General features: G+C 48.6%; 51 protein-coding genes and 1 pseudogene (1 of these 52 only partly in view). 16 read left to right on the top strand and 36 right to left on the bottom strand.

Going from position 1 to position 49,734, the window contains the following annotated elements:
• Window positions 1-216: 216 nt before the first annotated feature.
• From GNP95_RS22875 to GNP95_RS22840, 8 genes are all read right to left on the bottom strand, one after another.
• A complete protein-coding gene (locus GNP95_RS22875; RefSeq protein WP_155613138.1) occupies window positions 217-1,182 on the bottom strand; it encodes an aldo/keto reductase in 966 nt (321 codons plus the stop codon).
• A gap of 111 nt (window positions 1,183-1,293) precedes the next feature.
• Window positions 1,294-1,944, bottom strand: coding sequence for a ThuA domain-containing protein (locus GNP95_RS22870; RefSeq protein ID WP_155613137.1), 651 nt, complete (start codon window positions 1,942-1,944; stop codon window positions 1,294-1,296).
• A gap of 26 nt (window positions 1,945-1,970) precedes the next feature.
• Entirely contained in the window at window positions 1,971-2,672 is a 702-nt protein-coding gene (locus tag GNP95_RS22865) for an SDR family NAD(P)-dependent oxidoreductase (RefSeq protein ID WP_155613136.1), read from the bottom strand.
• Window positions 2,673-2,705: 33 nt separating this feature from the next.
• Window positions 2,706-3,161 carry a VOC family protein gene (locus tag GNP95_RS22860; protein WP_155613135.1) on the bottom strand — a complete coding sequence of 152 codons (456 nt, stop codon included), beginning with the start codon at window positions 3,159-3,161 and terminating at the stop codon, window positions 2,706-2,708.
• Window positions 3,162-3,216: 55 nt separating this feature from the next.
• Window positions 3,217-4,257, bottom strand: coding sequence for a LacI family DNA-binding transcriptional regulator (locus GNP95_RS22855; protein ID WP_155613134.1), 1,041 nt, complete (start codon window positions 4,255-4,257; stop codon window positions 3,217-3,219).
• A 176-nt stretch (window positions 4,258-4,433) separates the two neighbouring features.
• Complete coding sequence (locus GNP95_RS22850) at window positions 4,434-6,149, bottom strand: glycoside hydrolase family 9 protein (protein WP_330163587.1); 1,716 nt, start codon at window positions 6,147-6,149, stop codon at window positions 4,434-4,436.
• Window positions 6,150-6,276: 127 nt separating this feature from the next.
• On the bottom strand, window positions 6,277-7,650 hold the full coding sequence (locus GNP95_RS22845; RefSeq protein ID WP_155613133.1) for an amino acid permease: 1,374 nt from the start codon (window positions 7,648-7,650) through the stop codon (window positions 6,277-6,279).
• A 222-nt stretch (window positions 7,651-7,872) separates the two neighbouring features.
• A complete protein-coding gene (locus tag GNP95_RS22840) occupies window positions 7,873-8,424 on the bottom strand; it encodes a hypothetical protein (protein WP_155613132.1) in 552 nt (183 codons plus the stop codon).
• A gap of 100 nt (window positions 8,425-8,524) precedes the next feature.
• Here GNP95_RS22840 and GNP95_RS22835 point away from each other — a divergent pair, with 100 nt between their 5' ends.
• Together GNP95_RS22835 and GNP95_RS22830 are read left to right on the top strand one after the other, a co-directional pair.
• The gene (locus GNP95_RS22835) at window positions 8,525-9,439 is read left to right on the top strand and encodes a phosphatidate cytidylyltransferase (RefSeq protein ID WP_155613131.1); all 915 of its coding nucleotides are present in this window, start codon (window positions 8,525-8,527) and stop codon (window positions 9,437-9,439) included.
• A 46-nt stretch (window positions 9,440-9,485) separates the two neighbouring features.
• Window positions 9,486-10,358 (top strand): PhzF family phenazine biosynthesis protein, encoded by an 873-nt coding sequence (locus tag GNP95_RS22830; RefSeq protein ID WP_155613130.1) that lies wholly within the window; start codon window positions 9,486-9,488, stop codon window positions 10,356-10,358.
• Window positions 10,359-10,447: 89 nt separating this feature from the next.
• On the opposite strand, the gene hxlB is transcribed toward GNP95_RS22830, so the two are convergent.
• The 3 genes from hxlB to GNP95_RS22815 form a co-directional block, all read right to left on the bottom strand.
• Complete coding sequence (gene hxlB, locus GNP95_RS22825; protein ID WP_230873970.1) at window positions 10,448-10,993, bottom strand: 6-phospho-3-hexuloisomerase; 546 nt, start codon at window positions 10,991-10,993, stop codon at window positions 10,448-10,450.
• Window positions 10,994-11,043: 50 nt separating this feature from the next.
• The gene (gene hxlA, locus GNP95_RS22820) at window positions 11,044-11,676 is read right to left on the bottom strand and encodes a 3-hexulose-6-phosphate synthase (RefSeq protein ID WP_155613128.1); all 633 of its coding nucleotides are present in this window, start codon (window positions 11,674-11,676) and stop codon (window positions 11,044-11,046) included.
• A 123-nt stretch (window positions 11,677-11,799) separates the two neighbouring features.
• Complete coding sequence (locus GNP95_RS22815; RefSeq protein WP_155613127.1) at window positions 11,800-12,138, bottom strand: winged helix-turn-helix transcriptional regulator; 339 nt, start codon at window positions 12,136-12,138, stop codon at window positions 11,800-11,802.
• A gap of 219 nt (window positions 12,139-12,357) precedes the next feature.
• Between GNP95_RS22815 and GNP95_RS22810 the strand changes: the two genes are divergently transcribed.
• Together GNP95_RS22810 and GNP95_RS22805 are read left to right on the top strand one after the other, a co-directional pair.
• A complete protein-coding gene (locus GNP95_RS22810) occupies window positions 12,358-13,095 on the top strand; it encodes a glycosyltransferase family 2 protein (protein ID WP_155613126.1) in 738 nt (245 codons plus the stop codon).
• A complete protein-coding gene (locus GNP95_RS22805; RefSeq protein ID WP_230873969.1) occupies window positions 13,095-13,292 on the top strand; it encodes a hypothetical protein in 198 nt (65 codons plus the stop codon). The genes GNP95_RS22810 and GNP95_RS22805 overlap by 1 nt, the downstream gene beginning before the upstream one ends.
• A gap of 58 nt (window positions 13,293-13,350) precedes the next feature.
• On the opposite strand, the gene pdxR is transcribed toward GNP95_RS22805, so the two are convergent.
• Complete coding sequence (gene pdxR, locus GNP95_RS22800) at window positions 13,351-14,793, bottom strand: MocR-like pyridoxine biosynthesis transcription factor PdxR (protein WP_196427292.1); 1,443 nt, start codon at window positions 14,791-14,793, stop codon at window positions 13,351-13,353.
• A 100-nt stretch (window positions 14,794-14,893) separates the two neighbouring features.
• On the opposite strand from pdxR, the gene GNP95_RS22795 reads away from it, so the two are divergent.
• Entirely contained in the window at window positions 14,894-15,445 is a 552-nt protein-coding gene (locus tag GNP95_RS22795) for a GNAT family N-acetyltransferase (protein WP_155613124.1), read from the top strand.
• A gap of 21 nt (window positions 15,446-15,466) precedes the next feature.
• On the opposite strand, the gene GNP95_RS22790 is transcribed toward GNP95_RS22795, so the two are convergent.
• Both GNP95_RS22790 and GNP95_RS22785 read right to left on the bottom strand, forming a co-directional pair.
• A complete protein-coding gene (locus GNP95_RS22790; protein WP_155613123.1) occupies window positions 15,467-15,934 on the bottom strand; it encodes an AraC family transcriptional regulator in 468 nt (155 codons plus the stop codon).
• A gap of 125 nt (window positions 15,935-16,059) precedes the next feature.
• The gene (locus GNP95_RS22785) at window positions 16,060-16,944 is read right to left on the bottom strand and encodes a LysR family transcriptional regulator (protein WP_330163584.1); all 885 of its coding nucleotides are present in this window, start codon (window positions 16,942-16,944) and stop codon (window positions 16,060-16,062) included.
• A gap of 127 nt (window positions 16,945-17,071) precedes the next feature.
• Here GNP95_RS22785 and GNP95_RS22780 point away from each other — a divergent pair, with 127 nt between their 5' ends.
• Window positions 17,072-18,262: a coenzyme F420-0:L-glutamate ligase gene (locus GNP95_RS22780; protein ID WP_155613122.1), complete on the top strand. Its 1,191-nt coding sequence runs from the start codon at window positions 17,072-17,074 to the stop codon at window positions 18,260-18,262.
• Between the two features lie 585 nt (window positions 18,263-18,847).
• Here GNP95_RS22780 and GNP95_RS22775 read toward each other — a convergent pair.
• The 10 genes from GNP95_RS22775 to hprK all read right to left on the bottom strand — a co-directional run bounded on the left by GNP95_RS22775 (window position 18,848) and on the right by hprK (window position 28,776).
• Window positions 18,848-19,621 (bottom strand): SDR family NAD(P)-dependent oxidoreductase, encoded by a 774-nt coding sequence (locus GNP95_RS22775; RefSeq protein WP_155613121.1) that lies wholly within the window; start codon window positions 19,619-19,621, stop codon window positions 18,848-18,850.
• Window positions 19,622-19,768: 147 nt separating this feature from the next.
• Window positions 19,769-21,268 (bottom strand): malate:quinone oxidoreductase, encoded by a 1,500-nt coding sequence (locus GNP95_RS22770; protein ID WP_155613120.1) that lies wholly within the window; start codon window positions 21,266-21,268, stop codon window positions 19,769-19,771.
• Between the two features lie 188 nt (window positions 21,269-21,456).
• Complete coding sequence (locus tag GNP95_RS22765) at window positions 21,457-22,530, bottom strand: sensor histidine kinase (RefSeq protein ID WP_155613119.1); 1,074 nt, start codon at window positions 22,528-22,530, stop codon at window positions 21,457-21,459.
• Window positions 22,527-23,207, bottom strand: a complete 681-nt coding sequence (locus GNP95_RS22760) for a response regulator transcription factor (protein WP_330163583.1) — start codon at window positions 23,205-23,207, stop codon at window positions 22,527-22,529. Before GNP95_RS22760 ends, GNP95_RS22765 begins: the two co-directional genes overlap by 4 nt.
• Before the next feature lie 71 nt (window positions 23,208-23,278).
• Window positions 23,279-24,094, bottom strand: a complete 816-nt coding sequence (locus tag GNP95_RS22755) for an ABC transporter permease (protein WP_155613117.1) — start codon at window positions 24,092-24,094, stop codon at window positions 23,279-23,281.
• The gene (locus GNP95_RS22750) at window positions 24,091-25,122 is read right to left on the bottom strand and encodes an ATP-binding cassette domain-containing protein (protein ID WP_230873968.1); all 1,032 of its coding nucleotides are present in this window, start codon (window positions 25,120-25,122) and stop codon (window positions 24,091-24,093) included. Before GNP95_RS22750 ends, GNP95_RS22755 begins: the two co-directional genes overlap by 4 nt.
• 113 nt (window positions 25,123-25,235) lie before the next feature.
• The gene (locus tag GNP95_RS22745; protein ID WP_230873967.1) at window positions 25,236-25,610 is read right to left on the bottom strand and encodes a hypothetical protein; all 375 of its coding nucleotides are present in this window, start codon (window positions 25,608-25,610) and stop codon (window positions 25,236-25,238) included.
• Between the two features lie 294 nt (window positions 25,611-25,904).
• Window positions 25,905-26,186, bottom strand: coding sequence for a hypothetical protein (locus GNP95_RS22740; RefSeq protein WP_155613115.1), 282 nt, complete (start codon window positions 26,184-26,186; stop codon window positions 25,905-25,907).
• A 95-nt stretch (window positions 26,187-26,281) separates the two neighbouring features.
• Complete coding sequence (locus GNP95_RS22735) at window positions 26,282-27,718, bottom strand: CAP domain-containing protein (RefSeq protein ID WP_155613114.1); 1,437 nt, start codon at window positions 27,716-27,718, stop codon at window positions 26,282-26,284.
• A 140-nt stretch (window positions 27,719-27,858) separates the two neighbouring features.
• The gene (gene hprK, locus GNP95_RS22730; protein ID WP_155613113.1) at window positions 27,859-28,776 is read right to left on the bottom strand and encodes an HPr(Ser) kinase/phosphatase; all 918 of its coding nucleotides are present in this window, start codon (window positions 28,774-28,776) and stop codon (window positions 27,859-27,861) included.
• 220 nt (window positions 28,777-28,996) lie between these two features.
• Between hprK and GNP95_RS22725 the strand changes: the two genes are divergently transcribed.
• Genes GNP95_RS22725 through GNP95_RS22710 form a run of 4 tightly spaced genes read left to right on the top strand, consistent with a single transcriptional unit; the run spans window position 28,997 to window position 32,970 of the window.
• Entirely contained in the window at window positions 28,997-30,082 is a 1,086-nt protein-coding gene (locus GNP95_RS22725) for an iron-siderophore ABC transporter substrate-binding protein (RefSeq protein ID WP_155613112.1), read from the top strand.
• Window positions 30,075-31,115: a FecCD family ABC transporter permease gene (locus GNP95_RS22720; protein ID WP_155613111.1), complete on the top strand. Its 1,041-nt coding sequence runs from the start codon at window positions 30,075-30,077 to the stop codon at window positions 31,113-31,115. The genes GNP95_RS22725 and GNP95_RS22720 overlap by 8 nt, the downstream gene beginning before the upstream one ends.
• A complete protein-coding gene (locus GNP95_RS22715; RefSeq protein ID WP_155613110.1) occupies window positions 31,112-32,143 on the top strand; it encodes a FecCD family ABC transporter permease in 1,032 nt (343 codons plus the stop codon). Before GNP95_RS22720 ends, GNP95_RS22715 begins: the two co-directional genes overlap by 4 nt.
• Window positions 32,143-32,970, top strand: coding sequence for an ABC transporter ATP-binding protein (locus GNP95_RS22710; protein ID WP_155613109.1), 828 nt, complete (start codon window positions 32,143-32,145; stop codon window positions 32,968-32,970). The genes GNP95_RS22715 and GNP95_RS22710 overlap by 1 nt, the downstream gene beginning before the upstream one ends.
• A 276-nt stretch (window positions 32,971-33,246) precedes the next feature.
• Here GNP95_RS22710 and GNP95_RS22705 read toward each other — a convergent pair whose 3' ends face one another.
• Both GNP95_RS22705 and GNP95_RS22700 read right to left on the bottom strand, forming a co-directional pair.
• Window positions 33,247-33,537, bottom strand: coding sequence for an alpha/beta-type small acid-soluble spore protein (locus tag GNP95_RS22705; protein WP_155613108.1), 291 nt, complete (start codon window positions 33,535-33,537; stop codon window positions 33,247-33,249).
• A gap of 135 nt (window positions 33,538-33,672) precedes the next feature.
• Window positions 33,673-34,821 (bottom strand): glycerate kinase family protein, encoded by a 1,149-nt coding sequence (locus GNP95_RS22700; RefSeq protein WP_230873966.1) that lies wholly within the window; start codon window positions 34,819-34,821, stop codon window positions 33,673-33,675.
• Between the two features lie 286 nt (window positions 34,822-35,107).
• On the opposite strand from GNP95_RS22700, the gene GNP95_RS26305 reads away from it, so the two are divergent.
• Window positions 35,108-35,482 (top strand): hypothetical protein, encoded by a 375-nt coding sequence (locus tag GNP95_RS26305; protein ID WP_230873965.1) that lies wholly within the window; start codon window positions 35,108-35,110, stop codon window positions 35,480-35,482.
• A complete protein-coding gene (locus GNP95_RS26795; protein ID WP_413773773.1) occupies window positions 35,433-35,813 on the top strand; it encodes a GNAT family N-acetyltransferase in 381 nt (126 codons plus the stop codon). Before GNP95_RS26305 ends, GNP95_RS26795 begins: the two co-directional genes overlap by 50 nt.
• A gap of 95 nt (window positions 35,814-35,908) precedes the next feature.
• Here GNP95_RS26795 and GNP95_RS22690 read toward each other — a convergent pair whose 3' ends face one another.
• The 5 genes from GNP95_RS22690 to GNP95_RS22670 all read right to left on the bottom strand — a co-directional run bounded on the left by GNP95_RS22690 (window position 35,909) and on the right by GNP95_RS22670 (window position 42,436).
• Window positions 35,909-36,007, bottom strand: coding sequence for a MerR family DNA-binding transcriptional regulator (locus GNP95_RS22690; protein ID WP_330163582.1), 99 nt, complete (start codon window positions 36,005-36,007; stop codon window positions 35,909-35,911).
• A gap of 5 nt (window positions 36,008-36,012) precedes the next feature.
• Window positions 36,013-37,356 (bottom strand): DUF4129 domain-containing protein, encoded by a 1,344-nt coding sequence (locus GNP95_RS22685; protein ID WP_155613106.1) that lies wholly within the window; start codon window positions 37,354-37,356, stop codon window positions 36,013-36,015.
• A 73-nt stretch (window positions 37,357-37,429) separates the two neighbouring features.
• Window positions 37,430-38,503 carry a DUF58 domain-containing protein gene (locus GNP95_RS22680; protein WP_155613145.1) on the bottom strand — a complete coding sequence of 358 codons (1,074 nt, stop codon included), beginning with the start codon at window positions 38,501-38,503 and terminating at the stop codon, window positions 37,430-37,432.
• A gap of 26 nt (window positions 38,504-38,529) precedes the next feature.
• Complete coding sequence (locus GNP95_RS22675; RefSeq protein WP_155613105.1) at window positions 38,530-39,498, bottom strand: AAA family ATPase; 969 nt, start codon at window positions 39,496-39,498, stop codon at window positions 38,530-38,532.
• 31 nt (window positions 39,499-39,529) lie between these two features.
• The gene (locus GNP95_RS22670; protein WP_230873964.1) at window positions 39,530-42,436 is read right to left on the bottom strand and encodes a glycosyl hydrolase 115 family protein; all 2,907 of its coding nucleotides are present in this window, start codon (window positions 42,434-42,436) and stop codon (window positions 39,530-39,532) included.
• A 180-nt stretch (window positions 42,437-42,616) separates the two neighbouring features.
• On the opposite strand from GNP95_RS22670, the gene GNP95_RS22665 reads away from it, so the two are divergent.
• Together GNP95_RS22665 and GNP95_RS22660 are read left to right on the top strand one after the other, a co-directional pair.
• Window positions 42,617-43,306, top strand: a complete 690-nt coding sequence (locus GNP95_RS22665) for a Dph6-related ATP pyrophosphatase (RefSeq protein WP_155613103.1) — start codon at window positions 42,617-42,619, stop codon at window positions 43,304-43,306.
• Window positions 43,307-43,518: 212 nt separating this feature from the next.
• A complete protein-coding gene (locus GNP95_RS22660; RefSeq protein ID WP_230873963.1) occupies window positions 43,519-43,914 on the top strand; it encodes a hypothetical protein in 396 nt (131 codons plus the stop codon).
• 324 nt (window positions 43,915-44,238) lie between these two features.
• On the opposite strand, the gene GNP95_RS22655 is transcribed toward GNP95_RS22660, so the two are convergent.
• Window positions 44,239-45,036, bottom strand: a complete 798-nt coding sequence (locus tag GNP95_RS22655) for an SDR family oxidoreductase (protein ID WP_155613102.1) — start codon at window positions 45,034-45,036, stop codon at window positions 44,239-44,241.
• A 627-nt stretch (window positions 45,037-45,663) separates the two neighbouring features.
• Window positions 45,664-46,634, bottom strand: a pseudogene (locus GNP95_RS22650) (preprotein translocase subunit SecA); the annotation flags it as partial.
• 123 nt (window positions 46,635-46,757) lie between these two features.
• Here GNP95_RS22650 and GNP95_RS22645 point away from each other — a divergent pair.
• Both GNP95_RS22645 and GNP95_RS22640 read left to right on the top strand, forming a co-directional pair.
• Complete coding sequence (locus GNP95_RS22645) at window positions 46,758-46,973, top strand: ATP-binding protein (protein WP_330163580.1); 216 nt, start codon at window positions 46,758-46,760, stop codon at window positions 46,971-46,973.
• 22 nt (window positions 46,974-46,995) lie between these two features.
• Window positions 46,996-47,310: an RNA polymerase alpha subunit C-terminal domain-containing protein gene (locus GNP95_RS22640; RefSeq protein ID WP_155613101.1), complete on the top strand. Its 315-nt coding sequence runs from the start codon at window positions 46,996-46,998 to the stop codon at window positions 47,308-47,310.
• A gap of 69 nt (window positions 47,311-47,379) precedes the next feature.
• Here GNP95_RS22640 and GNP95_RS22635 read toward each other — a convergent pair whose 3' ends face one another.
• The 3 genes from GNP95_RS22635 to GNP95_RS22625 form a co-directional block, all read right to left on the bottom strand.
• Window positions 47,380-47,910 (bottom strand): alpha/beta fold hydrolase, encoded by a 531-nt coding sequence (locus tag GNP95_RS22635; protein ID WP_230873961.1) that lies wholly within the window; start codon window positions 47,908-47,910, stop codon window positions 47,380-47,382.
• Between the two features lie 38 nt (window positions 47,911-47,948).
• Window positions 47,949-48,317, bottom strand: coding sequence for a VOC family protein (locus GNP95_RS22630; RefSeq protein ID WP_155613100.1), 369 nt, complete (start codon window positions 48,315-48,317; stop codon window positions 47,949-47,951).
• A 201-nt stretch (window positions 48,318-48,518) separates the two neighbouring features.
• Window positions 48,519-49,734: the 3' portion of a HelD family protein gene (locus tag GNP95_RS22625; RefSeq protein ID WP_155613099.1), read on the bottom strand. Its footprint extends 863 nt past the window's final position; 1,216 of the gene's 2,079 nt are visible here — the last part of the coding sequence; its start codon lies off the right edge, out of view — the gene reads right to left on this strand; its stop codon occupies window positions 48,519-48,521.

Here is a 49,734-nt window from a genome sequence, read left to right as displayed (position 1 = left end):
TTCAAGCTTTCTGAACTTTCACAATAACGTAAGACCGCTTTTAATTTTTCATCGGCATTAAATTTAGCCATACAAAAACTGCACCCCCAATATGTTAGATGGTGTCTAACATTAGGGGTGCAGTTCATTTCGGGTGGTCTTTCTTTAGAGAGTACTCGGCAGAACTGTTCTATTCCGTAATATATTCCTTACCTTCCCATTGCCCGCCTGTTCTGTTTAATCCCCGCCGTGCAAATAACGAACCGTACTCGCATCGAGCTGAAGATCGCCCGCGCTTACGCTTTCCTCCAGCTGCTGCCTGGTGCGGCAGCCGACAATCGGAAACGTGGCAAACGGCTGCGACGTCAAATACGCAAGCGCTATTTCAGTCCCAGAGCGGCCAAGCTGCCCGGCAAGCTCCTGAACCCTGCTCAGACGCGCAAAATTGGCTTCATTATAGAACATGTCGGCGACACTGGGCTTGGAACGATCCTCAGGACGGAATTTTCCGCTGAAAAATCCCTGTGCCTGAGACGTATACGGAATAGCCGCGAGCCCTGTCCTAATATGATAATCCATCATCTGCCCATCCATCTGGACAGTGGTTGGATCCGCCACGCTCCCCGGGTTCACCTCAGCCAAGCTCCACTGCATCTGATTGGCTACAAAGGGCTGTTTTCCCGTAGAGACAGCATACTGCCTAGCCGCCTCGATCCGCTCGGTTGTCCAATTGGAGCAAGCATAGTAACGAATACTCCCCGCCTGAACGTGCGCATGCAGGGAATCGATAATTTCCTCAACCGGGCGGGAGGGATCATCGCGATGCAGCCAATATAAATCGATTACATCGGTTCCCAGATGGGTCAAGCTCTTCTCCAAATCAAACGAAATATCTTCTGGCGAGAGCCTGCTTGCCAAGAGATTGTCGAAAGGCGGATGCCCTCCCTTGGTGGCAAGGATAATCTTGTCCCGGTTTCCCCTGCTCTTCAGCCATTTGCCAATCGTCTTCTCGCTAACGCTCTTTACTTCGCTTTCCCAATCGGAGTACACGCTCGCCGTGTCAATAAAATTACCCCCGAGGCCGCAATAAGCGTCCATCAGAGCAAAAGAATCGGCCTCGCCAATCGCACCGCCGATCGTTGCCGTTCCGAAGCATATCCGGGAAGCATGCAGCTCGGTATGCGGTATTGTTGCATATTTCATGGGAACCCTCCTCACTGAATAAAACGATGCTCATTCTCTAAAGTATCGCATTTCAGCAGTACATAAAGCAAAGAGGAACACCACCCTATACGGGCGATATTCCCTCTCCAATCAGAGCCTGGCGCACCAGGCAACCAGGCTTCTCATCAACTTAATAAACCACGGCATCAGCAGGCCATCGGATAAATGAGCCGGCGTGATGCAGCCGACACGGCCAGACCCGTAGCTGTGATACCAGCCGGCCACAGCTTCCCCGTCCTTAGAGGACGAGCGCATAAATATATTCGTCTCTTCCTCCTTACAGTCGACAAAATAATGCTCGTCCAGGAAGCTGAAGGCTTCTCCTAAGTCGCCCAGCTCCGTTCCGGCCAGCGGCGTATAAGTCACAACGCTGGGCTCTGGATGCATAAGGAAGCGGCCGCGAAGCATTCTCACATATTCCCCGTCTTCCGGATAAGATGCCAGTCCCGAATGCCATGCCAGCCATGCTCCCCCGCCAGCCACATATTTCTCAATCTGCCCGGCCGCCTGTTCTGTCATCCAGTACTTCACCTGCTCCGCTTCCGGATCGATGTAATTTCCGGCAAACAAAACAACTAAATCGGGCGATTTGACCAATTCTTGCTCCAACTGCTCGACACCCGCATACGTGACCTGAGCTTGAGCCTTACTCGTAAAAGGCTCGATAACCCGCTCCCAAGATTGCCTGGCCAGTTCTCCATCATGATAATAATCGCCAACGACTACGAGTATACGCTTCATCCGTCATCATCTCCGATCCGCCCTGCTTAATACGGCATAGGCTCTCCTTTATGAGTAATCATCCAGCTCTCTTGCGCAGGCACAACCTTCCTCTCGGCCAGATTCAGCAGGCCAATGGCCGTATCCCTAGGATCTCCTGGCGCTTGCTCTCCCCCCATCGGCGTTCGAATCCACCCCGGGTGGACGTTATACACGGCGAAGCCTTGAGGCGCAAGCTCCTTGCGCAGCTGCGCCGAGAAGAACGACAGCGCGCTCTTAGACAGCGCATACGGATAATCCCGGCCATAAGCCGCCGTAAAGCATCCCGCCTCCGAGCTAATATTGATAATGCAAGGCCTCTCACTGCGGCGAAGCAGCGGCAGGAAGTGCTTGACCATTTTCATCGGCCCGTAAAGGTTGGTCATCATCGAGCGCTCCACCTCTGACATATCAAGCTCTTCCAGCTTCTTATCGCGGGCGATAAGAAGCCCCGCATTGTTAATCAGCACATCCACCGTGCCCCACTGTCGTTCAACGGCGTTCTTCGCTGCATTAATTTCGCTTTCTACATTCACGTCCAGCTGAATCAGCTCCAGCTGTCCAGGATGCTCCCGCCGCATGGCCTCGAACTGCTCCTGGCTCTGCTGCAAATTCCGAATACCCGCAATGACGCGATGCCCGCCTTTAAGCGCTTCGCTGACCGTAGACAAACCCAGCCCTTTGCCCGCGCCCGTAATTAGAATATTCATCCCCGCTCGCCACCTTCTTCAGCAATCTGTCTGTTAGTTATCGTTCTCAAGCAGTTCCACCATTACCTTCAATTCCTTGAACGTATCCATATACGCATAACGGCCGCCCGTGTACTCGCCTCTTTGAATCAGCGGCATCTGATTCGCCTCCAAGACTGCGATTTTCTCCTTCATCCCTTTGATGACAAAGGCGATATGGTGCACACCTTCGCCATGCTCGTCCAGGAACTCCCGCCACGTTGAAGGATGCTCGTCCGGTTCAATCAGTTCCACCTGCAGCTGCCCGCAGTCGAGGAAAGCGAGCTTAGCGCGGGCCTCCGAAGACGCTCCCTTAAATTCGGTTCGAGCGACATCAACAGGGTCCGTCCAGAACCACTTCGGCTTCTCTATTCCGAAGAAATTCGCATAACTCTGGGATACTTTGTCGATGTCGCGTACAATGATGCCGATCTGCGTAATGACGTTTGTTCCTAAGAATCCTTTTTCCATGGGATTATGCTCCTTTTCGATGGGTCTATATGGGGGTTAGCATGTATTGCCGCCTTTAGATCGCCCTACAGGATTCCCTAATGACCAACCCCGTCTTGCCCACATATTTCTTGAATTCCTTGTCCGGATCTTCGATCGTCTTGATGAGCCTGCTGGCCAGCGTATCCACCATTTCGGCAAAATCAACATGAATCGACGTGAGTGCCGGCTGAATCCGCGAGCTAAGCAGGTGATCATCAAAGCCCATTAAGGATATATCCTCCGGTACACTGAGACCCGCTTCCTGTATGGCCGCCAAAGCGCCAAAGGCGACACTGTCGTTACAGGCAAATATCGCTGTAGGCAGCTCTTTGACATGGCCTAACCACTGCTTCACGGAGTTATATCCGCTTTTCTCACTAAAATCAGCCGGTATGATCCACTCTGGATTCACCTCAAGTCCGTGAGAACGCATAGCAGCCTTGAATCCCTCCAGCTTCTCGGGCCCCGAGCAGCGCAGCGGGTCTCCAGCAATGAACCCGATCCTGCGGTGGTTCAGGCTTGCAAGATAATCGACGCCTTGCTTCATGCCCTGATCATTGCCGAAATTGCATATCACCCGATTGGGCTCATTCCGCCCTTCGATATGCTGGTCAATGATGCCGACCACATAACCTTCGGCAATAAGCTCTTCAATCAACGGTTCATGATTCGCAGCCCCGATAAAGACCCCGCCGTCGATCCGCTGCTGGTAGAAGGTTTCCTTGACTTTGCGCAGCACCTCGCTGTCCCTCGTGTTTCTTATAATATGGGTTAGCACATAATAGCCCTGGTTGGATGCGCTTTCAATGAAGCCTGTTATTAGTGAGTTCGTGAGCGAATCGTGAAATACTTCTTCCGGCGAAATCAGAAACAGACCGATGGTGCGAGTCTTCATTCCAGACATAATCCGTGCCGAAAAATTCGGGGAATACTTGTACTGCTCGATAACCTGCATCACCTTATCGCGCGTTGCCTGCGGCACATTCGGATAATTGTTGATGACCCTGCTTACCGTACTTCGGGACACGCCTGCAATTCGGGCGATTTCAATACTATTGATTTCATTCTTCCTCATACGTCCCTCCACTTAACACATGCCCGCAGATACCAATACTGGATTGTGAACACGTGTTTACAAGCAATTTACCTCAGTCTTCATGCCATGTCAATAAACATTTGCATTTGCATGTACATAGAGATAGCGGCATATTAAGCCCCACTGTAGGCGGGGCTCTTTTGCTTGCTTTACTTTTATACAAAATGGGACAATACGAATACTGCAGGAGAATTCCAATAGATCGTAACCTCATTGGTAGCATAGCTCTCCATGACATCGGCAAAGGAGGCGGCCGGCGCTTTGTCCGCCAAATGCTCGCGTGCATACTCATCCTGTTTGCCATAGTTTGGGCCGCCCGACACTAACCCGGGAACAGGCGCTTCTATACCGTCTCCTTCGGAAGGACGATGATGCGGATGCAGGATCGGCCGGCTGCCAAGTCCGGTAACATAGCTTATGCCCACCACATTTGCTCCAAACAAGTAATGAACGTGCTCGAGCGCGCAGCGCTCATACGTTTGGGAGCCTAACAGACGGTCCGCAATTAGCAGCAGCATGGCATGATTCATTACCAGCATGTTGCTGCCCCAAATATACTGCTCCGGTCTAAGCGAAATACCGAACCCGTCCTCGCGGCTTACCGCCGCAAGCTCATCGGCCCGCTGCTGCAAACCAGCCAATAGACGTGCCGCTAATTGGGGCTCATTCTCCCGCTCCGACAACAGATAGGAAATCGTGCCGTATCCGCCCATGTCTGCCCAGCCCAGCTCGTATTTATCAAACGCATCCTGTCCGGCGAGCCCCCTGAAGGCCTCATGATAACGCGCCTCTCCGGTAGTGCGGTACAATTCGGCCGCTGCCCAGTAGCGTTCATCCAGATCCTGCTCGTCGCCATATTCCCCGGTGAAGACCTCAGCCGGATTGCGGAACCCTGGATATTTGCAATGGCGCTCCAGCCATGCCCAGGCCTGCTCTGCGGCCTTGAGGCAGGATGCGGCAAAGGCGGCGTCATGCGGAGCGTAAACCCGCGCCGCCATGGCCATAACGCCGGCAAAGCATCCCGTCGCCGTAGCGGATATCGGCGATATGTACAGCTCCGCCGTATCTGCTTCCGGCATGACATCCGGGCCCGGAAACTGCAACGTCGTGAGTTTATGATAGGCGCCGCCGCTCTCACCCTCCTGCATGCGAAGCAACCATTCCAGCTCATACCGGCATTCGTGCAGTACATCCGGCATTACGCCATCGCTCTCCGGCAGCGGCAAGGCCCCTTCAAAGGCTTGGGGATAGCATTCATAAGCTAGCAGCAGATCCGCTACCGCCTTAGCGCCAGGCACCACGTATTTGCCGTAATCCCCGGCATCATGCCACCCTCCCCAGGCGTCAATTCTCCGTGGTTCCTCCCCGTAAACAAGGGCAGGCGTGAGGTGACATGCCGCATGCTTCCACGGGCCTGCATATTTCTCTTCCAGCTCCATGCCGCAGCGAAAGAAATAGAACGCTTTCAAAAGTGCCTGATGAGCTTCCTCATAAACGGCGTCCGAGATCACAAACGGGTACGAGCTGTGTCCCTCTCCTGCCTCAATCCGATACGCACCCGGCTGACTCCAAACGGAGAAATCACCCCGGCTCACCTTAATTCCGCTAGCCTGATCGTCAACCGCAGACATCGTGTCCCCCTGCCAAACCACTGCGCCGCTGGCATGATCGACAAGCCGAAAGCGGCCTCCCTCTCCTGCAATCATGGCAATCTTTGCGTCTGTGCTGCGGTAGCCTAGCTGATTCACAGCTATGCTGCCTTGCTCCTCCATGTGCATGCGTCCTTGTCCTCCTTCTCCCTCTAATTTCAATACTAATGATAATCCGTCTTTCTCCATATGCTCCTCTGTGAACACGTGTTTATGGGTCAAATTTACATCAGCTTCTTTTCCTTGTCAATACCAGAATATAGCACCCCATGCAAAAAATGACCGTCCTCCGAGTTTAGTCGAAGAACAGCCATCATTTTTCACGCTATTTTTCACGCTCCATCGTCACCTACCGCTGCGCCTTCTTGAATTTGACCAGCGACCAAAGATACAAAAATAGAAGGAACGCCAGGCAAACCCCGATACTAAGCATATTTTGACGATCAAAAAGAAACAGTACGGCAATCACCGTCAGGCTCACTACGGCCAGGATCGTAATGTAGGGAAACCCCCACACGCGAAAGCTCGGCTGCACTGGATAGCTGCGGCGCAGCTTCAGTTGGGACAAGCAAATGCTTATCCACACCAGCAGCACGACAAACCCCGGCACCGCCATAAGGAAGCGGAATAGTCCGTCCTGAAAGAGATAAGCCAGAATAGCGCCCCCGATTAATACCGCCGCACACAGCTTCAGGCTGTTCATCGGCACTCCCCGTTTCGTCGTGCGGGCCAAGTATGGCGATGCTTCGCCGCTAGCCGCCATCGAATGGAGCATCCGGGTGGCACCGTAAATCCCCGAGTTGGCTGCAGACAATACCGCCGTTACGAGAATAAAATTCATCACGTGCGCTGATCCTTGCATCCCCGTGCTGGCCAGCACCTGTACGAAGGGGCTGCTTTCGCTGTTCAGCTGATTCCAGGGAATCAGGCTGCAAATCACGAGAATCGGCAGTGTATAGAATAGAATGACCCGCAGAATAAAACTTTTTACTACCTTGGGCAGTACTTTGTCCACGTCTTGTGTTTCAGTCAAGGTCAGCCCGATCAGCTCCGAGCCTCCATAGGAGAACATTACCACCAGCAGGGCAGCAACAATCGCCGTCCAGCCGTTTGGCAGAAAGCCGCCGTAATCCACCAGATTATGCAATCCCCCCGTGCCTTCCACAGACCATACGCCGGACAAAATCAATACGCCCAGCACAATAAATACGATGATCATGCCAATCTTAATGCCTGCCAGCCAAAACTCTGCTTCCCCAAAACCGCTGACACTCAGCATATTTATCCCCAGAACCAGCGCCGCGCACCCCAAGGTCAACAGCCATAACGGGGCATCCGGAAGCCAGTATTGCAAGAAGCTGCCTGCGGCAAGCACCTCTATCACACATACCGTCAGCCACATGAAGCAGTAGAGCCAGCCAATAATAAATGATAACCGCTCACCGAACGCCTCCCGAATAAAGTCCTTCATGTTGCGGTTTGGATACACCATCGCCATTTCAGCAATGGCTCCCATTACGATGAGCAGCAGCAAGCCTGCCAAAATATATGAAATGACGATGCCCGGACCCGCTATACTGATCGTCTCGTAGCTCCCCTTGAATATTCCCGTGCCAATAACGCCGCCCATAGCCATAAAGGTAATATGACGAGGCCGCAGTTTCTTGTGCAGTGTCCCCTGTTCTAATTCATGCTCGTTAGCTTGTACCCTCTCCTGCGACATTTTCTGACTCCTTCCAATGCTCAAGCTCTTTTGTTACACCTAAAATTACAGTTTACTCTTATTCCTCAAAACATGCACGCTCAAATCATACATCCCCAAATACTCTAAAGAATACCCGTCTATAGAACGCAAAATAAGCCGCTGCAATCAGCGGCTTATCCAATCAAATCCATCCAATTCACAGATATTCCGGCCAGATTCGAGCTATGCCGGTCGCCGCCATTAATCTTCACGGCATTCCGGTTCATAATTGCTTAGCTTTCCTTCGTAAATCAGCTGCAATCGGTCGCTCTGCCGAAAATCGTCCGGTGTTACGAGCGCCGGCAGCTTATTCCACAGCTTAATGCCGGACCTGTCCAGAATTTCCGCAACGAATTGCGAGCAGAAATAAGAGTTGCTGAATTCAACAGGCTCCTTTAGCGCGATGCCGACCACGCCCAGAATGTTATATAAATACTTATTGCGGCTGCGGATGAAAATATGCAGGACCCGCTTCATTTTCTCGACTTCACGCTCGGATACCTTGAGCTCATAAAGAACGCACGTCGTATTTGGATACTTGCTGAACGTGCCCGTTTTGATATCCTCCTTCACGAATCCCCCATTGAGCGGATTATTCGGGCTCTTTCGCCCAAAGCTGTACAGCTCGGACAGCTCCCGGTTAAAGGATATAGATGCATGATTGTACGGGGCTCTCGTATACCCCTTGATCATCCTCGTAAAAAGCGTCCCGGTATTCGTAAGCAAAATAAAAACCGAACGATCATCTGCCATTTACGAAATTCCCCTTATCAAAAGTGAGTTGTTCCTTCATAATAACATATGATCGCCCCTGGTGGGTCTTACGTCATGACAAGGTGGATGGTGAAGGGCAATGAATAGCTCGCTCATAACTTTAACCCTGATTTTCACTGCATTATTAGTCATACAGGTTATCTATTATGTCCTGAACAAAATACAACCGGACAAAGATTACGCCGCCATCGGCTCCAAAATCAAGACCTGGTGGGGCATGTTCGTTATTTTTTGTCTGGCCACTCTATTTAATCCGGTCGTTTCGCTGCTGTCCCTCATGGTGCTTACCTTCTTCGCGCTGAAGGAGTATTTCTCCATGATCCGCTCCAGAAAAGCCGACCGCAGATTGTATCTTTGGGCTTACTTGTCCATTCCAGTGCAGTTCTACTGGATCTATATTGAATGGTACGGGATGTTCATCATCTTTATTCCGATCTATGTATTTCTGTTCCTGCCGCTCCCGCGGCTGATCAATAAGGGAACGGTCGGCTTCCTGCGCAGCGTCAGCTCCACCCAGTGGGGACTCATGCTGATGGTATTCGGGCTTAGCCACCTCGCATACTTCCAGTTTGCCACTCCGGAGTATGGCGCAGGGCTTGTGTTGTTCCTGGTCGTGCTGACCCAACTGAATGACGTCGCCCATCATGTGGCATCGCTTTATTTCGGCAAACGCAAAGTCGTTCCGACGGCCAATCCCTATCTGACCTGGGAAGGATTCGCCTTTGCGTTCCTGGTGACGACCGCAGCGGCCTATTTGATCCACCCCTACCTGACGCCGCTTGGTTCCATGTTCGGAATATTTTGCGGCATGCTGATCAGCTTGAGCGGGTTCTTCGGCAGCCTGACGGTTTCCGTGCTGAAGCGGGATTTGCTCATCGGCGACGACAACAAGTTCGATGCGCTTAAAGAAAGCTACCTCAGCCGGGTTGATAGTCTGGCTTATACTTCGCCGGTTATTTTCCACGTTATTCGTTACTTTTTTGATTTCATGTAGCCTGTTGAACGTTCAACCTCACTTTGAAGCCAAGGAGTTGCTTGCTATGGAATTCTATATCGTTGATGTATTTGCGGAACAAAAATATCAAGGCAACCCGCTCGCCGTACTGCTGCCGGACCGGGAACTGACCACGGAAGAGATGCAGCAGATCGCCAAAGAGATCAACTTCTCGGAGACAACCTTCATCATGTCGGGGAAACAGAAGGACGGGGGATACCCTGTGCGTATTTTTACCCCCAACGTGGAGATTCCCTTTGCGGGACATCCTTCGCTTGGAACGGCCTTCGTCATTCATCATCAGCTTGATCCGAATAAGAGCAGACATATGCTCTTGAATCTTGGCGTGGGCCAAATCCCCGTCTCCTTTGCCGAAGAATCGGATAACGAGTTATGGATGAAGCAGCAGCAGCCTGTATTCGGGAAGGCTATCGCCCCTGCCGTGATCGCAGAGATACTCCAAATTCCTGTCGAGGACATCCAGACCGCCTACCCTATCCATGTATCTTCAACAGGGTTTCCATCTGTCATTGTCCCTTTAAAGACTCTGGATGCCGTGCGAAAATGCGAGATTGCCCCTGGGAAGTTTAAAGCCTTCCTCGAAAATATAGCAGATGCGAATCTCCTCGTGTTCTCCGAGGAGACCCTTCATGAGCAAAATGATTTGCATGTGCGGGTATTCGTTAATGACCCAGGGTATTATGAAGATCCCGCTACCGGCAGTGCCATCGGGAATCTGGCAGGTTACCTGTTAGAGCATGAATTTTTGCAAAAGAGTGTAATTCAGCTTCGAATCGAGCAGGGATACGCCACGGGGCGTCCTTCCCTTCTGCACATAGATGCCTCTAAGAGTGGTGATACTTACGACATCAATGTCGGCGGCCGGGTATTCCTCGTGGCAAAAGGCGAATGGCTGTAGCACCTCCGCTTAGCAAAATTATTGACCTCCAAACAGGAAAGACAGTCCTCTACCTGACGTGTAAGGGACTGCCTTTATTCTGTTTATGACTATTCCAAGTTAGCATGATTCCCGTACATCGCGCGGCCGCTAAGCTCCCGCCTGTCCATCAGCGCCAAAATAACGGCATCGCATGCCAGCAGCAACAGCTGTTCAAATAATGAACCCATCGGCTGAACCGTGACTGTTTCTGCTGCATTGGTTTCTGCATTGTCGGCTTGGTCCTTCGGCGCCCCAGGCAGCTTCACCACGAAGTCTGCCAGTCGGCCAAGGGTTGAATCTGGAGAGAGCGTCAGCGCTCCTACCGCAGCTTCTAGGCCTCGCGCCTTTTCTGCCATAGGCACAAGCGATCGCGTCTCACCCGAGCCTGAGCCGATCAAGAGCAGATCGTCCTTACCCAAGCTCCGGGTAACTGTCTCTCCCACGACATACACCTCTAATCCAAGATGCATCAGCCGCATGGCGAAGGCCCGCATCATGAGCCCGGAACGGCCTGCCCCGGCTACAAAAATGCGTCCCGCCGATAGGATGGCATCGATCAACTGGTCCAGCTGCTCCGCAGCGATTTCATTCGCGGCCTGGTCCAATTCGGACATGATCGCGGCTAGATGACGATGACTACTAGCATTGCTGTCCATATTCGCCACTAACCCTGCCGGATCAATTTCTGCATCTCGGCAGCTGCGGCGGCTATGTCGTCTTGTCCGGTAATTCCTCCGCCTACAATGACCAAGTCAGGCTTAACGGCTATGACTTCTGGCAATGTAGCCAGCTTAATGCCGCCGGCAACAGCAACCTTGGCATTTTTGACGACGGATTTGATCGTGCGAAGATCCTCGAAGGAGTTCTGTCCTTCCGCTTGAAGGTCATACCCCGTATGGACGCAAATATAATCTACGCCAAAGGCATCAATTTGCGCTGTCCGCTCCGCCAGGTTTTTTACGGCGATCATGTCGACCAGGATCTGCTTGCCCTGCTTTTTCGCCTCTGCCACCGCTCCCTGGATACTCGCATCCTCGGCTACGCCAAGGATCGTTACAATATCTGCTCCCGCCTCAGCAGCCTTCATCACTTCATAACCGGCTGCGTCCATGATTTTCAAATCGGCAAGCACAGTGACGTTAGGAAAAGCCTCTTTCAACGCCTTTACCGCATGCAGGCCTTCATTGATAATGATCGGGGTTCCGATCTCCACTATATCTACATACTGCTCCACTTGCTTGACGACTTCGATGGCCCCTGGAATACCGACCAGGTCCAAGGCTAGTTGTAATTTCATTTATGATTGCTCCTTTAAGGGTATGTTGTAATACGACACCCCTTATTCTAAGCCTTTCACCCATAAATAAAAGTACGCACTTTCGTGTAACTAGTACCCATTTGGTAACTATGCCAAGCCCGTTTAGTCCGATTCTCGCAGCTCTTTTTCCTTCTCTAAATGCCTCTCTCCCCACTGCGACATGACGTTTAGCAGCTCTTTCACCGTTAGCCCGTATTCGGTCAAAGAATACTCTACCTTGGGCGGAACCTGGTCATACACTTTCCGGTTGATGATGGCGTCTTCCTCTAATTCACGCAGCTGCTGCGTCAACATCTTTTGCGTAATTTGCGGCATTTCCCGTCTCAATTCTCCAAAGCGGTGCGTGCCTTCCGTCAGATGACAGAGGATCACGGGCTTCCACTTCCCGCCGATCACCTTCAAGGTCAGCTCCACCGTTTCTTTAAAATGCTGGTCACCCAAAGCGAGTAACTCCTTTCCTGATGGATCTTAAAAGAGGATACCGCATTGTCATTTAGGAAGTAAAGCCGCCTCTCCTGCGGCGTTTGACCATTAACTCAGATACTCCCCTATTTTTAATAGGATATCCACTCTTTGGTGGATATGCCGTTGCTCTTCTAATCCGCGTACATAATGTAGAGTAAGTTGCTATTCATCATCACGGATAGGAGGAGCGATGTAATGGGATCTGGACAGAGGAACGAGGCAAAGCAGCAGGGGGTTTCCATCATTACCTGCACAAAGCGCCACAACTTTATAAACAACCTGTTTCAAAATTACATTCGGCAGCGCCATCCGAAAAAGGAACTCATCATTATTGTAAACAACGATAGTATACCGCTTGAGCCATTTCAGCGTTTAGCCAAGAAAAACCCGAGCATCCGCGTTTACCGCATGGCAGGCCGCGAATCTCTCGGTGCTTGTCTAAATTATGCATTCAGTAAAACAAAGTACAGCTACATCGCCAAATTCGATGATGACGACTATTACGCACCCTACTATTTAAAAGACAGCCTGCAGGCATTGCAAAGAGCGAATGCGGATGTTGTAGGCAAACGTGCCCACTATATGTACTTAAACGGTGCTAAAACTTTGATTCTGCGTTTTCACCAGGATGAGAATAGACCGGTCACTAAACTTCCCGGCGCTACGCTGTTCATGAAAAGGAACGTGTTGAACAAGGTGCGGTTTCCCCATCAAAACGTAGGGGAGGACGATCTTTTTTGCCTCAGGAGCAAAAAGCTGGGGTACAAGGTCTACTCCGCAGGAAGATATAATTTTGTCGCCATACGCCGAAAAAATTCGGCCGGCCATACCTGGGTCATCAGCGATAAAAAGCTTCTCTCTCACCATAAAAGAGTCCCCAATGTCCAAAATTACAAGAAGTTCGTGCAGCGCAAGCCAAAGGATGCTCCATAATGGCCAAACTGGATATCCCCCGCCAGCTAAGCGCCGTTTCCATCATTACCTGTACCAAGCGGCAATACTGCATGGACACGCTTCTGCGTAACTACAGCAGACAAAATTATCAGAATAAAGAGCTTATCATCATACTCAATCATAAAGATCTGAAAATGAACGAAACTTCGCTAGAGAACGACCACCCCTGCTCATAAGGGATGGTCGTTTCTTAAGTGAAAGGGAATATCGAATCATCATCGCCCAAATAGGGGATCAAACCTGAAGGTAAGGCTCCCACAGCCGCCTCAGCTGGGCTGCCCCTTCCTCTATATGCTGCCCTGCAATTCCTCCGAAGCCGATCAGAAACCATTTCCTCTTCTCACGTTCACAAGCAGCCTGATCCGAATAGAAAGCGGATGCCGATGCCACACGGATGCCGCCGGACTTCGCCGCTTGAATCATTTCCTGCTCAGAAGCTTTGGCGTCGAGCGCCAAAATCAGGTGAAATCCGGCATGCGGATTAAGGACCTTCCCGCAATCGTGAAACTGTATTTGAAGGGCCTCGGCGAGCTCCTGGTTCTTTTTGCGGTAAAGACTTCTCATTTTACGAACATGCCTCTCGAAATACCCCTGCTTCATAAGCTTCTCCAGCGTGCGCTGATACACCCGGGAAGAAGATTGCTCAAACAGCAGTCCTCTTCTCAATTGCATATAGGGAGCCAGTAACGATTCAGGAAGCACCATGTAATGGATACACATATCAGGGGCAAGTATTTGGGAGAACCCCCCTACATAGATTACATTCGCATCAGGCGCCAAGCCTTGGAGCGCAGGTACCGGCTGTCCTACATAGCGAAGTTCTCCGCCGTAATCGTCCTCTATAATATAGCCCTCCTGCTCCTTGGCCCACTTCAGCAATTCCATTCTTTCGTTAAACGGCATTACCCTGCCCCCGGGAAACTGATGGGAAGGAGCGACGGCCACGATCCGAGCGGATGCCTGCAGCAAACGGGAAATATCTATCCCCTTGTCTGCTTCCGTTGCGGTCAAGACAGTAAAACCCTCAGCCTGGAACGCACAGGCAATCAACGGATAGCACGGGTCTTCTACAGCTATAGCCGGGGAAATCCCCTTAAGAAGGATGGCCAGATAATGGAGAAGCAGATGCTGCTCCGCGCCAATGACAATCTGCTCCTTGCGGCACACGACACCGCGAATCCGGAACAGGTAAGCGGCAAGCTCCTCGCGCAATCCAGCCTCGCCTTGCGGATCTCCGTAGAAGAGCAGCTCCTCATATTCCTCTCGAAGCGTCTGCATCAGGAGCCTTTTCCAATGGGAAATCGGAAAGCCTGCAAAGTCGTTTTTAGCCAGATGAAAATCATAGGCATACGCCTCTCCTGTAGAGTGATCCTTCTCAGGAATTCTGGAAGCGGTATTAGGGTCAGACATTGTAAACCTTCCATACGAATCGGGCAGAGCGGCAACATAGAACCCTTGTCTGGGGCGGCTCTCAATGAACCCCTCCGCAATCAGCTGCTGGTAAGCAGCTTCTACAGGAGTCGTGCTAATACATAGCTGCCTGGCTTGTTCCCTGATAGAGAGCAGGCGATCATTCGCATGAAGCCTCCCTGCTACAATATCCTGCTTGATGGCTTCATAAACAGTCAAATAAACGGGGGATTTAGAAAAAGGCGCCGCTTCCGTTCTGTTTTTCATTTGCCCCTCCTGTCCTCTAAAAATAATACAATCTGTATATTTGTAAGTATACAGATTGGTGGTAAATTGAGGTAGAGTCAAAACGAAGGAGATATGAACCATGAAACCCGTACGCTTTCTCGAAGGAAAAAAAGTATATTTACGGCCGATCGAGGTATCTGATGCCAATTGGTACTTCATTACGCTGTACCATCATGAGACAAGGAAACTCACTGGGACACAGAAGCACTATACCCAGGATCAAATTGCCCGCTACATCGAAGGAAAAGCCCAGGACAGCTCGTCCGTACTGCTGGTCATTGCCGCCGTTAGTGACGATACTCCCATTGGAGATATTGCGATTCAAGACATAGATACGATCAATCGCAATGCCAACATCCGCATCGCTATCCCTGACAGCAGTAATCAAGGAAAAGGCTACGGTACCGAAGCCATCCGTCTTATGCTGGATTACGGCTTCGGTATCCTCAACCTTCACCGGATTGAGCTAAACGTGTTCTCTTACAATGAGCGTGCCATGCAGGTCTATGAAAGTATAGGCTTCAAGAAAGAAGGGGTTCAGCGAGAAGCCTTATTTTACAACCATCAGTATTATGACTCCATTCTCATGAGTATTCTAGAGGATGAATACAGATCCCTATACTGTAAATAAGGATAATTAAGGAGAGCCATTCTACAAGAACTGGAGCTCCTTTTTTATAGGCACACATATTTCGCAAAAATGATCATTAACCAAATCGCCAGTGTATTTTTCTAGAATCGGCTTGTTGTCTAGTTGAAGCCCCATGCGGTGTATGGCTGGAACAATTTCTGCCCATGCTCTTTGAATATCCTCTGCTGTATGTTTGATTCTAAACACCGCATAATCCCCGCCGTCAAGTTTACTTTCGCAGACGAAATCATCCATTTGCTCCTCTTCTGTAATGGTAATACATGCATCATATCTGCATTGCTCAGGAGGCGTGATTTGAGGATTGTCTTGTGGAATTCCGAATAATACAGCTGATTCAGTGAGTAGTCCTTTCTCCCTTGCCCAACTTTTTAGCTCTTCCATGGCCTGAACATTGGCAGGACCATAAGGGCCAATTTGCCGCACATACGCCAGGCGATAACTGGGGAGAGTCTCGACTCTAACATCCATCGCTTGATCTTCCTTTCTTATGCGCTTTTTTCTACATTTTGGATGCTATCATGGTATAAAATATTATTCATTAGTTTTTTTCGAAAATAGATAATAAGCTGTCCGTTCCCGAAGGAATGAACAGCTTATTTATTTTCAAGAAGCTCTACGAACTTTGTTGCCGCCGGGGACAATGGCACGCTTTTTATATTGCAAACGCCTATGCTTCTCCTTGGAATTCCCTCTAGCAATTGAACCTCGGACAGCCATCCTTTTGATAAATATTCCTGGGAGAACTCTTTCGTCACGCACGCGATTCCAAGATTAATTCTGGCAAACTCCAGCAATAAATCGTGCGAGCCCAATTCAAACTCTGGTGCAATTTTGATCCCTTTAGAGATCATGTAGTCTTCCACATATTTTCGGGAATTCGATTTCGTTTCTAGAAATATGAGCGGCAGCTTCACCAATTCATGAAGGCTGACCGGCTGCGATAAAACTTCCGCAAATCTCTCCCCATAAACAAACGTATCCTGGATATCAATGCAATGCCGCACTTCTAATGTGGAATCCTCAATGGGGAGGTTGCAAATGGATATATCCACTTCGCCCGATTTTAGAGTCGAACAGAGTTCTAAAGTTGTACCATTCACAATAGTAAATTTAATATTGGGATATTTATTGTGGAATGCTTCCAAGTAGGGAAGCAAAAAGTATCTGGATATTGTATCTCCTACGCCGATTTTCAATTCGCCGGCCGTCAGGTTTTGAAATTCCAATATCTTCTCTTCACCTGTTTGCAGCAGATTCATGGCCGAATTTACGTATTCAAACAGAAGGCTGCCCTCATTGGTCAATGATGCCCCTTTGGGCGTTCGATTAAAAAGCCGCGTGTTCAAATCCTTCTCCAATTGCATGATCGCCTGGCTAACCGCCGGCTGCGTCATATACATTTCTTTGGCTGCTTTGGAAAAGCTATTGCATTTCGCAACCTTGCTAAAAATTTTGTAGAGATCCAGCTTGCTTATCACATAAACACCTCTTATACCCTCTATTCGATATATTAATTTAACTTATACCACTAGACTGATGTATATTACAAGTAGATGGTTAGATAATGTAAATCAGACTTTATCATCCTAAGGAGCTGAATGTAATTTGGAAAGAGTCGTTGGAACTGTTGCTAGAGGCCTTCGTTGCCCGATCATCAAACGAGGGGATCACATAGAAGATATCGTGGTAGACAGCGTGTTAAAAGCTGCCGAAGTAGAAGGCTTTCAAATCCGGGATAAAGATATTGTGTCCATTACGGAGTCCATCGTCGCCCGTGCCCAGGGCAATTATGCGACAGTGGATCATATCGCCAAAGATGTTCATGCTAAGTTCGGTGACGAAACGGTTGGCGTGATCTTCCCGATTCTAAGCCGCAATCGGTTTGCCGTCTGCCTTCGCGGTATTGCCAAAGGCGTTAAAAAGATCGTACTCATGCTTAGCTATCCTTCCGATGAGGTCGGCAACCACTTGGTGGATCTCGACATGCTCGATGAAAAAGGCGTTAATCCTTGGACGGATGTGCTGACGGAAGCCCAATTCCGCGAGCTCTTTGGCTATAAAAAGCATACGTTTACAGGCATCGATTACATTGATTACTATAAAACATTAGTGGAAGAACAGGGAACGGAATGCGAGGTTATTTTCTCCAATAACCCAAAAACGATCCTCAACTATACCAAACATGTTCTGACCTGCGATATCCATTCTCGGATCAGAACGGCAAGAATCCTGAAGGCGGGCGGTGGAGAGAAAATCTACAGCCTGGATAACATCCTGGCGGAATCCATTGATCAAAGCGGGTATAATGAACATTATGGTCTTCTGGGATCGAATAAGTCTACAGAGGACGAAATCAAGCTTTTCCCGCGCAACTGCCAGCAAACCGTCGATAAAATCCAGCAAATTTTCAAAGAAAAGACGGGTAAAAATGTGGAAGTCATGATTTATGGAGACGGTGCATTTAAGGATCCTGTGGGCAAAATATGGGAGCTCGCCGACCCGGTTGTATCGCCTGCGTACACTTCTGGGCTTGAAGGAACACCAAATGAAATCAAGCTGAAATATCTTGCGGATAATAATTTTGCGGAATTAAGCGGTGACGAGCTTAAACAAGCGATTTCCGAGTACATCAGCAATAAAGGTGACGATCTCGTGGGATCGATGGAAGCCCAAGGCACCACGCCTAGAAGGCTGACTGACCTTATCGGCTCCTTGTCTGATTTGACTTCGGGAAGCGGAGATAAAGGCACGCCGATCGTCTTTATCCAAGGCTATTTCGACAACTTTACAAAGTAAATAGTCTTCTAACGCTAAAGTCAAGGGGGTTGTCCCAGAAGTCATCATAGATGGCTGTGGGGCGCCCCTTTTTTAGAAGCTAAGTTATCCGTTTCTGCAGAATCAATTTTGCGGAATCCATTTCTCCCTTGCCTGAACCCCATTCTTTGACTCATCTTATATAAGCTATCGAACATTTGAACTCGAACACTAAATGGAAATCATGTATCTAATTTTGCTCCAAACGAGTGGTTCAATAGATTAGCTGGATTAGATGCACCTAAAATTAAGATTCCCGCCCATGATGGATTAATCCCCTTCTTCTAACGCCATGAAATCCATTTAAATCCGCTTTCCGTTCTTTGCCACAGAAACTAACTACTATAAATCCATTTAGATCGAGAAGTCCGCGATTCATGCTCGGCAAAAGGGGAGGTGGATAGCGTGATTGGTCACCATCAACCTGTTCGAGGGGCTATCCCAAAATGCAAGTACCACTCGTTTCTATCTTCTTTTGGGCAAATATTTTTTACCACAGAATAATGGGGCAGCCAACCTAGCCCTTTGGCTGCCTCAAGTGTAATCGTTTCTACATATTTCTTCTTTCTACTGATTAATTTGGCCGCCATCCACCGTGTAGATGGACTGGGCTACATAAGAGGCATCATCAGATAACAGGAAGACCGCTACATTTGCTACTTCATCCGCCTCTCCGTATCTTCCCATAGGTACTGCGGAACTAAATGCTTGTCTTGCACCTTCGGCGTCCTCAGGAACCGTATTCTTCTCAATTTGGCGCATCATGCGGGTATTGATTACCCCGGGTGCTACCGCATTCACCCTTACACCGAAGGGGGCTGCTTCTAGCGCCACCACTCTGGTCATCCCAATCACTGCATGCTTGGAGCTGTTGTAGCCAACAAAGCCGGGAGAGCCGATTAGCCCTGCGCCTGAGGAGGTATTGACGATACTGCCGTACCCTTGCTTCTTCATCACAGGAACAACGTATTTAAGCCCAAGGAACGCGCCCTTGACATTGACGTTAAGGACCATTTCAAAGGTGTCTGTCGGATAATCCTCTACATTGGCAGTAATCCCTTCTATTCCTGCATTGTTAAAGAAGCCATCAATTTTGCCAAACTTCTCAACGGCTGCATCGACATAGGCTTTGACCTCTTCTTCATTCGCGACATTGGCCTTAAGGGCAAGGGCCCTTGAATCATCGAGGCCTAATTCTGAAATGACTTGCTGGACTGCCTCTACATTCAAGTCGACCAAAACAAGCTTAGCTCCCTGCTCTGCCAATTTTTTTGCCGTTGCCTTTCCAATCCCGCCTACAGCGCCCGTAATCAATACTACTTTGCCCTCAAATTTACTCATATTTGGATTGCCTCCTTCGCTATACTGCTTCCGGATGTCCTGCCATTTTGCAGTTTACCCATAACGGATTCCCCCGATACAACTTTCAGTGGCATGAAAAAGAACCCTTGATTCAAATGCAGATCAAAGGTTCCGGGTTAAATGATACTAATTGTATATAGGGACTTTCTCGCTTAGGGCGAGCGTCTGTGATGTTAGAGCGTGAACTTCCTGGATAAGTGCAGGGTTTTGCAGTAATGATACGCCATAAGAAGGAATCATCTCTTTGATCTTCGGCTCCCAGGCCTCCATATATTGCGGGAAGCACTTGCTGATTACCTCAAGCATGACGGAAACCGCGGTTGAGGCACCCGGAGAAGCGCCAAGCAATGCAGCGATCGAGCCGTCGGCTGCGCTGATTACTTCAGTGCCAAATTGCAGCGTTCCTTTGCCGGCATCCGTATCCTTGATAACTTGCACACGTTGACCAGCTATCAGCAAATCCCAATCCTCGCTTCTCGCATTCGGGATAAATTCCCGAAGTTCTTCCATGCGTTTTTCTTTGGATAACATCACTTGCTGAATCAGGTATTTTGTCAGTGGAACGTTCTTTACCCCGGCTGCCAGCATCGTTACGAGATTATTCGGCTTTACGGACGTAATCAAATCGAACATGGAGCCGGATTTCAAGAATTTCGGCGAGAAGCCGGCAAACGGTCCAAACAACAACGATTTTTTATTGTCGATAAATCTTGTATCCAGATGCGGAACGGACATAGGAGGAGCGCCCACCTTAGCCTTGCCGTATACCTTGGCATGATGCTGCTCGACCACATCCGGATCGTTACATACCATAAATAGTCCGCTTACCGGGAACCCTCCGATATGTTTACTTTCCGGAATGCCGGTTTTCTGTAGCAGATGCAGGCTTCCTCCCCCGCCGCCAATAAAGACAAACTTCGCAGCATGGTACTCGACGCTGCCGGTATCGGCATTCCGTACCTTCAGTTCCCACAAGCCGTCGCTAGTACGCTTAATATTGTCTACGCCATGTTTATATTTTATATCAACGCCCTGACTCTTTAGGTGCCCGAACAATATGCGCGTTAAAGCCCCAAAATTGACATCCGTCCCCGACTCGATTCTTGTCGCCGCTATAGGGTCGCTGACTGGACGGTCCTTCATCATTAACGGGATCCATTCCATCAATTTCTCAGGATCATCGGAGAACTCCATCTCCCGAAACAGAGGATTGGTTGATAGCGCTTTAAAACGCTTCTTCAAAAACGAGACATCCTTCTCCCCCTGCACAAAACTCATATGAGGGATCGGGGCGATAAAGTCCCGCGGATTGCGGATCAGATTGCTGTTTACAAGGTAAGACCAAAACTGCATGGACACTTGAAACTGTTCATTAATTTTGATAGCTTTGCTAATATCTACAGATCCGTCCGGTCTTTCGGTGGTGTAGTTAAGCTCGCACAGCGCCGCATGCCCTGTCCCCGCATTATTCCATTCGTTAGAGCTTTCCTCTCCTGCATTGGCAAGCTTCTCAAACACTGTAATTTCCCAGTCCGGTACTAATTCCTTCAGCAGTGTCCCCAAAGTTGCACTCATAATCCCGGCACCAATTAAGATAACATCTGTACTTGTTTGTCTGTTACTCATTTTTACCGTCCTTATACCCTAAGATTTGCAGAAAGGATGTAGGCGCTCCTGCGCAGGCGTTCCGCTTGCCAGTACGGAAACTAGTCACACACCTTTTCTGGATCGATTTTTATAATTTCTTTACCTGATCTTAGTGTATCAATAATACTGATAGATTAAAATATTTATTTAGTATAAATATGATAATTTTAATCGATAGTTGGCCTTAAAGTTATGGTCACCACGGTTCCTTCTCCCGGCTCACTTTGCACTTGGATCAAGCCGTTATGCAAATCAATTATTTTTTTGACGATGGAAAGACCTAGGCCACTGCCCCCGAAATTGCGGTTCCTTGATGGGTCTGCTTTATAGAATCTCTCAAATATGTGCATCAAAGCTTCTTTTTCCATGCCGATACCCGTATCTTGAATTTTTACAATGAGAAGGTTATCGGACGATTTCAACGCTTCAACCCTGATGATTCCTTCTCTTGGTGTGAATTTAATACTGTTATGGAGCAGGTTCATCCATACTTGTTCCATCAGATCCTTATTGGCAGTGACATTTAATTCCTCAAGAGCGATATCCATATTGATCTGCTTCTCAGCCCATTGCGGTTCAATGGCAAGAATGCTTCGGCGAAGCTGGCGGTCTAATCGATAGTTTTGTTGGTCAAAAAGGAATTTATCAGACTCTAGCGAGGTGAGCTTCAGTAAATTTTCACTTAACTTTGAAAGCCTGCTGCTTTCCATTTCTATAATTTCTAAGTAATGCTTACGTTCCTCAGGACCTAACTCCTCGTTCTTTAAGGCATGGGCAAACCCACTGATCGAAGTTAGCGGAGACTGGATTTCATGCGAGACATTTGAAATAAATTCTTGCCGCATTTCCTCCATTGCACTGAGTTTGCCTGCCATATCCCTAATACTCTCAACAATTCTGGAATAGGGGTGACCTCGTCCCTGGTGTTGATTTCTATAATATGAAAGATCGATATTAAAGTTTCCTTCAGCCATCATTTTCATGGCCTGAATGATCGGATGCAAAAATTGTTCTTGCCGGCTTTTTACCCATTTGATATTCGCTACAATAGCCATGCAAGAGCCAAATAGAAAAAATCCCAATAACGAGTTAATTAGCTGCCTGACATAGTCGTCAGGAACATAGTGAATCCTATCAAACAGCCAAGATGTAACCAAGTAGGCACAGGACCAAAATAACAGCAAGGTTAATATGAGTGCCAAAAAACCCGAAATTCGCTTTATTATTTCCAGCAGCTTCAAGGGGTGACCTCCAGACGATAACCGAGTCCACGGATTGTTGTAATTTTAAAGGGGCAATCTTCGTAAGAGAAACGTTGCCGCAATCGCTTGATGTGAACATCAACCGTTCGCTCATCCCCCTCATAGTCAAATCCCCAAATATCCTCAATCAATTGCTCCCTTGAAAAAGTTTGCTGCGGATGTGTTGCCAGCTTAAACAGCAGCTCAAATTCTTTCAGTGGTAAGGTCTGCTCCTTGCTCCCCATAAAAATTCTATAGGAAGCACGGTCAATCAAGACATCCCCGAGTTCAATCCGATTGGATACGGTAATTTTATGGCGCTTGAGTAATGCTTTAACCCGAGCAACGAGCTCAGCCGGAGCAAAGGGTTTAACCATATAATCATCCGTTCCGAGATCAAACCCTTTCACTTTCTGAGCTGTCTCTCCTTTCGCCGTTAACATTAAAATGGGCAGTATACTGGAGTAATAGGTTCGTATTTCACGGCAAAATGTCCAGCCGTCCATATTGGGCATCATGATATCAAGAATAATAAGATCGACTTTGTCCTTGTCGAGCAAGGATAATGCTGCCTCTCCATCCGCTGCTTCCAGAGCCGATAAGCCTTCTCTGGAAAGAAGAACGCGAATCAATTCACGGATGTGAGGATCATCATCTACGATTAATATCGTTGTCACGGTATTCATTCCTCATTTATGATTTAAATTAAGAGTATCCCCCGTTGGCATTTGCTGTCAAAGCCTTTCAGCTAAGTCTGGCGCATATAGGCACGTACGGTGAGCGGTGCGAAGATGGCCACAATAACCACGGCGCCCATGAGAGAGATCGTCACATCCGAACTGGCGGCTCCCGAGTTGGTAAGCTCCCGGATGGCCGTAACGAGGTGCGAGATCGGATTAATCTTTACAAACCATTGCAGCCAGCCAGGCATCGTCTCAGCCGGCACAAAAGCATTGGAGACAAAGGTGAGCGGGAACAGTACAATCATCGAAATGCCCTGAACGCTTGATGCAGTACGCGCAATCACGCCAAAGAAAGCAAAAATCCAACTGATTGCCCAAGCACACGCAATAACGAGTAGTGCGGCAATGGCAACACTCCCTAATCCTCCCTCAGGCCGATAGCCCATGATATAGCCCATAGTAAAGGTAAGCACAGTCGCAATGGTATACCGGATGGTATCCGCCAAAAGAGCGCCCGCTAACGGGGCAATTCGGGCAATAGGCAGTGACTTAAATCGGTCGAATACACCTTTATCCATATCCTCACGCAATTGAACGCCGGTGACAACGGAGGTTGTGATCACAGTCTGCACAAGGATTCCAGGAATAATAACCGGCAAATAGCTTAGTACATTTCCTGAAATAGCTCCGCCAAAAATGTAAGTGAACATCAAGGTGAAGATAATGGGTTGAAGCGTAACATCAAACAATTGCTCGGGGGTGCGCCGAATTTTTAAAAGTCCCCGGTAAGCCATGATTAAGGAATTTCTTACAGCTTGGCCGAAGCTGGTTCTGTTACGTAATTGACGTGCGGCAACTGGGGTTATTGGAGTATTTCTCATAAGCTTACCTCGCTTTCTTTTTCCGATTGATTTGCAGCCATTGCTGCATTCTCCTTATCAACCTGACCCGTAATCGTTAAAAAGACTTCATCCAGAGTAGGTTTCTGTACGCTTAACTCTGCTAATTGGATTCCCGCTTCGCGAAGGGCGATCAGCAGATCAGTGACTCGGTCGGCATCCCCCATCGGGGCAACAATCCTTCCGCCTTCCGATGAGACCGATGACCTTACCTCTAGAATTCGGTCAATCCTTTGCCGAGCCTCTGGAATGTCCTGCGGATTTATAATGCTTAAATGCAAGGATGAGGTGCCTATGGAGGCCTTTAGTTCATTTACGGTTCCCTCGGCAACAACACGACCATGATCGATCACCGCAATCCGGTCAGCCAGTTCATCTGCTTCTTGCAGATATTGTGTGGTTAACAGTACAGTTGAGCCCACCTCTACCAGCCGGCGGATCGTTTCCCACATCTGATTGCGTGTTCGCGGATCCAGCCCCGTAGTCGGTTCATCTAAAAAAATCAGCGGCGGCTGTGCAATAAGGCTTGCTGCCAAATCCAGCCTGCGGCGCATCCCGCCTGAGAAATTTTTTAAGGGACGCCTTGCGGCTTCCGTTAAACTAAATTCCTCTAGCAGCTCTGCTGCCTTTCGCTTTGCCTCAGAACGGCTGAGCCCTAATAATTGGGAGAAGATGATCAGGTTCTCAGTAGCACTGAGAGACTCATCTACCGAGGCATATTGACCAGTCACTCCAACCAACTGGCGCACAATTTGCGCCTCCTTCACAACATCGTATCCGAAAATCCGTGCCGAACCTTCGTCCGGCCGCAGTAATGTCGCTAACATTCTGATTGTGGTCGTCTTCCCTGCCCCATTTGGGCCGAGCACCCCATAAATGGAACCAGCGGGAACTTTCAGATCTACCCTGTCCACCGCACGATTGCCGCCAAAGTTTTTAACTAATCCTTGCGCTTCAACGGCCCAATCGCCCTTAACTGCCAAGGGTTTCTTAACTTGATGATTACTCAATGCGAATCCTCCCTTTCCTGTGTGTATTGCTGAATACATTCGGATGATAAAGAGGTTTTATGAACTGAATATGAACTAAGGCGACCCAGAAGGTCGCCTTAGTTCATATTATTCTAGTCGCCTAATTTACTCATGATGTTGTTCTGAAGTCCTTTCAACCAGCCCACAATGTCAGCTGCCGATTCCATGTACCTCTGCCCTATAAGCACGCCGGTATGCGTTGTATTCCAAAGACCCTTGTATTCAGCGCGGAGATGCTCCGCTGTCAATCTGCCCCGGCGGTCGTCATCATCACAGCTTACAGCCTTGATAACCAGACATGGGCAAGAAATGGCGCTGCTGTCTATAGATATGCCCTTTGATTCGGCCGAAAAAGCAAAAGCGTTATATGCCCTGGACGACTCCATCGCCAGGTACTTCCTTTGGAATGCAATGTCCTCTGCCGATTCATCTATGCTGGAATGTTCTTCACGGGCTGGGGCTGGCATTACGATAGCAGCTGTCAAAGGCTCTAAGTGTTCGTAGGGTACTAAACCGCATCGAGCGAAAATTGATTTCTGCCTTGTACCGGTTACCTCGGGAAGCTTGGCATATTACCCGGTTCCCTGATCACCCAAGAAGCCGCAGCATGCTGGATATTATGGAACAAACATGGCTTTTGCGGTTAAAGGGGATGGATGTCTTAGATGAATGGGTAAACTCAGGGCCCGAACAGCAAATAACCCCGTAGTTGTATAAGAACCTACGGGGTTATATTCTCAGTTATGGTCTCATAGGGCTAGCTAGCCCTGATCCTCTACAATCTCTTGCACCTCTTGCAAATGCTCCTTCGCCAGCTCTAATCTTTCTTTATATTGCTGAACGGTATCCATATGTTCATTGTGCTGCTCTGCATTGAAGAGTGCATTTTCTGCGTGAGATATTGAATTAACCGCATGCTCAACCGTAGGCTCCCCTGGGTGCGACATCGCTTGCCTCACTGAACGATCCGCCTTTTGAACAGAGTTGCTCAGCAGCGTGCTCGGGTGATCCTGTTTCCAGCTTGTGTCTGAATGCTTAGCCAATGATGTACCATCCCTTCTGCCATTGAAATCATAATTATCAGGCATAGTATTGGGAATTGTCCCGGAATTATTCATTGGTGAACAAGCTGGCATAATTACAGCGGCGTGTAGAAATTTTGGGTATAGTATGGAACCTCATTTATGAATTTAACTCCAACTCCAAGCGTTGTATAGCCACTAGTCAGCATATTATTCCGATGTCCGGACGAATTTAGCCAGCTGTAATGAGCATCGATTGCATTTATATGACCGCCTGCAATATTCTCACCTGTTGCCTTAAATTTGGTTAGGCCTTGGGCGGCCATTCGGTCACCAGGTGATTTGCCATCAGGATTAGTATGGGCAAAAAAATCCCGTACCCCCATATCCTCGCTATGCAGGCGAGCGGCAACAGCAGCCTTCTCATTCCAGGTTAGAGGCTTTAAGCCTTTGCTTACACGGAAGGTATTCGTCAAGTCAAACACTTGAAGCTCATATGCCTTTAATGTATCCTCAGTAACGTTAATATTGTACACATAATCGAAATTGCTATTATTGGTTACAAATACCCCATCAACTCGCCCATTCTCATGATCATCTGTGAACAGCGTTATTTCAATGTCATCCATTTGATAGTAGACGACATTATAAGAGCTGCCTACACTTTCTCCCCATAGTTTGTCCGCTCTAGATCTCAAATCGGCAAGTCCTGTTCCCTTATCCTCGCCGCCAAAGCGCCAGCCTGCCCCGTTAGAAAATAAGGCAACAACCTCTTGATTCATAATTCCGACTTGAGCATATTTCTTCAAGTCCCGGTTGTAGATATACCATGTCATATCACCGCTTATATTATCTTTACGATTCGGCTGCCCTAACGCCGCAATGACGTCAGCTTCGGAATCGCCGATTTGTACGCCTTGAAGATCGATGGCTGATGGCGCCAGTGTCTCCTGCTTAATTACGTTTTCATCCTCTTTAGCAGAGCCATCCTCTACCCGTTCCCCCTGTTTCAAGCGAAAGAAGAAGGTCTGCGCTTCTGCACGAGTTAAAGTGTCATTCGGAGCAAATCCCTCAACGCCTGATCCATTCTTACCTTCAGCTAAACCCTCGTCTAACATAAATTGGACGGCTTCTGTCACCGTTAAGGTTGTACCCATCATCCCTGTCATCAATTGTGCTGCATGTCCGCGTGTAATTGACACGTGGGGCTGCTGTTTTACCTGTAAATTCAACTCTTTAGCCAACCTATAGTAAGGCGCATGCCATATCTCGCCCGCCTTTGCAGCTTCTATTTGCAGTTCAGGGTATGTACGCAAAAGCATAACTAAAAATTCAGCCTCAGTAACTGATTTGGAGGGCTTAAATGATCCATCCGGATAACCACTCGCTATCCCCTGACCCTTCGACCACATTATTTTCTCATAGGCCCAATGCGAGCTAGGCACATCCGCAAACATCGACGGGGCAGCCCAAATCCCCTTAGGCACTCCGATCCATACTGCTGCCGCAATGCCTACGACACCAGCTATCTTTAACCAACGATTTTTTCCCACAGCAATCTCCCCTTAAACTCTTGATGTTCTTCTACGCAACCCTTCATAATTCGACAAAATAAAATAGAATCCCTCTTATTAGAAGAAGGATTCTATTTATCTCAATCTATTTATTTCGACTCCCGTTCCAAAGTTCAGAGTCATTCCTGCATCTCGTTCTCAATCCGCTTCATGAACTCCTCGGCGGCGCTGTAGCCAAGCTGCTTGAGATACCAGTTGTTCGCTGCGGCCTCGATCAGACCAGCGACATCACGCCCTGGTTGAAGCTGGACTTCAATATGCGGTATCTTAACGCCTAGGTATTCCGTGAACTGAGGTTCTACTTCCAGTTCGTTGTTCAAAGAATTTTCCTCCCATGGGGCCAGCTCGATGTCCAGTACGATCCGCGTCTCGTCCTGAAAGGCCCTGCGTCCATACTGCCTTACAACATTAATCAGTCCAACACTGCGCAGCGCGAGGAACTCACGCGTGGTCTCATTATGCGTACCGAGAAGAGTTGCAGGGCCGAGCTTCTTAAGCACTACAATATCATCGGCCACGAACCGGTGGCCTCTCCGAATGAGCGTATGCGCTGTTTCGCTCTTGCCAATTCCCGACTTGCCCCGAAGAAGAACGCCTATACCCGATACATTTACACACACGCCATGGATCGATATTTCAGGCGCAAGCGCCTTAATCAGATAGCTGTCCAGCTTGGCGATAAATTCCGTTGTCGTCTCCGTTGTCCGCAGCAGTGGGATACCTTCTTGTTCGCAGAACAAGATTAGATAGGGGATCTCCTGCTGCCCTGAAGTCACAATGAAGCATGGCGGATGATATTTGACGACGTTTCCAATATGCAGCTTGCGTTCCTCAACGGTTAAGGTCAATAAATAGTTAATTTCCTTGCGGCCGAGCACCTGCACCCGGTTCATAGGGAAAAAATCAAAATACCCGACAAACTCCAGCCCAGGTCTATGCGTCCGTGGACGGGTAATCACACGGTCCGTATGGCTGTCTCCCGCAAGCACTTCCAGATGGAAGGCTTCCTTCAGTTTTTGAACAGTGACCGTTTTCATGATGTTCTCCTCCTGCGGTTAAGGCGTCCTGGCATGCGCCTGTTGTTCATTACTCGATTTCGAATATATTCAACAACCGGGAGGGTTGTTCCTGCTAGGATGTCCAGATGCCAAAATTTTCTTGACAACCTGCCAATGCGGATATATATTTATTGACAATGATAATCATTATCATAATATCGGGTCACAATTACATTTTTTATAAAGGAAGGGTACTTGCATGAATTCAAAACGAGGATTCTCATTCAAACCACTACTTATCTCACTGGGTCTTGTACTAGCTCTGGTGGGTTGTTCGAGCCAGCAATCCAGCTCAACACCAAGCGAGGGTACTTCAGTAAATACCGAAACGCCTAATACGGAAGCCCCTGCTGCCCAGGAGACAAATGCTGAATATCCGATCGTAATCAAGCATGCTTTTGGAGAAACCACCATCGACAGCAAGCCTGAACGAGTCGCTACCATTCAATGGGCGAATCATGATGTTGTTCTCGCTCTTGGCGTTGTACCTGTAGGCTTCTCGGCTGCGAATTATGGTGTTCAGGATGACAGCGGACTGCTGCCTTGGACAGCAGAAAAGCTCAAGGAACTTGGCGTAAACGACCCGAATGTGTTCCAAGATACGGACGGCCTTGACTTTGAAGCGATTTCAGACGCAGAACCGGATGTCATTCTTGCAGCTTACTCCGGTATTACGCAGGAAGACTATGATATTCTTAGCCAAATTGCTCCGGTGGTGGCCTATCCGACCACTCCTTGGTTAACCACTTGGCGTGAACAAGTCCTGCTGAATGCAACAGGCATGGGCATGAAAGCGGAAGGCGAACAGCTCATTAAGGACACGGAGAAACTGATCAAGGAAAAGGCCGGTGAGCATCCTCAGATCCAAGGCAAAAAAGTAGTCTGGGTCAACTTTTCGGCCAAAGACATGTCCAAACTACATATTTATACGCCTGCAGACCCTCGCGGCTCTTTTCTGGAGGAATTAGGACTGGTCTATCCTGAAAGTGTTACGGAGCAGATTGCGGATCCAACCAGCTACTCCATGAATTTAAGCGCCGAGAATGCAGATATGCTTAACGATGCGGATATTTTGATCGGGTATGGCGGCGAAGACTTGTATAATGCCGTGAAGGCAGATCCCCTGCTGGGTAAAATTCCGGCGATCGAAAGAGGCTCTGTCGTGTTTATCGGCGACGGTACACCTCTGGCAGCTTCCGGAAACCCCAATCCACTTTCAATTGCTTATACCATTGATGAATATCTCGGGTTAATCGATGAAGCTATCCGTAAAATCAATGAATAGTTCTGCGATTCCAAAAAAGCAACACTCAGACTCGCATACCCCGAGAAACTTCAGGATGGTTCTGGTAATTTGTTTTATCCTGCTGGGGGTTTGCGTGATTGCCTCTCTGGTCTTGGGCTCTCGGCTGATCAGCTTCCATGAACTGATCGACGGTTTATTCCACCGAGACGTCGATTCCTACGGGGCAAACGTCGTTCGCAAGCGAATTTCCCGAACCGTATTCAGCTTGTTTGGCGGTGCGGCACTGGGAATTTCCGGGGCGTTAATGCAATCGGTCACACGCAACCCGATTGCCGACCCGAGTATACTCGGAGTCAATACAGGCGCATCCTTGTTTGTAGTTTGCGGAATTGCATTTTTGAACATTAGCACCGCTAATCAATATATTTGGCTGGCTTTAGCCGGGGCTGCCACTACGGCAGTTTTCGTATTCGGAATCGGCTCGATGGGGCGTGGCGGCGCCACGCCCATTAAGCTTGTACTGGCGGGAGCCGCCACAAGCGCCGCTCTTTCCTCTCTGGTCACAGCTATCATGATTCCACGCTCTTATGTCATGGATCAATTCAGGTTTTGGCAAGTAGGAAGCGTTGGTTCCGCAACCTGGAGCGGGATTGCTACCTTCGCCCCGTTTCTGATTGTTGGCATATTGACAGCTATAATTACGGCCCCAGCATTGAATGCGCTGGCACTGGGAGACGAAGTTGCAACCGGCCAAGGCGTTCGTACAGGATTGCTGAGGCTTGTTGCGGCTCTTGCAGGGGTTCTCTTGTGCGGTGCTACGACCGCGCTGGCAGGCCCTATTGGTTTTGTCGGGCTGTTGGCCACTCACGCCATCCGCCTGATTCTCGGCCCTGACTTGCGGTTTGTTATCCCGATGTCAGCGATTTCGGGAGCCATTATTTTAACGATATCTGATGTATGCGGCAGGCTCATCGGCAGTCCCGGAGAGCTTGAGGTCGGCGTCGTAACCGCGTTCATAGGAGCTCCAATACTCATCATTCTAGCGATGAAATCGAAAGTGCGTTCATTATGAGAAATCAATCGATCGAATTTATTATGGCAGGCAGACGTCAAAGACGCCGCCGTTGGATTCTTGTCACTAGCCTTCTTGCTGTACTTGCGGGCATGCTTTGCTGCGCTATGCTGTTACTGGGGAGCACCATTTATCCGGTGCAAGATGTCATTCGGGCACTTTCGGGAGAACACCTCAAAGGCGTGTCTTTTGCGGTGAATTCGATTCGTTTGCCGAGAATGCTGGCAGGTCTTTTTGCCGGATTTGCCTTCGGCATTGCCGGGTATACATTCCAGACCATGCTGCGCAATCCCCTTGCGAATCCGAATGTCATCGGGATTACTTCCGGCTCAAGCGCGGCGGCTGTTTTTTGCATCATCGTGCTTCATACAAGCAGAGCTGTCGTTTCCGCAGCCTCCGTCATTGCCGGGCTTGCTACCGTCCTACTCATTTATATGTTATCCAGAGGAAAATCCTTTTCGGTCGGGCGATTGATCCTGGTCGGAATAGGCATCCAGGCCATGCTTGACGCAGTGATATCCTATCTTCTGCTCGTTAGCGCGCAACAGGATATTCCCGCAGCACTGAGGTGGCTCACCGGCAGTCTGAATGGCTCTCAAATGCACGAGCTCCCGCCTCTTGTCATTACGGTTATTATTGCTGCACCTATCATTATTGTGCTGGGAAAACATCTGGATATATTGGAGCTAGGAGAGCAATCGGCTTCTTCTCTCGGTGTAGATACCGACAAGACAAGAATCGCTCTCATTGTGAGCTCCGTCTGCATGATTGCGATGGCTACCGCGACCACGGGTCCAATAGCCTTTGTCTCCTTCCTTTCGGGGCCGATCGCAAAAAGACTGGTCGGCGTCGGCTTCTCCAACGTCATTCCGGCCGGCCTGGTTGGTATTAATTTGGTTTTGGCGGCAGATCTGATCGGTCAATTTGCTTTTGAGTACAGATTCCCTGTGGGTATCATCACCGGGTTACTTGGGGCGCCGTATTTGATCTTCTTGCTCATCCGAATGAATCGAAAGGGAGAATTATAATGAAACCGACACATATTTTTCAAGCGGAAGAAGTCGTAGCGGGCTATGATCATAAAGCCGTGATCCACGGAGTAAGCCTTGGTATTCCTAGCCAACAAATCAGCGTCATTATTGGAGCAAATGGCTGCGGAAAGTCCACGCTTCTGAAAACATTGGCGAGATTGATCAAGCCTGTATCCGGCAGCATCACGCTGGACGGCAGGCCCATCGGCAAAATTCCGCCCAAGAAATTGGCCAGGGTCATAGGGCTGCTGCCGCAGTCCCCCATCGTCCCGGAGGGCATTTCAGTCGCGGATCTGGTGGGCCGGGGAAGGTTTCCGCACCAATCCTGGCACACCGGATGGACCAAAAAGGATGCCGAGGCCGTTGCCGAAGCAATGAGGATTATGGACATAACGGAGCTTGCCAATCACCATATTGACGAGCTGTCAGGCGGTCAAAGGCAGCGCGTATGGATTGCCATGGCTCTGGCGCAGCAAACCGACATTTTATTTCTCGATGAACCGACAACCTTTCTAGACATCACCTATCAAGTCGAGATTCTTGACCTGCTCACAGACCTTAACCGGAAATACGGAACAACGATTGTTATGGTTCTTCATGATATCAACTTGTCCGCCCGGTATGCAGACTATATTTTTGCGCTTCAAGAAGGAAAGCTTATGGCAGAGGGTGAACCATCCAAGGTAATTACAAGCACTTTAGTTAAAGACATTTTTGGACTGGATTGCACGGTGATCAAAGACCCCGTTTCAGGCTCGCCTTTGGTAATACCCAAAGGACGATATCATGTTAATGATGAATATTCTCCTGAAAATGATGATTAACACGCCTGCTGCGGAATGGCAAATTTTAAGGACATCCTTAACGGATGTCCTACTTGCGTTCCCTAACCCATCTAATGTGTCTTTACATTGAACAATGGATATCCTAATGATAAGATTTAATGTGAATTGGACTGTTTGTAATAAATAAACATTATGTTGAGGTGTCAGATGAAATTCTTTAAGTTTGTTGCCCTCACCCTATCCATAATCGCTGTGTTATTTACAGGGGCAGTCTTATATATCCTAAACTAGAGTATCTTTAGCATCCATTCGAGGTTACTCATTAATCTGCTGATTCTTTTTCGCCAGCTGCTGCTCCGCAAGCCGAACCATTTCCCGGACCATGGATCCGCCAATTTTACCGCCAACCTGGCCGACCGATTCCGTCGTCAGATCACCATTTCCACCAGGCTGTAAAGGAACCCCTAATTCCTCCGCTACCTCATATTTGACATCGTCCGGCCGGTTGGGGTCCACAGTATATCCCTCGCGCCTCATCACGTCTGCTTTAAAAGCCTGCATGCCTTCTTCCGCTCCTGGCACGACATATTTCCTTCTTCTTGCCATTTCGACGAACACTCCTTATGCCTTTTTCCTAACATGCCCGAAAGCCGTATCATTCATTCTGATTCACTTTTCAGTACCATGATTTAATTCCTCAAATCATCAGGGTGCCTCATGTTGGGACAACCTGTCTGCTTTTTATTTTAACAATCTGGCAATACTTTCAGATGTGCGCGCAATATTCTCTTTGCCGCTAGCCAGCAAGGATTCAAGATCCGCTGCGCCAGGCACAATTCCAAAGATGGCATCAAATCCTTCATCGTACAAAGACTCCACATCCTGGCCTATATGTCCAGCCATTGCGATGACTTTGATGTTGCTGTTAACACTTTTGGCGGCTTGCGCAACACCAAATGGCGTTTTACCAAATTTCGTTTGAAAGTCGATACCGCCTTCACCTGTAAAGCAGTAATCGGCATTTTGCAGTTCCTCTTTTAAATTTGTTTTTTCGACTACGATATCAATCCCTTTTTGCATGGTCGAATTCGTGAAAGCCAATAATCCTCCGCCAAGACCACCTGCTCCCCCTGCCCCAGGCACATCTACAATATCAATTCCCAGCTCCTGCTTCACGATTTCACTGAAGTGCCTTAAGTTTCGATCCAGAATTTGCACCATTTCAGGCGTAGCGCCCTTCTGCGGGCCAAAAACGACCGACGCCCCGCGCTCTCCGCACAATGGATTAGTGACATCCGAGGCCACAACAATATTTATACACTTCAATTCCGGGAGTACACCCGCAGCATCAATCCTGTCCAGGCCATCGAGATATCCCCCGCCAAACAATAGCTCTTCTCCCTGCTTATTCAGGAACTTATACCCCAGCGCCGCAGCCATTCCTGTGCCTGCATCATTCGTAGCGCTTCCGCCTATGCCCAGGATGATATCTGTTATGCCTCTTTCAATACAATCCTTTATTAATTCACCTGTCCCATAGGTCGTTGTAATCAGAGGATTTCTGCTTTCCTTGGTTACATGATGAATGCCGCTGGCCGATGCCATTTCAATAACGCCTGTTTTTCCGTCACCCAGAATACCATAGTGGGCAACGACCTTTGTACCCAAAGGACCAGTCACTTCTTTTTGGATCAATTTACCGCCAGTAGCATTAACCAAAGATTGCACGGTGCCTTCCCCGCCATCAGCCATCGGCACATGAATACATTCCGCATCAGGAATAGCTCTTTTGATCCCCATTTCCATCGCCTCGCAAACTTCCTTCGCTGTCATGCTTTCTTTAAAAGAATCGGGAGCCAACACAAACTTTTTTGCCATTGTATGTTCCATTCCTTTCGAATTCTCCTCAACATGATCTGGTTGTTTCACTATGGATAACCCTTTCATTGATTACGCTCTCAGTATATTTAAATCACGCTTTTAACTATTGATAGATCCATGAATAAAATCGATTTCGTAAACATTGACCTTTATCGTTAATTAGTGAAAAATAGAGTTCATCCATGATCGAGGAGGCGGTTTCAATGGTAACCATAAATAAAAGGACAGATTATAGAAGGATAACGCCTACTCGTCCATAAACCGCGTGTTTCCTTCTTATGAGGGTAACCACAACATGCAAGAATATCAAATAATTAAAATGAAAGATTACTCCAATGATCAGATTGATCGAATTCGAAGCTTAGAACAAATTTGCAAAATAAACGATAGGTCAACTTTAAGGGTGGGTATAGACAGTCTTAAAGCTGTAGGCGGAGATGAGGCATATCTTTGTCTTTGCGGTAATCGATTAATTGGCTTTTTTAGTTGGTATACTTCCGACGGGACTGAAGCCAATATTAACGGGATGGTTTTCGATGAATCTAAAACAATTCCAGGCAGACGCATCAAAGCACTCGTCCTTCATCTTAAGATTAGCGGAAGATCAAGATTTAGAATTTATGATTATCTGTTCTTCACAAGCCTTTGGCGATTCGGAGACCTGGACTAGGAATTATTTTGCTCGTACAAGGGAACCTGAACGAGTTAGTTACATCGCTCTGAACAACCTGGACCCAATTGGGATGATCAGGGTCAATTACGTGAGTAGGGATACTGCTGTTATTCACGACTTATGTGTGCTTCCGCTGCACCAAGGCAAAGGATATGGCCGTAAAATTCTTAATGGGATAGTTAAACTATTATTGGAGCAGAAGTGTTCGACAATTCGCCTGGGGGTAGTAACTGACAATAGACGTGCGTTAAACCTCTATCATTCGATAGGGTTTGAGGTATCTTCTGAGTTTCATTATTATGTAATTTCTACTAATGCCGTTCGTTAAATTGTAGGCGCCGTCCCTCAAGCGTTCCAGCGATTGCTGGACGAGGAAAACGGCGCTTTGATGTTGACGGCAACCAGCCTGTCGAAATCCTCCACCTAGGCTGGCTTTAGTAAGCCGAGTTCATCATAATGGCGCAATGTCTTCACCGTCACGCCGCCCAGCTTCGCGAACGCTCCAATTTTACGTACAGACACCTTTTTTACTTCTGACTCAACTTCCGTCTTATATCAGCTACCTCTTCATCATCAGGCTCCTGTCCACCGTATCTAACCCGGTAATACAGCTTGATTAACGGCTCTATGGCAGATTCGTGGGTATCCTGTCCAGGCTTCGCTCTCTGACCCTTCTTCTTATCGTCATGGAGCTGCAGATCCCGGGCTATTTCCAACGGAGTAAGCCCAGGCTTCCATTCGGTGCCTTCATGGAGTCTGGTTAAGAGTAAACGCCGATACAAAAAGCGTACTCTCTCTTGATTGCTGCGCATATCCTCATATCGCTCCTGGCGCTTGCCGAACCGGGCAAGAGCGCCCCTCCATTGGCCCCATTTCTGCCGCTTCTCCTCCCATGAGAAAATCGAACTCTCCTCGTCACGATAGCCCGCGCTTTCACCAGCCCGGTCCTGCCGGCGCAGCAGCGCCACCAGGCGGTCAATACTGCGCTTCCAGAAGCCCCCTGCGTTTTTATACAACCAGTGAAGTACAAATACGACTATGGCCGCAACCACAGCACCGCCGATCACATAGAAAAGAATATCCAGAATCTGCGATAACAGACCGGGCTTGGGTACTCCCTCCGGAATAAACATCATCGGCGGCTCCTGATGTTCTTCCGGTTGCGGCGCCTTCGGTTCCCCGGATGAACGCGTAAGCCAGGCGACGATATGTCTGATGATTTCCAGCAGCATATGGCCGATCCAACGCCCGACTCCCGCTGCAAGCAGAACAATAAGCCCCAAAATAATGACGATAAAAACGGTATTATGCCGGCGCAATCCCCTCGGCAGCGGAGACACTGATTTATTAGACAACGTTGTATAACGCAAGTATTCATAATTTGTCACGAACAGCGCGATCCCCAGGCAGGCCGCACCCAGCCAGGTAATCAGACCAAGCTCTCCACGCAGCAGAGTAATTCTTGAATAAGCAATTCCAGCGACAAAATATAACGCAGTCCCAAACCAGTACAGCCTGGCTTCCCCTACCCGCGAGGCAGCCGTCATCCCTTGCAGCGCAAACAACGCCGCGCCGAGACCGATCAAGGAGGCCAGCCCCCCTGCTCCAGCTCCTATGAAAATAGCGGCGTAAACAATGCCGATCAGGACGGCGCTCCCAAGCTTTTTCCACAAGACCGGCACATAACTGTAAATAGCTGCGCCGAGCAAAGAAATAAACGGCAGGATTACCATCCAGCCCAAAGGTAAAAAACGCGGGCTCAGCAGGATAACTGCAGCAAGATAGAGCGGAATCAGCACCACTAACTCGCCAAGGCAGGACAAGCATAGTTTCAATGTTCTTATTAAGTAATGGCTACCCTTATTTCCCATTAAGAATGCCCTCCAGCGCCATCATCCTATGACTTTTAGTGAGTGCTCTACAAAGCATGGCATAACAGCTTAATTAAAACACAGGTTCGATTTCGGGAATAATCATCCATTCCATTCCGTTCCCCCGCCGCAGCAGTTGATCGGCTGCCTTGCTCAGCTTCTCCCCCTGATGGCAGGTTATAAGTAAATAATCTGTATCTACGGGCTCCTCACTCAGCACCTCTTCGAGCAAAGTCGGCATGGAGACCGTTCGGTCGAGAACCAGTCTGGCCAAGGTCGTCAGCAAGAGCTCAAACTGGTCCGCAGCAGCGGAGGGGCCGATACGGACAGATTGTCTTGGTCCATCGATCAGATGTCCATTGCAGATGAAGCCTGTCTCAATCCCGCTGCGCAGCGCCTGATCAGCAACGGTAGCCGCGTACCTGATCCCCAGCTCAATCCGCTCCGGATCATTAATATTGCGCCACATCGTATCGCTATCCTCCAGATTGAGACAGATGACTAACCGATGATCGGCCGTATAGTCGCGCTTATGAACCTGCATAGTTCCCGTGCGAGCAGTTGCCTTCCAGTTGATCGATCCCATCGCATCTCCGGGACGGTATTCGCGGATCCCCGAGGTCAAGAACGGGTCCTCCACAATCCAGCGCTGCACCGCCAGCTCCCCAATCCAGCTATGATTCGGCAGCGGCAGTTCCTGCAAAGCCAAGATTTGCGGATATACCAGCAGCTCCAGATGAAGCGGAAATTTATGAGCCCTGGAGATCAGCCCTAACGGATCGCCTGTCGTCAGCGTAGCCGAATCGAGGCGGAAGAGGCCGCGCCGTGCGCACATCACCTGATGATGTCTCTTAATCCGGCGATAAGGACGAAGATAGAACAGACTGATATGATTTTGATAAATATCACCGGTGTATATATCCAGGTTAGCCTGGTCACCGAACCGGAGTCCGGTCTGGATGCTTGACTCCAATCGCAGCCAGGGGAGCGGCAGCCATTTCGCATTGGAGATCACCTCCACCATTTCGACCGTATCCCCTTCGAAGACCGCATCCTTCGTGAAGTAACGGGTATAAGTCAGCCCTCTCATCGCCCCTCGCTGATACACGAGCGACAGCACTCCGATCAGAATGCAAGCGCTTATCATCAACCAGGTTAATTGCACGTCTCCACCTACTTCCTTCTTCCTGCCCGTACATCCTCAGCAGGGACCTCCACTTCACTGAGCACTTGACGCACTACAGCATCTCCTTGTTGATCATCAGGGCGGAGTCCGCGGCGCACCAGCAGGCGATGGGCCAGCACCGGCTCGGCAACCCGCTTGATATCATCCGGCGTTACATAATCGCGCCCTTGAAGCAGAGCGATTCCCTGCGAGGCACGCAGCAAAGCACTGCTCGCCCGTGGACTAGCGCCCAGCCGCACATCAGGATGCCGCCGGGTCGCCTCAGTAAGACGAACCATGTACTCCAGCAAATCCCTGGATACGCTGATTCCAGCCACAAACCGCTGTACAGCAGCAACTTCCACACCAGCAGCTACAGGGCCTAACTCCTGCAGCGGGCTTTGTACCTGGAACCGCTGCAGAATGTCTACGCCCTCCTCAAGCGATGGATAACCAACCTCAATACGCATCAGGAAGCGGTCAAGCTGAGCTTCAGGGAGCGGGAACGTTCCCTGGTTATCGATCGGATTCTGAGTTGCCATAACGAAGAACGGTCTGGCCAGCTCATGGGTCACGCCGTCTATCGTCACCTGCCGTTCCTCCATGCATTCCAATAGACTGGACTGGGTCCGCGGCGTGGCCCGGTTAATCTCATCGGCCAGCAACACCTGAGTGAACACAGGGCCTGGCCTGAACTCGAACTCACTTGTCTTCTGGTTATAGAAATTGATTCCGCTCAGATCAGAGGGCAATAAATCAGGGGTAAATTGGATTCTCTTAAACTGTCCGTCCAGTGAACGGGCCAGAGCCTTGGCCATCAGCGTTTTGCCCGTCCCAGGCACATCCTCCAGCAGCACATGTCCGTTGCCGAACAAGGAAGCCAGCAACAGTTCAATCACTTCTTCCTTCCCCACGATCACTTGGCTGACATTGGCGCGAATCCGCTTCGATATCGATACTGCTTCCTGCAAATTCATCATTTCACCGCCTAAAAGAGTTATGTTGCAACTACAGCTTGCGTTCTCTACCCACATAGTAGGTTTCTGCAGGTCCCAGATAGCTGTCTGCAGGTTCCTTGCCTACCGGATAAATGACCAGTTTCTCTAATACAAAAGCCGGACATACGGCAAAAATCCTTAATGTATTTAATCCTTCCCGGCAGCGGATTCCCGATCTGTACCTGCGAATGTGATCAAGCACACCTGCAGCCCAATTCCTGTCATCCACCCGATAGCCCTCAGGAAGTGTATTGACTACGTTGATCTCTTCCTCGTTGGCCTGGATCCCGCATAATAATGTCCCTTCATTTGTCACTGGATTAGACGGCTGCATATAGAGCTCTATCTCATACGCTCCGCCTTCCTGTACCCAGAAATGATATTCCAGATAAGGGGCGTCTTCACCGGCCGTAAAGTATTCTGTTGTCGGAAAGGCCTTCACCGCGGATAAGGTCTTGCCATACCCGTGTATCACTTCAAATCTGCTAGCTTCCCCATTCTCCTTGACGGCTTCCTTGTTCAGAGCATAATGTTCAGCTTCTATGGAAATGTACCCGTTCGTTTCTATGAAGGTCATGTTAGGCAGCTCATTAAAATCAAGGTTAGACACGTTTACCATTATTGTACAGGTCCCTACCGGCATTTCAATAACAATATGGCCTTCGGTCTCGCCCTTCATCGCGCTGCGGTCTATTTTCACATGAATGATTTCCGTAGTTTTCTCTTTACCGTCCAGGCTTCCGCTCAGGCTTGAACATGTCAGCCACGGATGATTGCAGATAATCCTATACTCCGCAGGCAGATCGCTAATACTGGAAATCGTAAAGGAAGCTTCCTCCACATCCGGCTGCAGAAAGTCATTCATAACTAATTTATTGATATGCCATGCGCTTCCTTCACTGCGCTGCGTCGTTCCATCTACAGTGACCAATAATCTAGGTTTATTTGCAGGCAAAACATGCATGAGAATCGGATTGTGGGCTTCGTCTTCATTCCATTGCGTAAAGCCGATATGCTCGGAGAGCCCCATGCCGTACCATCTGCCATGATCTATCGTATGGAATTGCTTCACAAGCTCCCGATCTCTATTCATACATTCTCGAATCCGCTCCGCAAGCTTGTTGGCTTCTATTTCCCCGAGCTTGGCTTTGTAATGATTCTTACCGGTGAGCAGCCACATTTTTTGCAGATTGAGATTCCCGACAGCCGGATAATAGACTAGCGCAAAATAAACCGGCAAATCCGCTTCATCCACCGTCTCAACCAGTTCATTCGCCAGATCCAACAGGTGATCGATTTGATGCAGCAAATCATCCGCTTCCTTATAATTTACCGGGTGATAGACATTTGAATTCATATGTTCGGGTCTGCGCTTATGGGCAATCCGGGTATAGCCTGTCAGCAGCTCAAAGACCTTCTCCATCTCTTCCTCATGGAACACGCCGGCAAACTGCCTCCGAATCCATTGCTTCGTATAGAGATCCGTCTTGTTGATAGCTTGCGTTCCCCACGTTTCAAAGTCATAGGCCATGTCCAGGAAATAAGATAACGGGAATTCCTGAGTTGCAATATCGCCCACATTGACGATCCAAAGATCGCGGACACCAAAGTCATACGCCATCGTCATTTGCTCCCATATTTTCGGAAGGTAAGAACTGTTGATCCATTCATATGAAATCGGACCGCCATGGTAATCAAAATGATAATACATCCCATAACCGCCCCTGTGGCTGCGCATTTCTTCCGTTGGCAGGGTCCTTAAATTGCCGTGGTTATCGTCGCAAAGCATCAGAATGACGTCCGTGAGTTCCTCGGAGTTGATCAATCCTGCCGTTGTTTCATCGCCATAAAAGAACGGCTCCACTTCTTTATATAAAGCCAGCATTCTTGGTACTTCGGAAAGGTTAGGATGGACCTGTTCCTGAATCAACCGATTTTGGGTCTGCAATACCTCTCGCAGCAGCTGGATATTGTCCGCCAGCGTAGCTTCTTTACCCATGATGGCCGTATCCGCCTCGCCCCGCATCCCGACCGTAATCACGCTCTCATATTTGCCGCTCCGCTTCAGGCCGTCTTCCCAGAATTTTGTGATCCCTTCCCGGTTCGTGATGAAATTCCACGCATCCCCATAAATTGAGTCCTTTCCGCGGAGATATTTATATTCCTCTCCATACCGCAAGCAAGGCTCATGATGGGAAGCCCCCATGACGACGCCATATTCATCCGCCAATTCCGCATTAGCCAGGCCCGGGCCGTCATCATAGAAACGAGCTGACCACATCGCAGGCCAGAGATAATTCCCCTTCAATCTGAGCAGCAATTCAAACACATGCTCATACATTTCCACATTAAACCCGCCGAAATTTTTCATGGTCCAATTCCCAAACGCCGGCCATTCATCATTGATAAAAAAGCCGCGAAAACGAACAGAGGGCTCCTTAGAGATATATTTCAAATCCGCAGCCAAATTAAAAGATGCTTTGTGCTGCGGCTTCACATTCGCCCAGTCCACCAACGGAGAAACCCCAAGCCGCTCCGACAGATGAAACAGACCGTAGATCGTACCGCGTTTATCACTGCCTGCGATGACCAGGGCCTTTTCGACACCTTCAAAGGGACGCTCAACGACCTGGAATAAAAACACTTCCCTCTTTCCCTGGATTTCTGACAAATTAATCAGCTGTTTCTCTTCCAGCTCGAGCAGCATCGGACTGTGGCCCGCGGTTCCATACACAATAGCATTCTTCCCCAGCTGACTTCTGTCTGTGGTGGCTTGCGGTGCATAACCAAATACCAGTTCTACGTCGTGCATCACCTTGCGGGCAATCTTATTCACGCCGCTAAAAGCTTCCTCTTCCCGGTAAAATAACGCGTCTGACATGGATGCTCCGCCATTTGAAGCGGTTACATTTTTCAAAATCTCTTGAGATATCGTGAATTCCATAGTGGCTTCCTTTCCGCTGCTGTTTTTTTATCCAGTATATGCTCTCTTCATATAATTACAGCAAAGTATATATTAGATTGGTTGTTAAAAGATATATACTAACTTAAGAAAAAGGTTTGCAAATTAAACAAGTTTTAAAGGAGAACGAGAGGAATGACCGAAGCTTTCAATTGGAAAACTGGCGCAGATGGACATAAATTTATCGCTTCCTTTAGCGGCGGAAAGGACAGCACACTAGCCTTGTACAAAGCGATGCAGGTTGGAGAAGCCATTGGACTTATCGTAATGTTAGAAGAAGAAGGGTACCGCTCCCGGTCCCATGGCCTGCCTCCAGCGTTCTTGCAGGCTCAAGCGGAGTCCATGGGCCTGCCTCTATATACCGCAGCCTCAAGCTGGGCAGATTACGAAGAGAATTTTATGCGCCTGCTGATAAACGCTAAAAGTCAGGGAGCAGAGGCATTAGTAACCGGCGATCTGGATATGCCTGCCCACGGGTGCTGGCACGACAAGGTGACAAAAAATGCTGGATTAAAGCTAGGCATGCCTCTATGGGAAATGAATCATCGAGACGTTGTTGAAAAATTCATTCATCTTGGATTCGTTACAGTGATCGTTACAGTGAATGTATCGTTAGGCATGAAAGAGGAAGATCTAGGGCGCGTGCTGACTCTAGATTATGTGAAGGAGCTCGAAGCGCGCAGGATCGACCCCTGCGGAGAAGGTGGAGAGTTCCATACGGCCGTCATTGATGGCCCCATATTCAATAAGCCAATTTCCATAAGCAAAGGCAAAATCATTCGTAACGGGGAATATGCTTTCTTGCCACTGGAGCTCGCAACGTGAACTTGGGGTAATTGAACAACTTTTATAATGGCGTTATGATAACCCGATAGTCGCTATGTACAGATATCATAACCAAGTTTTAGGGCCATCCTCTGCGGATGGCCCTTTCTAAAAATGCTATTCCATCATTTCGTGATCTTTCTAGTCCATATCGTTCGTCACTTTCCGCAAAGCTACCATTCCGCTAAATCGATCCTGAGGAGGATAAATTAATGAAAACCATCTTATGGGCAACTCTAACCGCAAACGGCAATTACGCACAGACCAGCACCGATAACCCGCCAAAAAAGGAATCATTGGACAACTTCGCAGCACAAGCAAATGCTGCAGGTAATTTCATCGTCGGACGCAGGACGTTTGAGGAAATGACGGACCCAAGCAGAATGTCCCAAGAGGAACAGTCAAGCTCGGGCGGCCCTTTTGCAGGGCTAGACATCGTGGTTATGTCGAAGAACATCGGCACCATCCCTGGCATAACGGTGGTAAAGTCGCCTCAAGAAGCCTTGAACTATCTTAAGCAAAGGGGGCATCAAACTGCTCTTATCAGCGGTGGTGCAGAGATACAACTCGTTTCTAGAACAAGGGCTTGTAGACGAAATGATTTTTAATCTGGCGCCTGTACAATTGCTGGACTAACAGACCTCTTGGCGGCGGCGTCGTTCAACTGCATTATGCGATCAGCCGATAAATACGTGCTACCTTCATCATCACTATAGCGGACAGGATATATTTAATCAGATTCCAGGGAAACAGATTTAACTCAATGTCACTTAACCTTGAATACATCGTCATGGGGCCTGTACTTCCTAGCGATGTATTTTTTATTGTCCGAAGTCAACACGTGGTCAACGCTTCGTCTCAACATTTTCAGCGCAGAATGAATCGAGCGTTCGCTCGTATTCGTCTCGATTACCCTTGAAGAACCTACTCTTTTAGAAACCGCCTCTGGAATGAATGATTTGGCCGGTAATCCATTGGGCATCGTCGCTTGCCAGAAAAGCGATCAGCCGGGCCGCATCTTCCGGAAGACCGATCCGGCCCATCGGAAATTGCGGCAGCAGTACATTCCTCACCTCTTCGGACATCCAGCCGGTGTCGGTAGGACCCGGATCGACCGCGTTGACCGTAATGTGGAGCGGTGCCAGCTCTGCGGCCAGGGATTCGGTGAACACGGAGATGGCCCCTTTTGTAGCCGCATAGGCAAGATTGCCAGGCATAGGGCCCTTCCCTTGGCCGGAAGTGAGGTTGATGATCCGGCCGCCGAGTGCGCCATTCGAGGAACGAGCTTTGTTCTCGGCCTCGAGCATGCGGGCGAATTCAGCGGATAACATGAAGGTCCCCCTCATGTTTACAGCACAGTGCGCGTCGATAATAGAATCGGTTAGTTGGCGGAAATCAGCATCAACACTATATGTCGCATTATTGACGAGGATCGTGGGAAGACCAACCCTTTTCCGGACCTCCTCCAACAAATGAGACGCGGAACCTGGTACGGCGAGATCCAACTTCATATGTGCAGCTTGAACGCCCAATTGCCGCAGTTCTCCCGCCAAAGAATCAGGCCAATTCTCATCAGCATCCTGTGGATAAAATTCTTTATCGTAATCATACAAATGTGTAAAGAACAGGCTGGCACCATCGTTAGCCAATGCCCGGCAAATTGCAGCCCCAATACTGCCTGGACGACTCGCCCCCGTGACGATGGCAATTTTATGTTGTAATTTGGTCATTTTCGATATACCTCCCGTTAAGTGGAGACGAGAGCGCCCTTGGAGATGGATTCATCCCGCCGTTAAACAAAAAAACGGATACCTCAAGTATCCGCGCAACAGGTAGTTCGAACGGTTGCTCGCGTTCCTTGAAATGGTTGAAGATCGGCATGATGAACGAGAGCAATGGCCCTTGCCATTACCGGATTCATGCGATCAGATTCAATCAGACCATTACAAGGATGTCCACATTAGCCTGCGAGTCCCCTTTCCCCCATCTCCATATTTTGGATTATAGAATAAACATAAAGTCGCATCAAGGATTAATGTAAAATACTGCTCGATCAGCCTCAATTATTCCCTTTACGATGAATGAATCGATCCTTTACTACGTTATTTCAAGCGATTTTTTGTATACTGTAGTCGAAAAATCATACAAATTATCCTTCAAACGTTTAATTCTATGATTTCTATATGAAAATTCATACACAATTGCTCAAATTGGCAAAAACATAACGATTCAGTATGAATTTTCGAACAGAATCATTTTGGTGCAAAATTCGTATTGATAGCGTTCTCGAAATCCAGGCGGCAATCAGACACCGATGCTTGTCCTCCTTCATTTAGAACTCGTATTCGGCCTGCACAAAATTTTGACCACCCGAACATCGGACTCAAAAACTGCGAAGGTAATAAGCCAATACGATCATTGTAGTCCATGAACTGCGACTATTCTGGATGTATTGATCGTTGATAATATAAGTCCGCGTGGAAGTAGGGCTCTTCAGCCCGAACTTTTCCCACTGCGCCGGATCATTCGAGCCTCCAAGCCTTACAAGCATATTCGCCGACTCCATATTTATTTTTGCCAGAATCTGCTCGTAGGATTGGATGATTTGCTCATGAAATTCGTCGATCGGATTGCGGCTGGCCAGGCTCTCCAAGTGGATGCCTTCGCGAATGTAAGAAACGTAAGCCAGATGTCAGCCCAGAACTGGTCGATATAAAAAAGCCGTACCCGCTGCTCCGAAGGGCTCATCGGCTTCTCGCCTTTCAAAATTCCCAGCCGCTCCTCGTATAGAATACGCCGCTGATCCTCCACCATATCTGCATAACAGTTCAGTTCCTTGCGGATATGGAAGTTTTGACCCATAATAACGCGCTGAATATGCTCAGTTTTTCCACGGAGCACCGGAACTTCGAGTGCCTCATCCTGCCTAGGAGCGCGAAAGGCTTTATGAATGCCGAAGCGAAGCAACAACTCAGGGTAATCGTACCGAGAATTTTCCCTCCGCCCTTCAGTTGCAGCCCTTCTTTGACCGCAAGCGCGGATTGCAGCCCCTCCGGCAAATACTTGTTCTCCGCCACGCGGCCAGTATATTTGTCGATCAGCTCGATTTTACCGTCCCGGACGATGTAATCGACGTCTTTTTTCAATAACGATTCCGCATGCTGCGCGCAATTTAATGATGATTAACAAAATGACTATTATGGCAATCGTACAAATTGCCGCATCCCAGCAGCCCTTCTGCTTTCGCCGAGCCCGCTTCATTCAAGTAAACGTTCCGCTGGAACTCGTCGAAATTGTAATGCACATCTTGCTTCAGCTGCCTAGCCACTAATTGCCCATCATAATATATTGGCTGAAATTACATGCCGCCCTCCTAATAGTGTATCCGTAGGATATATATTACAATTATAAATGTCTGGACCCTAGGCGCAAAAATAAAACCGTTCCTCATTTGTTGGGGAACGCAGCCCTATGCATATCCGAAGAGGAGATCCCTCATATCTTCAACCGATTCTATAGGGCGGACCCTTCCAGGGCTCGTCCCAGCGGCCGAAGCGGCTTGGGGCTTGCAATTGCGCAGCAAAACATCCTTGCCCATCGAGGCTGGGTTGAGGTAGAGAGCGTGGTGGGTGAGGGCTCGGTGTTTACGATCTATTTACCGATATGAGATATGGAGGAGGATTTCCACGATGGCACCTTCACAAGAAACATTAAGAACTTGCGATCAAGGTCACCAATACTACAAAAGCAGTGACTGTCCAACCTGTCCGGTTTGTGAACAAGACATGAAACCCGACACTGGATTCCTTTCGCTTCTATCGAATCCTGCCAGACGGGCATTACAGCACCACGGGATCACCACTTTACAAAAGCTATCGGCCTATACCGAACGCGAGATATTGCAGCTGCACGGTATAGGGCCGCGTTCAATGCCAATACTTAGGGATGCTTTGCACTCCCAGGGCTTAACGTTCAAGCCTAGCGACAAAACACAAAAACTATGATACGATTTCTCGAGCTGTCTCTAACGGCAAGCTAAAAGGCACCAGCCTAGGTGCCTTCTCCAGCCTGCCCTATCTAAAAAAACCCGAAAGCAGCGGCAGCAGCCAGACGAACACTCGCGGCATCCCAATCCCCTTCAGAAAGGTCTGCATGGCTTCTGCGTTATTGCCGTCGTCGAGAAGCTTATGTACAGTCTGACTTAATTGATGATATTCGACCTTTTCCTTCTCGTCATGCACATATGACGCATCGTACATCGCTACCTTTCGTACTTTCCCGCCCAGCCGAAGGGCAGCCTCGAGCGCCAACACGGCACCCGAAGAATGGCCGTACACATACGCGGTGCCGCCTGCTACATCGATCATGGCTTCAATATCTTCGATTTCACGCTCCAGCGAATAAGGCAGCGTATTCCCGCTATCACCGCGTCCGCGTCGATCGTAATTGTAGACCGTAAAGGATGTGGCCAATACTTTGGCATCATGCACGACCGGCTTAAAAGAGCGGTAACAGGAAGCTCCCGTGATGTAAATGAGCGCCGGACCGCTGCCATAGACATCATAGGCTAAGGTTGTGCCGTCTTTTGACTGCGTTGTGTTCATAATTACGTCTACTTTCTTATTCAAGTTGAAATATAAGTTTATAGATGTTGAAGGCCAATGCGGTTTCCTTCGCTGTCTAAAAACATACCTACATACCCTGCGTGATCACCTAAATAGGTTTTATCCATAATCACTTGTCCCCCCGCTTCGGAAACCCTCGAAAGAATAATATCCAGGTTAGGACTCCCATCAATATAGACCGTAACGCCATCAGGAGAAGGCGTATGACGCGGCCCATTGACCAGGATCCCTCCATTCTGCTCTTCCTTAACCGGGAAAAAAGCGTATTCTTCATCCCCCATGTGCATCGATTTCATCTCCGTTGCTAGAATCCGCTCATAAAAGGCTTTCGCCCGTCCCATGTCAGACACGGGAATTTCCACCCAAATAAATATTCGATCCCTCATAGTTCATTCTCCATTCACTCAGAAATTTTCTTGCTATTCTATTGGACGAATGAACTTTCGTAAATTCATCGGTCCGGCAACAATTTTTCCGGTAAAACAAACCAAGTAAGCAATTGGAGATGAATCTTCGGAGTAAATAAGAAAAGCTGCTCCAAAGTCGGGAGCAGCTTCTTTGCTTCAAATGACAGAGGGGATACCGGGCTAGCCGACTTGATGGTTCGTATTCGGCATAAACGACGATTGTTCTCCATGGAAGGTTAACGTCAATGCATGCATGGCTCTTGTGCACGCAATATACAGCAGGCTTCTGTCCATATCCGTCTTATAATTCGAACCGTCAACCAATGGCACGATTACATGGTCGAACTCCAAGCCTTTTGCCATATGACATGAAGTTACCATAATTCCCTCATAGAATTGCTCGCTGCTGAAATTGAGCAGATGGATATCCCTGTGAATTTCCTTGATTTCTTGATGTACCTGCTCAGCTTGAGCCTGCGTCTTGCAAACGATGCCTAACGAGCGATGATCAGAATTCAGAAATTCCATGATCGCTTGCTTCATATCCGTCAATTCGCCGGCCCAACTTTCGGATTTTTTGATCCGGGGATGAAGGCCATGGCGTTCAATCGGAACGATCCTGCTGTTCGGGTTGATTTGTCGGGCGAAATTGATAATTTCAATCGTCGAGCGGTAGCTCTTTACTAGTTCAACTGTATCCGCTTCGGGAAAAACCTTCTGAATTTCGGTGATTGATGATGAGGAGTAGGGATTGACGGATTGGCCGCTGTCCCCCAGAATCGTCTTCTTGCAGGTGAACAGGCGGGATATTACGGCGTATTGAACGGGGGTATAGTCCTGCATTTCATCCACCAATAAATGTTTTACAGCATCGAAACTGTTCACTCCTTCTACAAGAATCTGCAAATATACAAGTGGAAAAACATCGGAAAACTCCAGCATCCTTGTTTTTTTCAGCTTGAACAATTCTGGCTGGCCAATAAAATGATAAAAATCCTTATAAATTGCAAGGAGATTCAGGGATTTAAACATCCTTTTGACAGCCGTTTTGATTTTATTAGCAGTGGCCGGCTTAATCCTATTACCATCCTCATCCCTTGCGGCTCCTGCTATGACCAAGGCTGTTTTCTCCAGCTTCTGTTTAATCGGCATGTTTCCGGAAGCCTTGTACGCGCTTAAAATATCTGCTTTGGCAATTCTCACGTTATCGATGATCAAGTCGGCAGGTATAAAATCATTGTCGCGAATATGCGCAGCAAAGCGCTCCAATTCACGCACAAAGTCCATGCTCGCTTTGTACCTGATGCGCCCAATCAAGGCTTCATTCCGCGAATCGGTCAGCTCCGTCACCTGCTCGTTGAAGGTCTGGAATTTGCAGACGTTCTTCAGCTGCCTC

Origin of the sequence: Paenibacillus woosongensis (genome assembly GCF_009725165.1) — a bacterium.
Lineage (GTDB): Bacteria > Bacillota > Bacilli > Paenibacillales > Paenibacillaceae > Fontibacillus > Fontibacillus woosongensis.
The sequence above is the reverse complement of the archived record's forward strand: the minus strand, read 5'-3'. Positions and strand labels throughout refer to the sequence as shown.

What these genes read in the sequence shown, in the direction of transcription:
- GNP95_RS22875 (WP_155613138.1), bottom strand. Translation starts at nt 1,182, where the DNA reads ATGAAATATGCAACAATACCGCATACCGAGCTGCATGCTTCCCGGATA.
- GNP95_RS22870 (WP_155613137.1), bottom strand. Translation starts at nt 1,944, where the DNA reads ATGAAGCGTATACTCGTAGTCGTTGGCGATTATTATCATGATGGAGAA.
- GNP95_RS22865 (WP_155613136.1), bottom strand. Translation starts at nt 2,672, where the DNA reads ATGAATATTCTAATTACGGGCGCGGGCAAAGGGCTGGGTTTGTCTACG.
- GNP95_RS22860 (WP_155613135.1), bottom strand. Translation starts at nt 3,161, where the DNA reads ATGGAAAAAGGATTCTTAGGAACAAACGTCATTACGCAGATCGGCATC.
- GNP95_RS22855 (WP_155613134.1), bottom strand. Translation starts at nt 4,257, where the DNA reads ATGAGGAAGAATGAAATCAATAGTATTGAAATCGCCCGAATTGCAGGC.
- GNP95_RS22845 (WP_155613133.1), bottom strand. Translation starts at nt 7,650, where the DNA reads ATGTCGCAGGAGAGGGTACAAGCTAACGAGCATGAATTAGAACAGGGG.
- GNP95_RS22840 (WP_155613132.1), bottom strand. Translation starts at nt 8,424, where the DNA reads ATGGCAGATGATCGTTCGGTTTTTATTTTGCTTACGAATACCGGGACG.
- GNP95_RS22835 (WP_155613131.1), top strand. Translation starts at nt 8,525, where the DNA reads ATGAATAGCTCGCTCATAACTTTAACCCTGATTTTCACTGCATTATTA.
- GNP95_RS22830 (WP_155613130.1), top strand. Translation starts at nt 9,486, where the DNA reads ATGGAATTCTATATCGTTGATGTATTTGCGGAACAAAAATATCAAGGC.
- hxlB (WP_230873970.1), bottom strand. Translation starts at nt 10,993, where the DNA reads ATGTCCGAATTGGACCAGGCCGCGAATGAAATCGCTGCGGAGCAGCTG.
- hxlA (WP_155613128.1), bottom strand. Translation starts at nt 11,676, where the DNA reads ATGAAATTACAACTAGCCTTGGACCTGGTCGGTATTCCAGGGGCCATC.
- GNP95_RS22810 (WP_155613126.1), top strand. Translation starts at nt 12,358, where the DNA reads ATGGGATCTGGACAGAGGAACGAGGCAAAGCAGCAGGGGGTTTCCATC.
- GNP95_RS22805 (WP_230873969.1), top strand. Translation starts at nt 13,095, where the DNA reads ATGGCCAAACTGGATATCCCCCGCCAGCTAAGCGCCGTTTCCATCATT.
- pdxR (WP_196427292.1), bottom strand. Translation starts at nt 14,793, where the DNA reads ATGAAAAACAGAACGGAAGCGGCGCCTTTTTCTAAATCCCCCGTTTAT.
- GNP95_RS22795 (WP_155613124.1), top strand. Translation starts at nt 14,894, where the DNA reads ATGAAACCCGTACGCTTTCTCGAAGGAAAAAAAGTATATTTACGGCCG.
- GNP95_RS22790 (WP_155613123.1), bottom strand. Translation starts at nt 15,934, where the DNA reads ATGGATGTTAGAGTCGAGACTCTCCCCAGTTATCGCCTGGCGTATGTG.
- GNP95_RS22775 (WP_155613121.1), bottom strand. Translation starts at nt 19,621, where the DNA reads ATGAGTAAATTTGAGGGCAAAGTAGTATTGATTACGGGCGCTGTAGGC.
- GNP95_RS22770 (WP_155613120.1), bottom strand. Translation starts at nt 21,268, where the DNA reads ATGAGTAACAGACAAACAAGTACAGATGTTATCTTAATTGGTGCCGGG.
- GNP95_RS22755 (WP_155613117.1), bottom strand. Translation starts at nt 24,094, where the DNA reads ATGAGAAATACTCCAATAACCCCAGTTGCCGCACGTCAATTACGTAAC.
- GNP95_RS22745 (WP_230873967.1), bottom strand. Translation starts at nt 25,610, where the DNA reads ATGCCAGCCCCAGCCCGTGAAGAACATTCCAGCATAGATGAATCGGCA.
- hprK (WP_155613113.1), bottom strand. Translation starts at nt 28,776, where the DNA reads ATGAAAACGGTCACTGTTCAAAAACTGAAGGAAGCCTTCCATCTGGAA.
- GNP95_RS22725 (WP_155613112.1), top strand. Translation starts at nt 28,997, where the DNA reads ATGAATTCAAAACGAGGATTCTCATTCAAACCACTACTTATCTCACTG.
- GNP95_RS22720 (WP_155613111.1), top strand. Translation starts at nt 30,075, where the DNA reads ATGAATAGTTCTGCGATTCCAAAAAAGCAACACTCAGACTCGCATACC.
- GNP95_RS22715 (WP_155613110.1), top strand. Translation starts at nt 31,112, where the DNA reads ATGAGAAATCAATCGATCGAATTTATTATGGCAGGCAGACGTCAAAGA.
- GNP95_RS22710 (WP_155613109.1), top strand. Translation starts at nt 32,143, where the DNA reads ATGAAACCGACACATATTTTTCAAGCGGAAGAAGTCGTAGCGGGCTAT.
- GNP95_RS22705 (WP_155613108.1), bottom strand. Translation starts at nt 33,537, where the DNA reads ATGGCAAGAAGAAGGAAATATGTCGTGCCAGGAGCGGAAGAAGGCATG.
- GNP95_RS22700 (WP_230873966.1), bottom strand. Translation starts at nt 34,821, where the DNA reads ATGGAACATACAATGGCAAAAAAGTTTGTGTTGGCTCCCGATTCTTTT.
- GNP95_RS26305 (WP_230873965.1), top strand. Translation starts at nt 35,108, where the DNA reads ATGCAAGAATATCAAATAATTAAAATGAAAGATTACTCCAATGATCAG.
- GNP95_RS26795 (WP_413773773.1), top strand. Translation starts at nt 35,433, where the DNA reads ATGATTATCTGTTCTTCACAAGCCTTTGGCGATTCGGAGACCTGGACT.
- GNP95_RS22685 (WP_155613106.1), bottom strand. Translation starts at nt 37,356, where the DNA reads ATGGGAAATAAGGGTAGCCATTACTTAATAAGAACATTGAAACTATGC.
- GNP95_RS22680 (WP_155613145.1), bottom strand. Translation starts at nt 38,503, where the DNA reads ATGATAAGCGCTTGCATTCTGATCGGAGTGCTGTCGCTCGTGTATCAG.
- GNP95_RS22675 (WP_155613105.1), bottom strand. Translation starts at nt 39,498, where the DNA reads ATGAATTTGCAGGAAGCAGTATCGATATCGAAGCGGATTCGCGCCAAT.
- GNP95_RS22665 (WP_155613103.1), top strand. Translation starts at nt 42,617, where the DNA reads ATGACCGAAGCTTTCAATTGGAAAACTGGCGCAGATGGACATAAATTT.
- GNP95_RS22660 (WP_230873963.1), top strand. Translation starts at nt 43,519, where the DNA reads ATGAAAACCATCTTATGGGCAACTCTAACCGCAAACGGCAATTACGCA.
- GNP95_RS22655 (WP_155613102.1), bottom strand. Translation starts at nt 45,036, where the DNA reads ATGACCAAATTACAACATAAAATTGCCATCGTCACGGGGGCGAGTCGT.
- GNP95_RS22640 (WP_155613101.1), top strand. Translation starts at nt 46,996, where the DNA reads ATGGCACCTTCACAAGAAACATTAAGAACTTGCGATCAAGGTCACCAA.
- GNP95_RS22635 (WP_230873961.1), bottom strand. Translation starts at nt 47,910, where the DNA reads ATGAACACAACGCAGTCAAAAGACGGCACAACCTTAGCCTATGATGTC.
- GNP95_RS22630 (WP_155613100.1), bottom strand. Translation starts at nt 48,317, where the DNA reads ATGAGGGATCGAATATTTATTTGGGTGGAAATTCCCGTGTCTGACATG.